Raw genomic sequence first — 57,430 nt, 5'->3', positions numbered from 1 at the left:
GACACCACGGCAAGGGCGGAACGCACCGCAGCCGGGCTGGTGACGCGAGCGGCGTGTCTGTCCGCCGACAGTTCGACGATCGCGCCGACGGCAGCGGGTGCCGCCGCGAACAACGGCACTCGCGGAAGAACAGCGGCCAAGACTTCGCACGCACCGACAATTCGGTGATGACCGCCGCTCAGGTGTGCACGCTCGTGCGCGAGGACAGCATCACGCTCGCCTCCACTGAGAGCGGATGACAAGCCTTGCGTCGCAACAACAAATCCAGGCTTTCCGGCGACGCTGTACGCCATAGGCAGCGGATGATCCAACCACAACACGTCGGACTCCGAGTTGTCGCGGCGCGCGACGATCGAGAGAACATCACGATGGAAATCTCGGACCCTCGCGTGCTCACGTGCCTGCTTGCGGCCGGCCAGCACGATCCGAACGGCGATCACACCCACCACAGCAACGGCTGTGCCGGTGATCAGTTCACCCACCCATGAACTCGTGCCGTGCGCGAAGGCGCTGAAACACCGAGCGATACCGTCGACCAGCCCCTCGACCGGCGCGTGGCTCGGCCACACCAGAACCAAGACCGCGGAGAGAGCGAGATACAAAGCCGACGCCATGCTGCCGAGCCACGCCGCGAGCAGCACCGCCGGTGACAACGCCGAGGAAACGGCTCGCAACACTCTCGGAACCAGGAATCCCACGAGCATCGCACCGAGAAACATCGGCAACGCCAATGTCATTGCACACCTTCCCCGGAAAGACCCCGGCGCAGGGCCTCGTTCTCGGCATCTGTCATGGTCTTGGCGAAGTGCAACAGCACGGCAGCGGAATCGGAACTGCTGTCCAACAATTCGCGCAGTGCTCTGGATGTGGCCTCTTCACGGCTGCGACTCGGCCGATAGAAGTAGGCGCGACTCTTCTTCTCACGACTCACCCAGCCCTTGTCGTAGAGATGCGTCACGACGGTCAGGATGGTGGTGTACGCAAGTTGTCGACGCTCACCCAGGGTCTCGACCAGATCCTTGACCGAGAGCGCGTCGTCGGACTGCCAGAGCACATCCATGACCTCGGCTTCGAGTCCGCCAAGCCCCTGCATTGCTCCTCCATCGCGTCGTGACAGAACTTCAGTCGCCCGTGGTCTTCTCCCCGAACGACACGCCCCGGGAATTCAGGTACGCGAGCGGATCGGTCTTCTGTCCGTCAGATTGCCACACCTCGTAGTGCAGGTGTGGTCCTGTCGATTGTCCACGATTGCCCACGGTCGCGATCAACTCACCCGCCCGCACCTTCTGACCCGCAACCACGAGCGCCTCGTTGATGTGTCCGTAGACGCCGACGGTCCCGTCGTCCTGCTGGATGCGGACCCAGAGCCCGAATCCCGCGGCGGGACCGGATTCGAGCACAACACCGTCGGTCGCCGACACGATGGGCGTTCCGATCGCGTTCGCGATGTCGAGACCGTAGTGGGTGGTTCCCCACCGTGGACCGAAGTTGGACGTCATCGTCCCGCTGACGGGGGCCATCACCTGTGGCTTTTCGGCCTCGTACGCCAGCGCCGCTCGCTCGGATTCGAGTTGTCGCGTCTTGCCGAGTTGTTCGGCTATTCCGGCAAGATCCGTCGACCGGACAAGGTCGAGGATCTCCGGCGCCGACACCGCAGATGCATCCTCGACTACAACCGACGGCGGCGACGCGTGCCCGATGGAAGTGCCGGACGCGAGGATTGCACCCGTCGCCACGGAAACCGCGGCCATGCGCCCGCCGGGTCTGATCGGCTCGGATTTTCGATGTCTTCCCACTTCTCGGTCCTCGCGTCGATGACAAATGAAGGTCTACGCCGCCACCTTACAACTATGTTGCATAGTTTTTAATACATGCACTATTGCGCATATATGCATATGTGTCTAGGCTGGCGTCGACGAAAGGACCTTCGATGTCACACGGACACGGGCACGGAATCTCCCCCGCCGAGGCTGCGACCAGCAACAGCGGCAAGCATGTCAACAAACTGTGGATCGCCGCCGGCCTCGGGTTGGTGACCTTCGTGCTGCAGGTGACGGTCGGCCTCTTCACCTCGTCACTGGCCCTGCTCTCGGACTCGGCGCACGTGTTCACAGACATCTTCGGCATCTTCATGGCGCTCGCCGCGATCCTCGTCGCACAGCGTGCCGCCCGGCGCCCCGACCGTACTTTCGGCATGTACCGCACGGAAGTGTTTGCGGCACTGGCCAATGCGATCCTGCTCTTCGCAGTCGCCGGGTGGGTGCTTTACGAGGCCGCCAGCCGCTTCACGGATCCGCCCGAGGTTCCCGGCCTTCCCGTCGCGACAGTCGCCGTCGTCGGTCTGGCGATGAACGTCATCGCCTTCCTCATGCTGCGCAGCGGCGCGAAGGAAAGCATCAACATCCGCGGCGCCTACCTCGAAGTCATGGCGGACATGGTCGGGTCCATCGGCGTCCTGGTCAGCGGCTTGGTCACGCTCGCGTTCGGTTGGCGCTACGCCGACCCCGTCATCGGCGTCGCGATCGGCCTCTTCGTCTTGCCACGTGCCTTCAACCTGGGCCGCCACGCCGTTCGCATCCTCCTCCAGCAGGCTCCCGACCGCATCGACGTCACCTCGATCATCGAGAAGATCAACGCTCTGCCGGGAGTCGTCGACGCGCACGATCTGCACGTCTGGACACTCACCTCGGGGATGGAAGTTGCTTCCGTTCACGTCACCGCGGTCAGTGACGCCGATCCCACAACGGTGCTCGCAGCAACCCGAACCTTGCTTGCCGAGGTATTCGAACTGGGGCACGCCACCGTACAGGTGGAACTACAGGGAAGCGACGGTAAATGCGCGGAACTCGCCTGGTGAAATGGACATTCCTAAATGAAACATTCGAATTCACCGGGCTCGATAACCTCACCGAATTCGAAGAAAAATTAGGTCTTCTTTAGTTTGGGAACGCTTACCACAATAAGGTCATACTGGGATGACAGGGCCTCTGACCTGCACTATCTTGGAATTCATGACTTCTGGGGAGACTCACATGACCAAATTCCACGCACTACTCCGAGACCAGATTCGCAACGAGTTCAACGCTTCGCATCAGTACATCGCGACAGCGGTTTACTTCGACAATGCGGATCTGCCACAGCTGGCAAAGCACTTCTACAAGCAGGCTGTGGAAGAGCGTAACCACGCCATGATGATCGTTCAGTATTTCCTCGATCGCGACATCAATGTCGAACTCACCGGCGTCGACGCCGCGAAGGCCGACTTCAAGGATGCCCGCGAGCCCATCGCTCTCGCGCTGACGCAGGAGAAGACGGTCACCGAGCAAATCGTCCAGCTCGCGAGCACTGCCCGCGAAGAAGGCGACTACCTCGGCGAGCAGTTCATGCAGTGGTTCCTCAAGGAGCAGGTCGAGGAAGTTGCAAGCATGACAACACTTCTCACCATCGCGGACCGCGCAGGCGCCAACCTGTTCGACCTCGAAGACTTCGTGTCCCGCGAGATGAGCACCGTCGGTGACACCACCGGTGCACCGAGCGCAGCCGGCGGAACCATCTAGCCTGCAGCACTCACGGATTTTGCCCTCGAGCCGAACGGTTCGCTTCCTGCCAGCAGGATCGAACTGATCAGCTCGGGGGCATCTGTCATCGGTACGTGCCCCAGGCCGGGCAGAACCATCAACTTTGCCTGCGGGAACGGCTTTTTCACGCGCTGCGCCTGATACACGGGCAGGATGAGATCGCGTCGACCCCACGCAACCGTCACCGGCACAGTGGGATCCACGATGGGCGGCAGCACGAAGTCCATCTCGAGACCGAGATCGACGAGTTCGTTCGACACGAGCGAACGGCAGTCGGCCAACGCCGCTGCATAACCGACATGACTCGGATGAGCGAAGAACGCGGCGAGCGCCGGATAGCGAATCAGCTTGTACCGCAATGCGCGTGGCAATCCGTCACCCATGAGCTTGGCCGTGCCGCGCAGTGCACGGAACGTGTTGATCGCTCGCACCTGATCGAGGTGATTGACAAAGAACCCGGCCGGCGAAAGAGCTGTCGCCGACGCGACATCTCCGCGCGCTGCCAGCGAGAGGGCAATCCAGCCGCCGAGGGAGTTTCCCGCGACGTGGGCACGCTCCCCCGCCGGCGTCACTTCCTTGACGAACTCACTGACATCGTCGATCAGCTGTCCCATGACGTCCGGACCGAGTTCGGGCAGCAGCGACTCTCCGTGACCCGGCAGGTCGACGGTGACGACGCGGCGGTACGGCGTCAGCTGGTCCAAAAGCGAATCCCACGCCTGCCGTCGATGGACGATGCCATGGACGAGCACAAGCGTGGGACCACTACCGGAGATGTCATGCGACAAGGTCATGTCACCAACATTAACCGTAACTTCGCGTAACGCCTATAGTTCGGGCGAAAAAATCAGCGCAGCGTGACCTGACGACCACGAAGTCCGTCGCGCGAGCGAAGCTCGGCCGAGGTCAGCGGAGCATCGACGGCCAGAGCCTCGGCAAGACGCTCACCGAGCTCGACGGTTGCCGCTACCCACTCGTTTGCATGCTTTTCGCGGTCGAGGTCGAAGACGGGAACCAACAGGCCGTGGGTGCGGAACGAGCCTGCGTAGCGCGAGCCCTCACCCAGATGCAGTCCACCGGTCGCGTGCACGCGCGCCAGCGCGAGCATCAGGTCGTCTTCGCTCTCGGGACGAACCCAACGCAGGTGCGCCTTCTCGCCGGCGTCGACCCACCACGCGGCAACGAGGCCGTCGCCTTCGAGGCGTGCAGAGGGCATGATCGCCGAGTTGGCGTGCTGCACGGTGGCGGCAACCTCGGGATCGGTTTCGACGCCCTCGGGGATCCACCAGTTGAAGTTCTGGTGCACGGTGATGTCGAGCAGTGCCGAGGGATCGACGACAGCGGTGACAGCGGGGGTCTCGGAATCGGGGTTCGCGGCAGAAAGCGCGTCGCCGGGGGCCGCGTCCTTGATCCAGTTCACCGAAGCGGCGAGGTCTGCGCCGAGGTCGGCCGAGTGCGCCTGAACCTGGACACCGACAAATCCGGTGGCCGTCTCGCCCTCGTCACGGACGAGTGCGGCAACAGCGCCGGGGAGGACCGTTGCCAACGTGACGGGACGGTCGGAGCCGATGACCGGCAACGGAGCCGTGGCGGACGGAACGAATTCACGCAGCGCGACCAGATCGCACTCGGCGGCAAGGCCCTCGAACGGGCGGCTGACTACGCCGGCAGCGGCTTCACGCTCTGCTTGGCGTGCCGCCAGCTTCTCTGCGCGTGCGCTGCCCTGCTTCGGTCCACTGTTTCTTTTGCTCTTCTTGGCCACGAGGGCAAAATCTACACGCTGCCCAGCCATTGCTTCGTGCGCCCGGGATGGTTGGTGGCAACCCAACTGACCCCGAGCTCACGACACAGGTCCACATCCGCCTTGTCGTCGACGGTCCAGCAGTACGTCGCGCGACCCGCAGCGGCGGCCCGATCGACCAGATCGGGATGTTCGCGCAGCGCCTTGATCGACGGCCCGATCGCCGTAGCGCCCACAGCCGTCGACGCACCGCCGCCGAGGTACCGCGACGCGTCACCGAGCAGGACCGTCGGCAGCAGCGGTGCCGAACGACGCACTCGCCAGACCGCACTCGCCGAGAAAGACATGACCACTGCCCGCGAGTGATCGGCCGACGGCGGCGACGCGATCCCGAAGCGGTGCAGTTCCGCCAGGAGTTTGGCTTCGACCAATCCGCCGAACCTCACGGGGTGCTTGGTCTCGATGAACAGCTTCACCGGGCGCGCAAAATCCAGAGCGAGGGTGATGAGGTCGGAGAGAGTCAGCAGTTCGGCCGGTTCGCTCGTCGACCCGTAGTCCAGAGCGTTCAGCGAATCGAGCGTCATCTCGCTGACGATCCCCGTCCCGCTGGAGGTGCGGTCGACCTTGCGGTCGTGAACACAGACCAGGTGCCCGTCACGGGTGAGCCGGACGTCGCATTCGAGCCCGTCCGCACCCTCCGCGAGGGCCAGTTCGTAGGCGGCGAGGGTGTGCTCCGGCCGCGCAGCCGACGCACCTCGGTGCGCAACGACGAGTGGACCTCGACGATCTGGGCTCACAGGGCAGCGGTCTCTTTCTGTTCCAGCACCGTCTTCTCTTCCAGCACCGTCTTCTCTTCCAGCACCGAGCGCGGCACTGGCACCCACCGGGTTTCCGATTCCGGTTCACCGCGCCAGCTCTTGCGCTCGATCCGGCGGATCACGACGAGTGTCAACGCCGCGGTGACGGCAGCGATCAGTGCGATGAAAGCGTTCAGCAGAACCCCGTCGGCCATTGCCTGAATCCCCGGGCGTGATCGCCAGTACGCGTTGACCACCAGCAGCAGAGCGCTGAATGCCCAGAAGCCCCACCAGATCTTGACCAGCAGGGTTCCGCGCGGATCGCGGCGGACCAACTCGAAGAGATAAACGGCCGGCATCACCAGGTTGAGGATCGGCACAGCGCAGCCAACGACAACTTCCGACGCTGTGCGTGGATCGGATTCCCGGGCACCTGCGAAGTGTTCACGACGCCGACGAAGCAGCCAGCACACAGCGGCGATTGCCGCGAAGACCGAGATCAGCAGTCCACCCAACTGAGTGAAGTACACGGCGGCGTCGGAGACCGTGAGCAGCGGCTGCGGGATCAGCCTGGTGCGGTTGCGGACCAGGATCGCGTATCTGCCCAGTTCGGCGAAAACCGCCAGTCCGTAGAGGATCGTTGCGAGCGTCAGCAACGGCCCGACTCGGTCGGCCATCCGGTCCGCTCGCGAGGGCGGCACCGGTGAGGTGTCGACGACGTCCTGTAGTCCCCACTGCGGGACAGCGTCGTAGCGCGGAGTGGAGAAGCTACGACGCACTGGTGCGTCCCCCACGCCGCGGGGGTCGGACGGGGAGCGCGCGATCCAGCGGAAGCCACGGCGGTTGGGCGGTTGGTAGATCTCGGTGCGGGTGGGGATCAGCAGGACGCCGCTGCAGCGCGGGCACCACTGCGTCGGGCCGCCGACGACAGGCCAGCGTGCGGCGCACCGGGCGCAGACCTGAACGACACTCACAACTTCGATTCTGTCACGCCGTATCGGTAACGGCAGCAAATGGATTCACTCCCGATTTGTGATCGAACCTCCACCGCGTTCACCTGCATTGTTCGAATAATGTGACCTCCGCCACTTAAAAACTCGAGTTATCCACAGTTTCCACAGGTTCATCCACAGTTCTGGATGAATGAATCGGGCTTTATCCACAGGTCACGGGCAAGACCCTGAGAATTTGCTGACAGGTGTTAGCGAACGATGCACAGGCTCGAGGATGAATTTGACACCGCAGGTCAGTGAACTTTCGGGCGTCGACGTCATTTATCCCGGCAAAGTTCACAATCCATTCAGAAATTGCTCCCGAAAAGACAGAAAAGACCGGTATCCCCTTTTTATGAGAAGTCGGTTTTTGACACACCTGGAAGCATGACCGTCGATGACTTCTCCACAGCCCGAGCCAACTCTGACGTTCACCCCGAGACGGGTCACGCAGCTCGCGTTCGTGTTGATCGGATGTCAGCTCGTCATTCGCATCTGGGTTGCCGCGAGCAATTACTTCTACTGGGACGACCTCATCCTGATGGGCCGCGGAGGACGCTTCCCACTCTTCTCGAGCGAACTCCTGCTCTACGACCACGACGGTCACTTCATGCCCGCGGCCTTCTTCTTCACCGGGTTGATCGCCCGTATCGCGCCGTACAACTGGGCGCTGTCGGCAACGCTGCTCGTCATCGGTCAGGCCGCCGCGTCGTTGGCGCTTCTGCGCGCTCTTCGGTTGGTCCTCGGCCGGCGACCGGCACTGTTGATTCCGCTGATCCTGTATCTGTTCGTCCCGCTGACACTTCCGGCGTTCTCGTGGTGGGCAGCCGCGCTCAATGCGTTGCCGCTCCAGATCGCACTGGCCTGGGCATGCGGCGACGCGATCAAGCTGTACCGCACCGGGCAGGTGCGCTACGTGTTCTCGGGCACCGCGGTTTTTGTCGTCTCCTTGCTGTTCTTCGAGAAAGCAGTGCTCGTTCCGTTCGTCGCACTCGCTTTTCTGGTGCTGTACTTGCGCACACAAGGTGAAGGAACCCCGATACGAAGTGCGATCACGAAGTGCCGACTCCTGTGGACGGCCTGTGCCGCCGTGCTCGCGATCTGGATTCCGGTGTATCTGACAACTGTCGAATCTCCGATCACCGGATACGGCCGTTCGATGTCCACCGAACTGCTGCATCACGGAACGTCTTTGGGGATGCTTCCCACTCTTCTCGGCGGCCCCTGGCGCTGGGAGCGGTGGATCCCCAGCCCCGCCTGGGCCGATCCGCCGACGCTCTTGGTGGCCGCAGCCTGGGCCGCGCTGCTGACGACGGTCGTGATGACAGTGCGTGCCCGACGCGGCGCTGCCTGGATCTGGGTCGCCGCGGCGCTGTACTTCCTGGCCTCTGTCGTGGCGATGACCGCTACCCGATCCGACGCCGACACCACGTACGAGTTGGCGCAGACCTTGCGTTACTTCACGGATTCGGCGACGGTGTTCGCCCTCGCCGCCGCTTTGATTCTCGCTGCGCCTCGGCGACGTCCGGCCCGTTTGCCCGTCGCAGTCGCCGCCGGCCTGTCAGTGCTCTTCGTGATCAGTTCGCTCGTCTCGACCGTCACATTCGTCGACATCTGGCGCGAGAACCCGACCCGCGACTACCTCGCGAACGCGCGAATGTCGTTGTCACAGAATCAGGACGCTCCACTGCTCGAGCAACCCGTCGCGATCCAAGTGCTCCTTCCCGTCGCCTTTCCGAACAATTTGGCAAGCAACGTTCTCGCGCCGCTGCCTGATCGCCCCGAATTCTCTTCCAGCACTCCGATTCTGCGCACCATCGACGACAGCGGTCAGATCGTCGATGCCGAAGTGACCTGGACGAGAAGGACTCCCGAAGGAACGGCACCGAACTGCGGCATCCGTGCCGAAGGCCCGACCGAACTCCCCCTCGACGGCCCCCTGGCCGGCTGGGAATGGACGGTTCAGCTCAATTACCTCGCCAGCGCCGACGGAACGATCGATGTTGCGTTGGAGTCCGGCGACGCAGTATCCGTACCCGTCACCCAAGGTTTGCACTCGGTGTTCGTGCGCCTGGTCGGCCACGGAAACAGTGTGAAGATCACGCCGACAACGCCGGGACCGACCCTGTGTTTCGGCGCCGGACAAGTCGGTGCCGTCGTCCCGACCAAGTGAAATAGTGGCAGAGTAGAACTCATGGAGCTGCGTATATTCACCGAACCCCAGCAGGGCGCTACCTACGAACAACTACTGACTGTTGCCCAGACCGCCGAAAAACTTGGCTACGGCGCATTTTTCCGCTCGGACCACTATCTCGCCATGAATTCCGACGGCCTTCCCGGGCCCACCGACGCGTGGATCACGCTCGCCGGAATCGCCCGCGAAACATCCACCATCCGCCTCGGCACTCTGGTGACGTCGGCTACGTTCCGTCACGCCGGACCGCTGGCCATTTCGGTCGCACAGGTCGATCAGATGAGTGGTGGCCGCGTAGACCTCGGCATCGGCGCCGGCTGGTACGAGGAAGAGCACCAGGCGTACGGCATCCCGTTTCCGGCGCTCAAGGATCGCTTCGAATTGCTCGAGGAAACTCTCGACGTCGTGACCGGTCTGTGGCGTACGACGGTCGGCGACACGTTCGACTACGACGGTAAGCACGTGCAGATCAAGAACTCTCCCGCGCTTCCCAAACCGCACCAGGTCGACGGTCCGCCGATCCTGATCGGTGGCACGGGCAAGAAGAAGACTCCAGCGCTCGCCGCTCGGTTCGCAAACGAGTTCAACATCCCGTTCAAGTCCCTCGAGGAAACGAAGGACATCTTTGCGCGGGTTCGTCAGGCTTGCGTCGAGCACGAGCGCGATCCGAACGAATTGGTGTACTCCAACGCTCTCGTCCTGTGCTGCGGCCGCGACGAGGCGGAGATCAAGAAGCGCGCCGAGGCTATCGGACGCGACGTCGACGAGCTACGTGAGAACGGTCTGGCCGGAACACCTTCGGAGCTGGTCGACAAGATCGGCACTTTCGCCGACGCCGGTTCACAGCGCGTGTATCTGCAGACTCTCGATCTCGCCGATCTGGATCATCTCGAACTCGTCGCAAGCGAGGTCATGCCCCAACTGCAGTAAGGAATGGGCCGGGATCTACAGCGCGTTCGCGTCGAGGAACGCGCGTAGGTCTCGGTCCCACTGGGCCGAGCGGGAACGGTCGAGAAAGACGCGCACCAGCATGAAAGCGATGACCAGCAGCGACATCACGCTGAACCAGGTGAAAACCCCGGTCACCACGGCTGCGACGTCGGCAGCGCTCTGAGTGATCGGAGCTACGGTCTTGTCGCCCTGATCATTGACGTAGATGGGGACCTCGGTGCCGGCGGGCGTCGCCGAGTCGACAGTGACATCACCCGTGTGAACCTGGCCGTTCCAGTTCCACTGCGCGCTGGCCATTTCGGTGGTAGGCGCAATGTAATCGGCTGTCGAGGCGGTGGTCTGCGTCGAATCTGCAGTCGTCGTCGCCGAAATACTGTGTAATTCGGCGGATTGTTTGGCGATCAGTGCGTTCTGGCTCGAAGCAGTCGCAGCCCCTGCCCATACCGCGAGAGGCAGCAGAAGAATCGCGAAAATGATCAGACCGAAGGACATGAACCCTTCGATCCGATCACTGCGGCGAACCATCGGATCGTGGCCTACATGAATGGTGCGTCGGAGCAGCGACGCAGTTCCTCGCGTACTACCTGACATTGTGAGCTCAGTTCTCTCGACGACACACTCTTACATCGAGATTCCCTTTGTTTCGATCTAGTTGCAAGTGTTAACGAGCTGAATCACATGTGTCCTCCAACACCTGTCCAGTTATTCGCTCGGCGGAAGGATGTCCGTCTGCGCCGGAACCTGATCCTGACGGAGCAATCCGACCGGGCAACTGACGCCCGTGGCATGCACCGGGCAGTAACCGCCGGGATTCTTCGCCAGATACTGCTGGTGGTAATCCTCCGCGTAGAAGAAGTCGCGCAGCGGGCCGATTTCGGTGGTGATCGCTCCATATCCGGCTTCGGCAAGCCGTTCACCGAAAGCGACGGCCGACGCATGAGCGATTTCTTCCTGCTCCGCGGACGTCGTGAAGATCGCCGAACGGTACTGCGAGCCCTGGTCGTTACCCTGACGCATCCCCTGCGTCGGATCGTGGTTCTCCCAGAAGTGCGCCAGGATCTGCTCGTAGGAGATCACTGCGGGATCGAAGACCACCAGCACGACTTCGGTGTGACCCGTACGTCCGGAGCACGTCTCTTCGTACGTCGGGTTGGGCGTGAAGCCGCCCGCATAACCCGCAGCGGTCGTGTACACGCCGGGAAGCTGCCAGAACTCCTTCTCGGCGCCCCAGAAACAACCCATCCCTACGACGACCGTCTGCAGTTCGGCCGGAAACGGCGGCGTCAGCGGATGCCCGTTGACGTAGTGCGCGGTCGGAACCGGCATTTTCTGCTCTCGGCCCGGGAGTGCGTCCTCAGGCGCGATCAGCGTGGATTTTGCGGACGCTCGTCCCAGAATGTCGTCGTACCAGCTCATGCTTCGATGCTACGCGCGAGCGACTGTTTCGCCACGCCGTGATCGCCCGGGCGCCGGGCAGCTCCACCCACCGGTAGCCGATTTCTGCTACCGCGGCCGTGGCCAGAAGGAAGAGCGCAAACGCCAGGGTCGGTCCGACGTACAAAACAGTGTTCTCGACGACGCGGTACAGGATCAGGGTGTGCACGAGATAGATGACGTAACTACGCGTCGAGAGCCACTTCACGACCGGCCAGCGCGTCGGGACGCCGTCGTAGCGGCCGATGAGAACTACCGCTGCGGCGACTACCGAAATGGTCCACAGATAGTGCTCACCGGCCCAGTAGACGCGGAACTGGGTCGCCACGATGATGACGTGCATCTGGACGAGGACGGCCGCGATCAGCCAGCGGCCGGGAGCGAGCTTCGCCCACGCGAGGTACATGATCTGGCCGAGGAAGACGGCCGGCAGCGTCGCGGCGATCTTGGACAGCATCGGCACGGTGTACGGCAGCGGCGCGTAGACGTTGTAGAGCAGCACCAGCGAGCACAGCGCACCACCGGCGAGCGGCATGACGATCGGTCGCAGCCGCAGTATCGGGCGAGCCGCGACACATGCGAGATAAAAGAGGAATTGAACGGTGAGTGTCCAGGTCACTCCCAGAACTGCTACCTCGGGCTTGAGAAAGAATCCGCCGAGAAAAAAGCTCATCAACGCTTCGGTATCGGAAATACCTTCCTGACCGCTGAACATTCCGTTGATTCCGAGGCGGACCAGAAGAATGGCAATCGCGGTCGCCACCCAGAATGCGGGCAGCAGTCGACTGAATCGGTTGGTCAAGAACTTTCCGGGTCCGTCGCGAATCGCGGATCGCGTCACCAGAGCGCCGGTAAGCATCATGAATACTGCGACGCCGACAAAAGAGAGGTGCTGGTTGAGTTCGGCAGGCTCGATCAAAACGCCGTAGACGACGTCGATCACCCACCAACCCGAGCCGAGATCGTCGATGACGTAGAAAGAGATGTGGGAGTAGATCACGGCGGCAACCGCCAGGGCTCGCAGCAGGTCAGCGCCCGGAAGATTCACCCGAGGCGCGGCCGCCTCTGGTGATTCCGGGAGGAAAACTGGTGCGGGCATCGCGCAAGTTTAAGGTTCCGTTCACCTTTACGACGAATTTGCGCATATTAGCTTACCCTTAGATCGGGGCAAGTTCGGTTTCCCAAACTTTATTCTTTGGTGATTACTACCTGAGCCGGACTGTTGCGGACGGTGTACGAATGTTATTGGGTGGAAACCCGAAGAATGATTTGCACATACGCGAGTGACGTCACGCCGTGACCGGTGATCGACGCACTCTAAAGCACCAGGGCTCACCAGCCCGCAAAGAAGGGACCCTCGTGTCTGTTTACACGCTGCCGGAACTCCCCTACGACTACGCAGCCCTCGAGCCGCACATCTCGGGCAAGATCATGGAGCTGCATCACGACAAGCACCACGCGGCTTACGTTGCCGGTGCCAACGCTGCACTCGAGAAGCTGGCCGAGGCTCGTGAGAACGACACCATCGCAGCGCAGGCCAACCTGCTCGAGAAGAACCTGGCGTTCCACCTCGGTGGCCACACCAACCACACCGTTTTCTGGAACAACCTCAGCGCTGACGGTGGCGACAAGCCCGAAGGTGAACTCGCCGCAGCGATCGACGACAACTTCGGTTCGTTCGATCTCTTCCGCGCTCACTTCTCCGCGAACGCCAACGCCATCCAGGGCTCCGGCTGGTCCATCCTCGCGTGGGACTCGATCGGACAGCGTCTGATCATCGTCCAGCTCTACGATCAGCAGGGCAACATCTCCATCGGCCTCACGCCGCTGCTGCTCCTCGACATGTGGGAGCACGCTTTCTACCTCGACTACCAGAACGTCAAGGGCGACTACGTCAAGGCATTCTGGAACATCGTCAACTGGAACGACGTTTCGGCTCGCTTCGACCGTGCACGTACCCAGACCGCAGGTCTGATCGTCTAGTCACGCTCTTCTTGCGAACGGCGGCGCCTCACCAGGGGCGCCGCCGTTCGTGTCAGCAGAGCACCACCGAGCAGGACCGTCGTGGCTCCGAAGACCAATGCCAGTGTGCGAGTTCCGGAGTCACCGCTGCTCGCGGTGGTCTGATTCACGGCCACCGGATCCGACAGCACCGAGGTCAGCTGAACCTGCTGCGGGGTGGTCATCGCGGGAATACCGGATTTTGCGCCGTCGAGGCCCGTGACCAGTGACTTGGCGATTCCTTGCAGCGTCGTGAATCCCTGGGTGATCTGATCGGTCACGTCACCGAGCATCTGCGGCGCCTGATCAGCGATGGGAATGAGGCCGTCGTTCAATTGTCCGGCAGCACTGCTCAGTTGATCGCTCGCGCCTTGCAGCTGCCCGACAGCGGTGCGGACTAGATCACCGAGCTCCGTATCGGGCCCGACCGAGCCACCCAACAGCGCCGGAACGGTGCCCAATTGCGCATTCAGCGCACCGAGATCCGAACTCACACCGGCCAGTTGCGCTGTCACGTCAGGCGGGATCGGAAGGCCGTTCAGCGCAGTCTGCAGCGTGTCGATTCGTGTCTTCAGTTCCGTGGTCGAGGAAGACGCCTCCCCCAGCGTCAGGCCCAGTGAGTCCGCGCGCGTGGCCAGCTCTTCCGCCGGCCCCGACGCCTGATCGACAACACCGGACACCTGATCCGCGACGCTCATCAGCTCCAACGCCCCGGACCGTGCGGTCTCGAGGTACGGCAACAGAGTGCCTGCGCCTGCTTTCACCTGATCGATGGACTTTCCGGCCTCGTTGGTTCCGGCGACCAGAATCTGTGCGGTGGTGAGGTTTTGATCGATCGAGCGTCTGGCGGCCGACGTCTGAGCCAGCAGGCCCTTGATGCCGTCCGCGCCGACCTGCGCCGACACGGCCCGAGTCAACTCGGCCGACTTCTCCGAATCCGAGCCCTTCACCTCGAGGTCGACGCTCGCCTGCCGTGGATCCATGCCGAACATCGACGCGACGGTTTCGCTGAAGTCCTCCGGCACGGTCAACGTCGCGAAGTAGTTCCCGCCGGGGTTGTCGACCACCTGGAAGTCGAAGTCTTCGTTCTTGCCCAACGTGTCCACCAGCGTGTCGCCGGCCCGAAGTTCCTTGCCGTCGAGCGTGGTTCCCGCGTCGGCGTTCACGATCGCGACGGTGTTCGAGGTGTCGGCACCGCCCGCGAAGATCACGAACCCGATCCCCGCCACCGCAGCCGCGACGATCGCGGCCACACCACCGACTGCCAGCCGTCGACCGAGTCGTGACGGCCGGCGATGGGAGTTTTCTGTGGTGTTCTCGGCGCTCATGGGCGAGACGATAAAGCAACAACTTGTAGAAACACTGAGAGCCCTAGCCTGCGGACGTGGCCGGCTTCTCAGACTCCTCGGGTTCCTCCTTCGGCATGTCCCGAGGGCCACTGATCAGGATGTCGGCCCAGCGCGTGGCTGGGTCGATGTCGAGCAGGACGGCCTTCACCAACAACGAGAGCGGGATCGCCAGCAGCGCTCCGAGCGCCCCGAGAACCCACGACCAGAAGACAAGTGAGAGGAACGTCATCGTCACCGACAGTCCGACGGCGTCGCCGACGAACTTGGGTTGGATGATGGACTGGATCACGAAGTTGATGACGGAGTAGACGACGATCACCCACAGCATCAGCCACGGCCCGCCCTGCAACAGTCCCAGGAGCGCCGGTGGAATCACGCCGATGACGAACCCGATGTTGGGGATGTAGTTGGTGATGAAGGACAGCAACGCCCACAGGACGGGCAGCTGAATGCCCATGAGCCACAGCGCGCCACCGTCGAGTACCGCCACGATGAGGCCGAAGACCGTCGAGACCACCAGGTATTTGCGAGTTCCGGCGGCAAAGGTGGAGAGCGCGTAGGAGATTTCTGGACGTTGCTCGGACAACACATGCAACCGCGAGCGGATGCTCATGCCGTCGAAGGCCATGAACAACAACAACGCGAGAATGAACACCAGATCCGACAGGATGCCGAGCAGGCCCTCCAGTCCGCTTTCGAGGACGCCCACAACCTTCGTGAGATCGACACTGCTGAGCGTGCTTTGGATCTGTTCGGTGCTCACGCCGAAGTCGGCCAACTTGTCGCGGCCCTCGTTGAGGAGGTTGGTCATCTCCTCGGAGTACTGCGGCAGGATCGTCGCCAACTGAGCCGTCGACACGATCAACGACGCCGCCAACCCGAGCAGGATCAAGTACACGGTGACCAGTGAGCCCAACATCCCGACCCACTTGGGCCACCCTCGGCGCTGTGACCAATCCTGAATGGGCTGAACGGCAATCGTCAGCACCAGGGCCAGGAATACCGGTCCGAGGATGCCGCCGAACACCTTCATTCCGCCGACGGCGACCACGGTGGCGGCAATACCGAGCAGGACGATCAAACCGCGCGGGATCGACCAGTTCTCACTACCGGACAGCGTGGGGATCGGAGTGGGAGCCTCGACGGCCGGCTTTCCCTTCTTAGAGAACACCGGCTTAGAGAACACCGGCTTCCTTTGCCCGGCTCCTGATCTGGAATGCTCCCACGATCATGAAGAGGCCGAACAGGATTGCGTACCAACCCAACAACCAGATGAGGCTGATGATGCCTTCGCCGGGCGCGATGAGAAGAATGATGCCGAAGATGACAGCAAGCACCGATGCGGCGAGCAACCATCCCCAACTGGATCCGGGCAGCGCCTTCATCTTGAAGGCGCCGACAATTCCGAAGATTCCGAACATGATGGCGTAGAAGGCAATTATGTACAGCAGCACCAGCGCAGTGATGCCCGGCCAGACCAGCGCGACGATGCCGGCTCCGACCGAGACGACGCCCGTGAACACCCACCAACCCCACGAGCTCAGATGCTCGCGGTCCCGGATGGCGCGAACTATCGTGATCAAACCGTCGGCGATGGAGTAGATACCGAACAGGAAAACCAAGGCCACCACGGTAATTCCCGGCCACACGAGCGCGATTATTCCGAAGATCACGCCGAAGATTCCGCGGATCAGGATCATCCACCAGATCTCTTTGCCGTACTGCACGAACGGATTCTGCGTGACCATCAGTAGCCTCCGAAACAAGCGGGTGTCTCTGACCGATTCAACAGCTCTTCAAACAGGGCAGTACCGACAGATCGTATGACTCTTGTGACCTTTCCGCCCATCGAAACGCGCGGCTGATACCGAGTTGTGCTCTTCGGGTACGAAGCGAGGGGACTTTCAGCCTGCTTCTCGAATACTTGCTTCTCGAATACCGGGCGCAGTCCACGATCCCGACAGCACTGCAGCCTTCGGCCAGTACAGGCGCAGAAAGACGTTGAAGTCGCCGGACGGAGCCGGCAGCCAGTTCCGCTCCTTCTCACCACCAGGGGATTCGTGCTGAAGATAGATGTCGAGGGAACCGTCGTCGGCAAACACCAGATCGCTTCGATCGCCAATCGCGTATCGGTCGATCGGGTTGTCCACGAAGAACTGCCGCTCGTTCATCATCGTGAGCGACCAGAAGCCCTCGACCGGTGGCAGCTCGTCCTTCTCGAAGTGCAGGACGTACTTCTTCGCCCCGGTCAGCGGCTTCCCGTCGACGTCCGTCGTGGCATGCGGGTACACGGCATCAGCGTCGAGATTGGCCCCGAAACCGAGCCAGACGATCAGAGCCCGCTGAGCGTAATGGGTTCCGTAGTGCCCCAAGCCGCGGTGCATCGTCCAGCCGTTCTTCGGACTGCCCTCGGCCTCTTCGGCGATCTCGCTCAGCACGTCCATACCGGTTCGCGCAGCTCTATCGAGGGCATCACGTACCTCCTGCGGACGCGACCTCCAGGGCAAGGAGGAGCCGATTCCTATGTCGGACAGTTGTTTCATCATCTCGGTGTCCTCCGGACGCGGAGGATTGTCGTCGAGAAGTGCGTCGAGTCTGGTGAAGAATGCCTCGCCGTCCATGGCGGCCACCTGGTCCACCGGCGGCGTCCGCGTGTCGACGGCAGGGTTCACCGGCATTTCACCAGGCGTGTAGTCCTGCGGGTCACCCGTCCACTCCGACAGAGGAGTGAGTCGCGTCCGGTCCTGCAGGCTGTGCACTTCTGCCAGGTCTGTTCCCCCCGACGTCGCGTAGCGGGCGACTATCCAGTTCATCGCCGTCGGAGACCGCAGCAGCGTCAAACCCTTGGGCACGTTGCCTTTCCAATTCGGCCCGGCCACCAGGTACGGTCCCCCGGTCCGCCCGACTGTCCGAGATCCCGGAACCGTGAACACGTCGCTCCACGCGTCGAGGATGGGGACCAGCCAGTACCGCGTGCCGAAGTCCGGCAGTGAGAGCACCTGCGGTTCCGTCGAGACGTCCAGCCACCCCGACGAGTAGAGAGTGTCCGCGTTGGGTGAGACGACATCGGTGAAGGTCGCATCCGGCGTCGTACGCGCGTATGCGAACTGGTTGAGCGGGGCTTTCATCGCCACCGGCGAAGGCACCGCCGTCATGACATCCCGCGATACCGCAGCAATCAACAGGGGATATCCGAAGATCCACGCCTGCGTTGCCAGGTCTTCCAGCCGAGAACGGTTCTTCGACAGAGTCATGTCTGCGCATACCACCGCCCTCACCAGCGCAAACCTGGCTGGCACTCTCCCTGTCTTGTGTGCCAGTACCGAATGGGTGCATATTTCGATTACCCAACGAGGTGTGCCGGACCGACGCATGCGCGTCTGCCCGAGATTTGCCCCAGCACCGAGGGAGGAACAGAAATGAACAGAAACGAAGCAATAGGCATTTCTCCGTTCCAAGCCGCTGGGTCTTTGCAGGGGTTCGTCATTTCCGGTCGTTGGCCGGACACCACCCAGGAGTGGGCGCAGCTTCTCGCATTGGCTGTCCGCGTGGCCTCGATGCCAGGTTTGTTGCCGACCACGACGGTCTTCGGGGTCCGTGAAGACGTTCCCGAAGATCCGCAGCCGGGCACCGTCGGTCTGGTGGTCGCCGAAGGTCCGGTACTCGGCGATTTCGCCTTGACACCCGGCCGTTTCTCCGACCATCAGCCACCGGCGCTGATCATGCTGCACCCACCGTCGGAAACCACGCCCAGCCTGCCGGAATGCGAGGGCAGCGCGTCGGGGTGCGTACTGCTGCCAGGCCTTCCCTATCTGGGTTTGGAGCATCGTGCGGCGTGGGTCGAGGCTGAGCCGGACGGCACAGTCGTCTCCATGATCAGTCGTGTCGGCATCGATCCGATCAGCGATCCCGACACCGCTGTTTTGGCCATGCTCCTCGCCTCGTGACGGCCCCGGTAAGCGATAAGTTCGGACTCCCAAACTTGCTGTGCGCTTTGCCAATTCGTTTCAGGCGCGCTAACGTGGGCAGCAACGAAGGGGAGTAGCCCCCAATCGCCCGTGTCGACATACTGGTTCGACGCGCTCCGCCTGGTGCGGATCGCGAAGCACCCGGCCTGGCGAACCGAAGGTCCTGTGGCCTCGGTGGGCGAGACCTTCGGCCGGACAAGCGCACCCACTGCGCCTGCCCAGGCCGGAGGCTCGCATTTTTCCTCCGACCTACACCGACCGGAGGAGTAAATCTTGCTTGCCGCAATACTTTTGAGTTTCGGCGTCATTTTCGTCGCAGAACTCGGTGACAAGTCGCAACTGATGGCAATGACGTTTGCCTTGCGCTATCGCTGGTGGGTCGTCCTCGGCGGAATCACCGTCGCCACCACCCTTGTTCACCTCGTCTCGGTCGCCGTCGGCCACTACCTGGGCGTCGCCCTCCCCACCGCGGCGATTTCCATCGTCGGCGGTATCGCTTTCCTGATCTTCGGCCTCTGGACCTTGCGCGGTGACGATCTCACCGACGACGAGCAGAACAAGGCCGGTCGCGTCACGCGATCCGCCTTCATCGCCGTCGCCTCGGCCTTCTTCCTGGCAGAACTCGGCGACAAGACCATGCTCGCCACCATCACCCTTGCCACCGACAACGACTGGATCGGCGTCTGGATCGGGTCGACGGTAGGCATGGTGGCGGCCGACGCTCTCGCCATCATCGTCGGCTCGGTGCTGGGCAAGCACCTTCCGGACGGATTCATCAAGATCGGCGCCGCGGTGCTGTTCTTCGTCTTCGGTATCTGGCTGCTGCTCGAGGGCATCTTCCCGGACTCGTCGGCCGGCATCATCGGCGGTGGCGTTGTCCTGGCCGTGTCCGTGCTGGGCGCACTGGCTCGGATGATCTGGAAGCGCTCCCGTGCGACCGACTCCGCTACGCATCTCGTCGACGACAATCGGACGCCGATCGACTGACGCTCAGCGAAGAAGGTCGCCGGCACCCCAAATCGCGACCGGCACATGACCTTCTGCCACTCCGCTTGGTCCGAGCAGCTGTCCGAATCGCTTCATCGGGTACAACGAGACACGTCGATCGAGGATCCGCACACTACCGATTCGGCGGAGGCGATCCTCCACGACAAGACTCTGCGCGAGGCTGCTCAGCCACACGCTGATCAACATGTTCGCTGTTCCGGTAGTCGCCACCAACAATCTGATCTCCGGCCAACTCGACACAAGATTGCCGAGTTCGTCGGTGGAACCGTCCACAGCGACATCGAAGATCACTTCGAACGGTGAACCGACAGCCTGTTGCGAGACATCGCAGCGGAAAATCAACTGTCGCGATGCAGTCAGCTGGGCCAAGCGCCGTCGAATCGCAGTCTCGTTCGTTCCACAAATCGCGGCGAGACGCGCATAGCTGGCACGTCCGTCACGGCCGAGCGCCTCCAACAGGGCACCGTCGGACTCGCGGAACTCTGTCGGATCTGCCGGCACCGCAGCGCCCTTTGTCGATGCCGTTGCCAGCTGAGCCCGACCCGCTTGCCCCAGAGCGCCCGGCTCCCAGCTGAACCCGTCCCGGTACACCTTCACCCCGACCCGGCTTCTGATCGACAGAATTCCAGGATCGGCGGCAAGGTGCTCACACACCAAGGCGTCCAGACTCTTGTGGTCGGCGGCCACGACTCCGACGAAATATTCGTACTCGCCTTCCGTCCTGGCCAACAGATAGGCACAGGAGAGTTGACGTAACAGCTCCCCCACGTCGGCAACGGAATCCTGTGTGGTCCTGATCAGGAGATAGCCGAATATGTGGGTTCGACCGATTGCGACCGCGTTGACCCACGAATGACCGTTCGAGACGAGGCGACGCCACCGGCGGGCGATCGTCGTCGAATCCATGTCGAGCACTGACGACAACTGCGTCCACGACGCGCGGGGGTTGAGCTGAAGTGCATTGATGATCTCCAGATCAGATTCCGCGATCACGAATGTGTCGGATTCCGGCTTCATCAGGCCAGTATTGCCGGATTACTGCATTCTGGTCGGTGATCCCTGCCTGTTTGCCAAAGATGTGTGAATCACTTCACAGGTTCACCACTTGGAGGCCCAGTGCTTCGCTCCACCAAAGTCACGGTCGCGTTGCTGTTCGTCGCGTACGCGATCGACTACATAGATCGGCTGGCGATCAACCTCGCTCTCCCCTTGCTCGGTGAGGAGTTCGATCTCGACTACTCCCAGCGTGGATTGATCATCTCCACGTTCTTCATTGCATACACGCTGGCCCAACTGCCTGGTGGACTGCTCGCCGATCGATACGGCGCAGTCCGGATGGCTCTGATCGGGTTGGTGGCGTGGAGTGTCTTCACCGGCCTCACTGCCCTTGCCTGGTCGTTCGGGACGCTTCTGGTTGTTCGCTTTCTCTTCGGTCTCGCGCAGGGCGTGTTTCCGGCAGCTGCAGTAAAGCTCGTTGCCGAGCGGAGCATCCCGGAGCAACGTGCCACTGCCACAGGATGGATGAACAGTTCCAACGCCGTCGGTACGCTTCTCGCCATCGTTGTTGCGGCAGCTCTTCTCCCGTTGATCGGCTGGCGTGGGATGTTTCTGGCCGTCGCGGCGCTCGGCGTACTCTCGCTCGTCAGCATCAAGTTGTGGCTCCCGCCGGCACTTCCGGCGGAGATCGACCACGGTCCGGATTCTTCCTGGGACAACATGCGCACCGTACTTCGCTCCCGCGCGATGTGGCTCTTCGCCTTGATGTTCTTCGGATACGACTTCGTGATCTGGGGGATGTCGTCGTGGGTTCCGTCCTACCTCCATGACGAACGTGGAATCGCCCTCTCGAGTGCAAGCCTCCTTCTGATTCCGGCTACCGTGGTGGCCGCCGTGACCACCGTCATCGGCGGGCGAATCTCCGATCGACTGGCAGGCAACAGTCGTGTCGTCGTGGTGCCGTCCATGCTCGCGTGCATCGTGATGCTCGTTTCGATTCCTTTCGTCTCCAACACGGCCTTGTTCGTCGTTCTCGTCACCCTCGGATCTGCCGCTGCCTCTTTCGCTTTCATGCCGTGTTTTGCACTTCCGCTTCGTAGCCTGCCTTCGTCGGTGGTCGGAGCAGCCTCGTCGATGATCATTTTCGGCGGCATGGTCGCCGGAATAGTCGCACCGCTTGTATTCGGCTTCATCGTGGACCATCTCTCCTGGTCAGCGGCGTTCGTATCGCTCGCACTCGGGCCCGTCGTGGCGATCGTCGCGGTCATGGCAGCACCACAAACCCGAGAAAAGATGCTGAACCTGGTGCAACTGAAAACCGCCAACTGAAAGAAGATCAACCATGAATCAACTGCTTTCGAATCTCGAGTTCGGAGACCCGTCGCGGTTGCGAACCGTCGAGCCGCACTGGTTCGAGCTCTACCGGGACCTACACGCACACCCCGAGTTGTCCGGCGACGAAACTCGCACCGCCGCAATTGTTGCCGAGGAACTTCGGCGAATCGGCGGCTGGGACGTCACGGTCGGGGTCGGCGGTACGGGTGTCGTCGGTGTTCTCGAAGGGAGCAGCGGTCCGGTGATCCTGCTACGCGCCGACATGGACGCGTTGCCGGTGGCAGAAGACACCGGTCTGTCCTACGCCTCCAGAACTGATGGAGTCATGCATGCGTGTGGCCACGATGTCCACGTAACCGCGCTGCTTGCCACGTGCGCAGCACTTTCCGCGGATCCGACATCGATCACCGGGACTGTTGTCGCGGTCTTCCAGCCTGCCGAGGAGACCGGCTCCGGCGCTCGTGCGATGGTCGACGACGGAATCTTCGACCGCTTCCCACGACCGGACCTCTGCCTGGGACAGCACGTGGGCCCGACTCCGGCGGGGATGTTGGTCAGCAAACCCGACATCTTGATGGCAGCATCCGACACGATACGAGTGGTCTTTCACGGCCGTGGTGGACACGCGTCCTCACCGTACGCATGCATCGACCCTTTGTTGATGGCAGCGTCTTTCGCGCTGCGCATTCAAAGTCTGGTCGCTCATGAAGCGGCAACCCCGACAGCACCTGTGCTCACGGTGGGAGCCTTGCACGCCGGCACAGCTGCGAACATCATTGCCGACGACGCCGAACTGCTACTCAGCCTGCGAACTTTCAGTGCATCGTCGCGAGATCACATGCTCGAATCGGTGGGCAGGATCGCTCGCGCAGAAGCTGACGGGGCAGGCGCCGTCGAACAGCCGGACGTTCATGCGTACAACGGCTTTCCGGCCACGGTCAACACTCCGGACGCCACGTCCACGGTGATGTCCGACCTGCGACAGGCCGGCTTGGGAATGCATACTCTGTCACAACCACTTTCGGGTAGCGAGGACTTCGGCATCTTCGGCACCGCCGCCCAATGCCCCTCCGTATTCTGGCATTTCGGCGGAACGGCACTTCAAAGTTTCGACGGAACCGCCCTTGCCGCGCTCGCCGAGGGACGGATACCACCCGGCACGCCGTCGAATCATTCACCGCGCTTCGCCCCAGATCCCGCCGCGGCCCTACCCGAAGGTGTTACAGCCATGACCGCGGCCGCGCTGGGAGCCCTTGCGCGGAGCGCGTGATTCCCACGCATACTGTCCCAGGGAGATAACGTCATGTCAGACGAACTGCACTACCTCAGCGCCACCGAAGCCATTGCTCACTTTCGCGCGCGGGAATTGTCTCCGGTCGAACTGCTACAGGCAATCATCGACCGAACTCAGAAGTTCGAACCTCACATCAATGCCTTCACCGAAGAGATGTTCGACGAGGCACTCGCAGGCGCCCGGGATGCCGAGAGCCGGTATCGCGGCCAAGGACCCGACCCGCGGCCACTGGAGGGAATTCCGGTAGCTGCCAAGGAAAAACATGCCATTGCCGGAAAGTCGCTGACCGAAGGCTCTCTGGCGGGGCGCGGCAACATCGCCCGCGAGAACGCACCGGTGATCGACCGAGTTCTGGCAGCAGGCGGTCTGATTCACGCACGCACGACGACACCGGAATTCTGCGTCGCGGCATTCACACACTCTCCTTTGTGGGGCGTGACCCGCAATCCCTGGAACCTCGATTACAGCCCCGGAGGTTCATCCGGAGGAGCCGGCGCCGCACTGGCCGCCGGAACTACTACTCTGGCAACAGCATCCGACATCGGCGGGTCGACGCGAGGCCCGGCAGGCTTTACCGGCACCGTCGGTCTCAAGGCCTCGTACGGGCGTATCGCCGGGGTCGCCCCGCTGTCCATGGATTCCTACCGTGGCGACGGTCCGATGGCCCGAACTGTCGACGACGCAATTCTTTTGGCCAACGTTCTGATCGGGCCGGATCCGCGTGACCATTCTTCCCTGAGGCCGGCGATCACGCTGCCACACGAGTACCCGTCGGTCGAGGGAATGCGAATTGCCCTGTGCCTGCGGCTCGGTGACTTCCCCATCGAGCCTGACATCGAGGCGAACACCCGGGCTCTCGCACAGTCGTTGGTCGATGCCGGCGCGATCGTCGAGGAGATCGAGTTGCCGTGGACTCGTGATTCGATGGCAGCAGCGGTGAAAGTCCATTTCGGAACGATCATGGGTGCATCCGTCGCGGAAGTTGCTCGCGTCCACGGTGATCTTCTTGCCGACTACACGCTCGACAACGTCGCGATCACGTCGAAGGGCGCTGCGGAAATGTCATTTCTGGACGGCCTTCGCAAGGAAACCCAAATGCAACGAGAGCTCGCCGAGGCGATGGCTCCCTTCGATGCGCTGATCTGCCCGACTTCGGGCACCATCGCCTTCCCGGCAGGCGAGTCTTTGCTCGACGGCCTCACTGTGGCGGGTCAGCACGTGAATAACACCGCCGAAGCACTTCTCACATTGCCGTTCAACGTCGCCAATCGGTGCCCCGTATTGGCGGTGCCGAGTGGACACGCACACAACGGCGTTCCCACGGGCGTCCAGATCGTCGGCCATACGTACGACGAACCGACCGTGTTCCGGATCGGCAAAGCACTGGAGAAGATCCGCCCGTGGGCATACACCGACCAGCATCAACCGAAGCTGAATGTGGTGACGCCGGCGTCCTCTTGATTGCTGAGGAGATCAGAGCTTGGCTCTGATCTCCTCAGCGATCGGCTGGAACTGCTCGAGGAATGTCAGGGCCCAACCGAAGGACGCGACGCCCTCGTAGTCGAACGAGTACACCTGATCATTCTTGACGGCGCGCAGACGCTGGAAGATGGTGTCGTTCGCCAACTTCTCGTTGATGGGGCCCTTGCCACTGTTCGTGATGATGACGTCGGCCTCGTCGAGTAGCTCCAACTGCTCCCTCGGGAACCACTCGTTGCTGCCGGCGGGAATTGCGAGTGAACGGTCGTTGAACTGGAACCCGGCCTCGCTGATGACCGTCGTCTGATACTTGGTCGGCGAGTACAGCGAGAAACCACTCTCCTCGAAGTACGTGGTGTAGACGACCTTCACCTTGCTCAGCACATCAGCGTTGTCGCTGCGGAACTTGGCGATCCGCGCCTCGTACCGATCTGCCAACTCTTGAACCTTCGCGCTCTGGTTCAGCGCGTCCGCGACTCCGAAGGCGCGCTCCTTCCATGCGTACTGCCCGTCCTCGGCAAAAACCGCGGTCGGTGCGATCGACCGGATCTGCTCGTAAAGATCCGGGTTGTTCTCCGACAGCAGGTTGGTCATCACGATCAGGTCGGGAGACAAAGCCGCTATCGCCTCGGCGTTGGGCTCGTACCAGCGTCCCACCTTCGGGAGAGACCGCAGAGCGGACGCATAGGGTTCCGGGACGCCGTCGGCGTTCTCGTAGTCGACCGGCAATCCGACCGGTGTGAACCCGGCGTCGAACATCGCGGGGCCCGTGTAGTAATCGGCGCTGACCACCCGTTGCGGGTTGGTGGGCACTTCCACCTGCCCCAGAGCCGTGTTGATGGTGCGCATCGAACCCTCGGCCGATTCACCGGAGCTGGTTCCGCAGGCCGTGAGCAATCCGATCCCCGCCAAGGCACCGGCTCCGAGGAAACCGCGTCGGGTAAGTGCTGCGGTGATGCGAGCGAATTCGGCATCGGTGTCAGCGGTGGGCAATAGAAGTGATGTCATGAAAGTGCCTCCAAAGCGCCGGTTTCGAGTTCGTTGAGCCAGTTGATTGCAGTGCCGTAGTCGGTGACCTGAGTGCTGATTCCGAATACCCGGCCCGAAGCTGCTGCCGGAATGCGGCTCCACAGCGGGCTGGTGAAGACGGATTTCATTCCTGCAGAATCAGTTCCGTTCGGCTGCTTCGGGTAGATGACGACGGTGACGTCCCGCAGCATTTCGAGTTGTTCGAGCGGGAAGGCTTCGAAGCCGGTGGCTGGGCGCAGGTCCGGGATGAATTCGCCGCGGGTCACGTTCAGGTCGGCGAGCATCGCGCCGGTCACTCCGGTTGGATACAAGATGGAGAAGTGCCCTTCCGAACCACCGATAGCAACCTGGGCCCACCGATTCTCGCCAAGCTGCGCGGCGTATTCGGTGCGGATTCGCTCTTGCATCGCCTGATACTTCTCGCGATTCGACGTCAATGCCGAACCCTTGTTGACCGCGTCTGCGACACCCTCGGCGACAGCGCGCCAATCCGATCGGTTCGTGCCCGAATACACCGCTGTCGGAGCAATTTTCGAGAGCTCGCGGAACATGTCCTCGTCGATCTCGTACGCATCGCCGACAATGAGATCAGGCGCGGCAGCCACGACGGCTTCGCGGTTGACCTCGAGGAAAACCCCCACCGTGGACAAGCCGTCGATGAACTTCTGCTGTGTCGGGGTGAACTGGTCGATGTACGCGCTGTAGTCGAGCGTCGCGACGGGTCGGGCGCCGACGGCTTGCAACTGCCACGGGGTGTTGTAGGAGACGGCGACGATGCGCTGCGGATCAACGGGAACATCCACGGGTCCGTAATGCGTCTGCACCGTCCGAGTTTCGCCTTCCGCACCGCCACCGCCGTCCTCACTGCTGCATCCGGCAAGGGCGAGCATGGACAGTGCGGCGGCACTTCCACCCAGAAAGCCGCGTCGGGTCAAGGCCGCGGCGACGCGAGCGAACTCTGCATCGGTATCTGGAGTCGGTAACAGGAGTGATGTCATGGGTTTCCTGACGGTTATCCGAATTAGGGCTACCTAAAATTACTCTCACCTGCACCGTTACGGTGAAGCCTCTTGGCCAAGACGTATCTCTTTCGCGCCAAGACGCCAATCGTTGAACTGGTATTACCACTTGACCTCTTACCGATAAGCGGGTTACGGTCGGTACATGTTTCAACCCGTTGCACGTACCTCGGCCTCCGGCGCAGTCTTCGACCAGATTTCGGTGAAAGTGCTGGCCGGAGAGCTGGCTGCGGGCGAGGCGCTACCCAGCGAGCGCAAGCTCGCCGAGGCATTCGGCGTCTCGCGACCCGCAGTCCGCGAGGCAATTCAGAAGCTCGCCCAGGCCGGGCTCGTCGAGGTCCGCCAGGGCGAGTCCACGTCGGTGCGCGATTTTCGACGCCAGGCCGGACCCGAACTTCTCCCCCAGCTGCTGGTGCGCGACGGCGTCCCCGACCTGAGCGTGGTGCGCAGCGTCCTGGAAACTCGCGAGTTGATGGGACCGCAGATCGCTGTGCTGGCCGCCCGTCGCATCTCCGCGGAATCCGCCCGAGAACTCGACGCGGCCGTTGATCAACTAGGCGCCACCGAAGATCCAGTGGAGTTGCAAGACCGCGCTCTGGCGTTCTGGGACGTCGTCGTCGACAGCGCAGATTCCATTGCCTTCCGTTTGATCTTCAACAGCCTTCGGGCTGCATACGAGCCGGCTATGACTGCACTTGCATCCGTCATGGTCGCCGAAGTCGGCCAGACCGACCTGTATCGAAAACTGGCCTCCGCCATCACTTCACACGACGAGCCAACTGCCGAGACGTCAGCCGCACAGCTCCTTCACACCGGCACGACGGCAATCGGCGACGCTCTCACCTTCCTGGAAGGACTGAAACCATGAGCAAGCCTCTCACTCTCGCCGATGCCGCACGGACGTTCCGCAAGTCACCGACGCCGTGGATGATCGGCACCATGCTGCTGGCCGCCGCGGCGGCGCGCATCGCAGTGGGCAACTGGCAGATCACCGACGCCCTCGTTCCGCTCGTGATGCTTGCCGCATTCCCCTTCGTGGAGTGGATCATTCACGTCTTCGTTCTCCATTGGAAGCCGCGAACCATTGCCGGCGTCACACTCGATTCACGGCTGGCGCGCAGCCATCGGGAACACCACTTTGCGCCGCGAACCGTCTCACTCATCTTCATCCCGTGGCAGACGCTCCTGATCGTGATTCCCGTTCTGACAGCCGTCGCCCTCCTGACATTTCCCCGCGTCGAACTCGGTCTGACGTTCCTGACCTTCATTTCCGTGCTCGGCCTCGGTTACGAGTGGACACATTTCCTCATCCACAGTGACTACAAGCCGAAAACTGCTCTCTACCGGTCGGTTTGGCGCAATCACCGCAGCCACCACTTCAAGAACGAGCACTACTGGTTCACCGTCACCACCGCGGGAACTGCCGATCGCGTACTGGGCACGTACCCCGATCCCAAATCCGTCGAGACCTCCCCGACAGCCAAGAACCTGCACGGCGCAGCGTCCAAGCTGTGAAGGAAGACCGATTCCTGGCCCCCAGCTGGCAATGAACTTGAACTTGCCTGTGTATCAGCAATTTTCGTTGAAACTCGTCAGAACCGTGCTTAGTGTCGATGGAGTCAGAAGTTCGAAAACGCTGTAACCGAAGGACACAACACATGTTCAACGATGTATTCAACAACGTCATCCACCCGATGGTCACGAACTTCCAGCAGTTAGGCCCCCAGCAGTTCATTCCGCAGCAGTTCATCCCACAGGGAGTGTTCCAGCAGGCGCCGCAGGCAGCAGAGCAGGCAGTGACGATCTTCGGTAGCTGATACCGCAATCCACAGATAGCGCCACTCAGGGGTCGTCCGTCCAATATGCTGGACGGACGACCTGAGTGCCTCCGCCTGACAAGGATCCCCATGACCGCGAACACCCCCATCCACGCTTTCACCGACGACGCCCTGGGCGACCTCGACGCCACCGGCGTCGCCGCCCGGATCGAATCAGGCGAGGTGACCGCACGGGAAGTCATGGAGGCATCGATCGCCCGCGCCGAGGCAGTGCAGGGGCAATTGAACGGTCTGGCCTGCACTGATTTCGATCGTGCCCTCGCCAGGAGCAACCGGCCCGCCAAGGGCGTCTTTGCCGGTGTCCCCACCGCGATCAAGGACAACACCGACAGCGCCGGCCTTCCCACCCAGCAGGGCAGTACCGCCTTCACCGCGATCCCCGCCAAAGCCGACAGCGATTTCGCGAAGCAGTTCCTCTCCACCGGGGCCATTTCGATCGGCAAGACCCGACTGCCCGAGTTCGGATTCAGTGCGTCCACCGAATACATGACGGAAGAACCCGTGCACAACCCGTGGAATCCGGCGTACTCGTCGGGCGCTTCCTCGGGAGGCGCAGCCGCGCTTGTTGCTGCCGGCGTACTCCCGATCGCGCACGCCAACGACGGCGGTGGATCGATTCGCATTCCCGCCGCTGCCTGCGGACTCGTCGGACTCAAACCCACTCGCGGACGCACCATCGCCGATCCGGCCGACAAGTCGATGCCGATCCGGTTGATCGCCCAGGGCGCCGTTACTCGCACTGTTCGCGACACTGCACGATGGATGTCTGCGGCTGAGAACTACTACCGCAATCCGCGACTCGCACCGGTTCGCTTGATCGAAGGACCCAGCTCAACCCGCCTGCGCGTCGGCGTGATCGCCGATTCCGTCACCGTCACCAAGACGGACGACGAGACGCGCAAGTCCGTCGAAGCTACGGCCGAACTCCTTGCAAGCCTTGGCCATCATGTCGAGGACGCAGCACTGCCCGTCGGCCCCGAATTCATCGACGACTTCAGCATTTACTGGGGCTTTCTGTCGTTTGCCATCTCCACCGGTGGCAAACAAATGCTCGGACCCGACTTCGACAAGTCCGGCACCGACAATCTCACCAAGGGCCTCTACACGCTGTACCGGAAGAACCTGGTGAAGACGCCGCGCGTGCTCTACCGTCTGCGACGGCTCCAGCAGCAGTACAGCGCCATGTTCTTGAAGTACGACGTCGTGCTCTCGCCGGCTCTGGGGCACACCACCCCCGAGCTCGGATACCTCTCTCCCGCTCAGCCTTTCGAGGAGCTTTTCGACAAGTTGATCGCGTACACGTCGTTCACACCGCTCAACAACATTTCCGGTGGTCCCGCGATTTCGCTACCGATGCATCAGACCAGCAACGGTTTGCCGTTGGCTTCGCATTTCTCCGCCGATCTCGGCGACGAGCGCACACTCCTCGAATTGGCCTTCGAACTGGAAGAGGCTCAGCCCTGGAGAAGAATCCAGGACTGAGCCTCGCCGGTAAATACCCTCAGTCTCGCGGCAATCCGAGCATGCGCTCACCGATCACGTTGAGCTGCACCTCGGTTGTGCCGCCGTAAATGGTGGTGGCGCGGCCCGAAATGAGTTGCTCCATCGCCTTGTCGCTTGGCTGCCCTGGGATGCTGACCGCTCCGGCAGCACCCAGTTCGGCGACGACGAACTCGGCAATCGACTGGCTGATCTTCATCGCCAACAGCTTGCCGACGCTCGACGTCGTACTCACGTCGATTCCCGAAAGTTGCTTGAGCACAACGCGGGAACCGATGAGATCGATCGCCTGACTCTCCGCAACCAGCTCGCCGACACGGTAGCGTCCGATCGGGCTCAGGTCTGCCGACTTCGCGAACTTCAGCAGATCGGAGTCCGAGGCGTACGCCTCCATCTTCTGGCTGAGCGCGACGCGCTCGCCGGCCAGCGTCGTCCGGGCGACGTTCCACCCGTCGTTGACCTCACCGACCACGTTCTCGTCGGGGATGAACACGTCGTCGAGGAACACCTCGTTGAACAACGCCGAGCCCGTCATCTCACGCAGCGGGCGGACGGTGATGCCCGGTGTCGACATATCGAGCACGAAGTAGGTGATGCCCTGATGCTTCGGCTTGGTGGCGTCCGTGCGGGCGATCAGCATTGCCCAGTCGGAGAACTGCGCAACCGTGGTCCAGATCTTCTGACCGGTGATCTTCCAACCGCCGTCGACCTTTTCGGCCTTCGTGGACAATGACGCAAGGTCGGAACCAGCACCGGGCTCGCTGAAGAGCTGGCACCACACCAGCTCACCCTGCAGGGTAGGCACGGCCAGCTCTTGCTTCTGCTTGTCCGAACCATGTGCCACGACGGCCTGCACTGCCCACGTTCCCATCAGAAGCTGCGGCATCGAGATACCGGCAGCCTTGATTTCCTGGGAGATGACGATCTGCTCGAGCGGAGCGGCGCCGCGCCCGTACGGCTTCGGCAGGTGAGGCTGAACCCAGCCGCCGTCGCCGAGCGCGATCAGCTGGTCGTCCTCGTCGAACTCGACCAACTTGGCAAGCTCGGCCGCGATGCCGCCGCGGATCTCCTCTGCCTCCGGCGGCAGTTCGAGAACCGAAGCCCGGCTGACACCGTCAAGTGCCTGCTGCGCAACACGGTTGGCACGATCCTCGCGGGTACCGAGAATGCCGCGGATCGAGAGCGCGCGCCGGTAGTACAGGTGGGCGTCGTGCTCCCACGTGAAGCCGATGCCGCCGTGGACCTGCACACAATCCTGCGCTACCTGCACTGCGGCGTCCGGCACGATGACTGCTGCGATATCGGCGGCAAAATCTGCCGTGTCGTCGCCCTTGTCCAATGCGCTTGCCGCATCCCACACAACGGCGCGTGCCTGCTCGAGCGCAATGCCCATCTGCGCACACTTGTGCTTGACGCCCTGGAACTGGCCGATGGGTCGCCCGAACTGCACGCGTGTCTTGGCGTACTCCGACGCAGTGGAAACGCACCAGGACATGACGCCGACGTCTTCGGCGCCGAGAACGACTGCGGCAATGGACCGTACCCGCGCCTCGGTGAGACCGTCGAGTATCCGTTCGGCGCTGATCTGAGCATTGTCAGCTTCGATCCGCGCACTACCGCGCAGCACGTCGATGCTGTCCTGAACGGTGATCGCGACTGCGCTGCTCTCGAGCACCGCGTAGCGAACGCCCTCGGGCAACTGGATCGGAACCAGCAGTACGTCGGCGTGCTCACCACCGAGCACACCGTCGAGTGCGCCCGTGATCTTGTACCCACCGTCCGACGACTCGGCCGCAAACGGTGCACCCAAGGCGACTGCTGCCGTACGACTTCCGTCGATCAGACCGGGCAGGAACTCGGGTCCCGCCTTGGAATCGGCGACACCGAGAACGGCACTTGCCAATACCGTCGGAACGAACGGGCCGGGAGAGACTGTGCGGCCCAATGCTTCCAGTGCCACCGCCAAGGTCAGCAGGCCGGCGCCGTGACCACCTTGCTCTTCCGGAACCGCGAGCCCGAGAAGGTCCTGCCCGACGAGTGCCGTCCAGAACTGGGGGAACTTGTCCTCGGTCCGCGACTCCACGGCCGCGCGTACCTGCTCGGTGGTGATGGTGCGCTCGGCGAAGGAGCGCACCGAATCTGCAAGCGCGGTGTGCTCCTCACTCAGCCCGAGGCCGAGTTCGTATGCGTTGCGTGCCATGCGCTTACAGTCGTTCTGCGAGGTCAGCGGTGGTCCAGGGACCCTCGCTCTCGATGGTGTTCACACCGTGCCAGCCGGCGAGTTCCGTGATGGCCCCACCCTGAACGGCATACACCTTGCCGGTGAGCTTGCAGTCCGCCGCCGCGAGATAGGCCACGAGCGGCGAGATGTTGGACGGCGCAAACGCGTCGAACTCACCCTCGGGGACCTCGGCCGCGAAGAGCGCACCCATACCGGGTGTCGCCAGCGTCAGTCGAGTACGCGCGATCGGCGCAATTGCGTTGACGCGCACGCCGTATCGATCGAGCTCGTCAGCGGCCACCAACGTCAGGGCTGCGATGCCCGCCTTGGCTGCACCGTAGTTGCCCTGGCCCGCATTGGGCATGAAGGTACCCGAAGCCGAAGCAGTGTTGATGACCGAAGCGTTGACGGTCTCGCCTGCCTTGCTCTGGTCCTTCCAGTATGCGGCAGCGTGGTGCAGTGTCGCTGCGTGCCCTTTGAGGTGCACGGCAATGACTGCGTCCCACTGGCTCTCGTCCATACCCGCGATGAAGGCGTCACGAAGAATGCCAGCGTTGTTGACCAGGACGTCGAGTCGGCCGAACTCACTGACGGCCTGCTTGACGAGGCCCTCGGCACCGTCCCAGGTGGCGATGTTGTCGGTGTTGGCAACGGCCTTGCCGCCTGCGGCAACGATCTCGTCGACTACCTGCTGCGCGGGGCCGGCATCTGCACCGGAACCGTCGTTTGCGCCGCCGAGGTCGTTGACCACGACGCTCGCACCCTCACGAGCGAAGAGCAGCGCATGCTCACGGCCGATGCCGCGTCCTGCTCCGGTGATGATCGCTACGCGACCGTCGAGACTTCCCATCAGTTCAAATTCCCATCAGTTCAGTTGTCGGACATGAAGACTCATTTGTCGGCGATGACCGCGAGGCCGTCCTTGATCACGAGGTCGCCGACCGCACTGGTTTCGTACGAGTACGACGTGGCTCCGTCTGCCGAACTCGACTTGTAGAACACCGTCTCGATGTCCTGTGTCGGGAGTACGGGTTTCGCGAATCGCACTGCGAGACGGCGCAACCGCTCGGTCTCGCCGCCTGCCAGTTCGGTCAGGGCTCCCCACGACGTGAACGCCATCGTGCACAGTCCGTGGTTGATGATTCCGGGGAGCCCGGACATCCGAGCGATCTCCTCGTCAAGGTGGATCGGCATCGGATCGCCGGAAGCCGGTGAGTACCGGAACGTCTGGTCCTCGTCGATATGCTGGTTCACCACCGCTGCGGGTCTACCAGCGCGAAGAGCGTCGTCGAATCGGTGTTCGGGAGCCTTCTCGCCCAGTCCGGGGCCCGCGTCGACCTTGCGGAAGAACGCTGTCATCCATTGCTCGTTGACCAATTCACCCTTGTCGGTTTTGGTTTCGACGTAGATGACGACGGTGGACCCGTTGTCCCGGCCCTCGAATCCGATGGGCTTGGCGCGAGCGACCAGATGGTCGCCAGGGTAGATCGGACGGTGGAACAGGAAGTCCTGCTCACCGTGAACGAGCTTCATCAGCAGTTCGACCGGCGCCACCGACAGCGCAGCGGGTGCCATCGACATGAAGACGGGTACCACCGCGAAGACCGGCGGAGCGATCTCGCCTTTCAGGTGTCGCTCGATGGGGTCGTTGGTGGCAGCGGCATATTCGGCGATGCGCTCGGCTGTCACCTCGAAGTGCTCCGGATCGGTCCATACGTCCAGCCCGGACGTATCGAATTCGACCGCGTTGGTCTTCGGTGTCGTCATCGAGCCGTTACCCGACCAGCTCGGCGAACTTGGCCAGCGAGGCCTCGAGATCAGCCTTGGCGTTCTTGGCAACTGCCTTGCCGATCGGCCCGACGATCATGGTGCCCTTGAAGCTGGCGTCGACGGTTGCCTTCGAACCCGCACCGTCGGCCTCGACCGAGAGAACGAATTCGACGGTGACGCCGGCCATTCCGGTACCGGCAATCTTGACCATCTTCGGAACCTCGACCTCTTCGACGGTCCACTCGATCTTGTTGGCCATACCCATCACGGAGACGACCTCGGTGAACTTGGCGCCCAAAGCCACCTCGGTGGGGAGTTCACTCTTCCAGCCCTGGTGAATGGTGAGCCACTCCTCCCAGCGCGACAGGTCGGAGAGCGCATCCCAGGTCTTCTCGGGGGATGCGGGCAGTACAGCGGAGACGGAAACGGAAGCCATGATGAAACTCCTAGTGGGTAGCTAGCGGGTTGAGGGTGTGATTCAGCGTGCGTAGGGCTTGTATGCGGTCACGACAACTGCACCGCCGAGTCCGATGTTGTGCTGGAGGGCGACCTTCGCGCCGTCGACCTGACGCTTGTCCGCGGTTCCGCGGAGCTGCCAGGTGAGTTCGGCGCACTGCGCGAGGCCTGTTGCTCCGAGAGGGTGGCCCTTCGAGATAAGGCCGCCGGACGGGTTGACCACCCAGCGTCCGCCGTAGGTGGTGTCGTCGGCGTCGACGAGCTTGCCGCCGTCACCTTCGGCGCACAGTCCAAGTGCCTCGTAGGTCAGCAACTCGTTGGTGGAGAAGCAGTCGTGGAGTTCGATGACGTCGACGTCGTCGGCGGTGATCCCGGCCTGGGCGTATACCTTCTCGGCGGCCTTGCGGGTCATGTCCGCGCCGACGAGGCTGATGGCGCTCTTGTCCTCGAAAGTGCTGTTCATGTCGGTGACCATGGCCTGTCCGACGATCTCGATCGCCTGAGCAGCGAGCCCGTGCTTTTCGACGAATGCTTCGCTGGCGATGATCGCCGCGCCGGATCCGTCCGAGGTGGGCGAGCACTGGAGCTTGGTGAGCGGCCCGTGAATCTGGCGTGCTTCGAGGATCTGCTCGAGGGTGTACTCGTCCTGGAACTGCGCGTACGGGTTGTTCAGTGAGTGCTTGTGGTTCTTGACGGCGATCTTCGCGAACTGCTCGGCAGTGGTTCCGAAGCGTTCCATGTGCTCGACGCCCGCGGCGCCGAACATGTACGGAGCCGGCGGCATCGCGAACTCCTGCAGCTCGGCGAGAGCGAGGAGGTGCCGCATGAGGGGCTGTTCACGGTCGTCGTAGGTGGATCCGAGGGACCCGGACTGCATCTTCTCGAAGCCCAGCGCGAGTGCGCAGTCGGCCTGACCACTCTTGACCGCCTGCGTGGCGAGGTAGAGCGCGGTCGATCCCGTCGAACAGTTGTTGTTCACGTTGACGATGGGGATACCCGTCAGACCGAGCTCGTAGACAGCGCGCTGACCTGCGGTGGACTCGCCGTAGACGTAGCCGACGTATGCCTGCTCGACCTCGGTGTAGTCGATACCCGCGTCTTCGAGCGCCTTGGTACCCGACTCGCGTGCCATGTCGGGGTAGTCCCACTCGCGGGCTCCCGGCTTCTCGAACTTCGTCATGCCGACGCCGACGACAAAAACCCTGTTACTCATTGCCACTCCTGAAGAGAACGGTATCTGTGTGTGACACGCTGTCCCACCAAAGTATGTGAGACATCTTGTCCAGTCAATGGCGGGGTGAGTATCGTTCGATTTATGACAAAAACAGCCGAGTCGGCGCAGCCCGACGGGCGCAGCACTCGCTGGAACGATCACAAGGAGCAGCGCAAAGCGCGGATCCTCGACGCAGCACTCGATGCAGTCAACGAAGGTGGCGCCGACGTCGGCGTCCAGCAGATCGCCGAGCGCGCCGACGTCCCCCGCTCCGTTGTCTACCGGATCTTCAAGGATCGAGCCGACCTCGACGAGCAGCTGCGAGTCCGCATCCTCGAGATGATGATGACCGACCTGACCCCCACCCTCACGCCACAAGGCACCGTCGGCGAGGCCATCTCACGGGCCGTCGAGACCTACCTCCAGTGGATTGTGAAATATCCACGACTGCACCACTTTTTAGGCAAGGGTTCGCCGAGTACGCGGGCCACCGGTTCGAAAGTGGTGACCGGAACCAAGACGGCCATCGCCGTCCAATTGGGAAATTTGTTGGGCACGATCCTCACCAGCCGTGGCAAACCGTCGAAGATGGCGGAGCCCTTGGCTTTCGGCGTCATCGGATTGGTCGACGTCAGCGTCAACCGTTGGCTCAGCCAGCCGGGTTCCGATGTGACCAGTGCGGAATTGGCCGAATTCCTCGAACGCTCCATCTGGCAAGTCCTCGACGGCAATCTCCGGAGCATCGGTGTCGACATAACGCTGTCGACCCCCATCGCCGACCTGTGACAGTCACCGAACTACCCTGGACACTCGGCGGACGTGGACTTCAACTGGTCCAGGTTCCATCACTCGCCCTGCACGCACTGGGTGAAGACAACGCCACTCTTGCAATGGAACTCGCACCCGACCTCCTGACCCCGTATCTCCTCGGCGAAGAATGCCAGGGCTTGTGGCGCTACCGTAGCAAGCAGATAGCAGAGAATCCCCTCGACAGCTCGTGGATCACCCGCATCGCAGTCGATGCCCGCACCTCGACGCCGGTGGGGTTGGCCGGATTCCACGGTCGCCCCGATGCGCGCGGGATGGTGGAGGTCGGATATCGCATCGACCCGGCGTTCCGGCGCCAGGGCTACGCACGGGCCGCCCTCGAGATACTTCTCGACGTCGCGAGTCGCGAATCCGAAGTACACACCGTTCGAGCGACCATCAGTCCGGACAACATCGCATCACGAAATCTGATCAGCCAGTACAATTTTTGCGAAGTCGGTGAGCAGTGGGACGAAGAAGACGGTCTGGAAACCATCTTCGAAGTCAGTGCCTCTCGATCGGCTTCGGCCGCCAACGGTTGATCACACCGAATACCGACAAGGCAAGGATGTCGGGAGTCAACCGCACAACGACGTCACGCACCGCCGCTAACGATCGATTGTCCGGCATCACGACGGTCGACATCTGTCGCGAAATCCATTGAACAGTTCGAACTCTATGACGTCGAGCCTTTGTGTAGCCGGCGAGATCGTCCGCATAGGCAGCAAGAGTAACGGCGTCCTCGATCGCCAAAGCCGCACCTAGCCCGAGGTGAGGGCGCATGGCATGAGCGGCGTCGCCAATCAACGCAACTTTGCCGCGTGTCAACAACTTCGGGGTCCGAATCTCGAGCAGTTCGTTCTCGATGATGCGGGCCGGGTCAGCGTTCGCGACGAGCTGCGACACAGGTTCGGGCCAGTCCGCAAAATGCGCAAGACTCTCGCCGCGTTGCGCACCCGCGAAAGCGTAGGTGCGGTTGCCCGCCAACGGGAGAATCCCGAACTCCCCTCGAATCCCCCATACCTGTCCGACAAAATCCGGCGGTGGACCATCGACGATCCAGCGCCAAGCGGACACGCCAGTCCGTTCCACGGTTCCCTCGCCGGCCCAGATCTGCTGTCGCACAGCACTGTGCACACCGTCCGCGGCAACGACAAGGTCGTATCGAGCGGTATCACCATCGGTGACGATCTCGCCGCGGCCATGATCTCCGCAGCCCACACCGGTCACCCTGGTTCCGGTGCGTAGGCACTCGGCGGGGATTGCGCGAACCAACACGTCGATCAGATCGGCGCGGTGGATTGTCACCAGATCGCGACCGCCGGCGAGGTCACCAATTTTGCGCGTCACCAGATTTTGCCCGCGCAGATTCCTGATCGCGCCGGAGCTGTACGGAAAGGAATTCGCCCTGACCTGTTCGCCTACACCGATTTCGTCCAACGCTGCCAGAGCGTTGGGAAACAACACGACGGCGGCGCCTACCTCCGTGAACTCGGACGCACGCTCGTACACGGTGACATCCCAGCCTGCTTTGCGGAGCGCGATGGCAGCCGTCAGCCCGCCAATTCCCCCGCCGACGATTCCCGCGCACTGTCCTTCCGGCACAGGTCAGATCCTCTCCGGAACCGTGACAGCCGTCAACCCGCTGGTTTTATCGGTCCAGTGAATGGCACGGTCCTCCAGCATCACCGGCGTCCACAACCTGTATGTCTTCACCTGATGGTGATGACGACACAGGCATTGGAGGTTGCTCGCAATGGTCCACCCACCACGTCTCGGATCGGAAGGATCGAACTCGGTGATGTGGTCGAGTTGGCACCTGTTCGCGGGCACCGAACAACCAGGGAACCGGCAGTGACCGTCGACGGCCCGCACCAATGCGGCCAGAGCCGCTCCCGGAGCATAGGTCAGCGCGCCGGGAGGTGGATCGTGCTGGGCGCCGTGCCCATCCGATCTTCGAACGATGTCCGGGGATCGCGCGACCAACCGTTGCATTGCCCGAATCCGATCCCCGCAGCCGTTCGGTTCGCGACTTGGGCGATCACGTCGGGTGACAAGCGGCAGGACAGTGGGAGCATGCTGCCGACGCGGTCGATTCCCCGCGACCTGGGCGCGGAAATCGACGAACAAGGCCTGCCAGGTGGAATCAGCGGAGAGCTCGCGAGCAAAATCAGGATCGATCGGCCCGTATCCGTCGATGCTCGCGGGATCTGACGTCAATCCGAGGAGCGTCGCCAGATCACACACGATGTGCAACAACGGCTTCCGACGTGAGGATGCAGTCGATCGAGCTGCTGGGGATACTGCCTCGCACGTTTCGCTGCCACACTGGCAAGTCAGCCCCTGTTCGCCGTGCAGGAGAGCTACCAGTGCGTCGGCCCTACGGGTCGAGACATTTCGTGGATCGTGGTTGCAGACGCTTCCGGCGGCCTCGTTGATCAGGCCAAGCGCTTCGACGGCCTCGGTCGCACTGAGTGTTGCCTGCAACTGGGCGAGTCCGTGACGGTCTGCACGCGTGCGAACATCGCGGTGTTCCAGCATCTTCCGGCGACGTTCGGCGGCAGCGTCCGGATCGTAGGCAAAGAGCTGGCGCTCGATGTCGCGCTCCAGTTGCCCGGGCGGAAGACGGTGCGCCGAGGCAAGTACCCGGCGCTCGAGTGCTGCGATCGCCTCCGGATCGGCCCCGGTGAGTCCGTCGACAATCTTGCGCACACGCGCATAGTCCAACTCGCCGGCAGCGAAGGCGGCCTTGGTGAGCGGAAGGAACTCCCGTAGGGCATCACCGATCTCGATGTGGACTTCGGCAGTACGACGCGAGCACGTGAGCATGACCGCGATCTCGTTGCATGCGATCCGCCACGCCTTGTCGACATCACCGGACACGTCGAGTTCGGCGTTGAATCGCGACTCCGACAACATGGATGCACCGAGCACCTTTTGCGCGGCTAGCATGTTCTCGCTCTGCGCCGTCGCAAAGAGCATGTCCGGCAACACGAGTGGGTCGACGACAGGACGGCCGTCATCGACGGATGTCCCCACACCGCTCGTCAATCCCTTATCGAACATACATTCGACAATAAACCCACCCACCGACAAGAAAGCTAGAGTGCCGGTTTGTATCCCTTACCCTGCATCCACGCCAGCACGTCCAACACCCTGATGACCGGAACGGATTCGTCGAGACCTGCTCGTGCACGTAGATCGAGGAGTCGACTCTGCAACTCGTCTTCCCGCATGGCTACGCGAACAGGTTCCAGGTGGGCCGACTTCGTTCCCAACTCCCGCCCGATGACGTCGTCGTAGATCGGGAAGAGTCGCGGACGCTTGCGCGCGATCAGTTTGGACGCCATGGTTCGCCCGACGCCGTGAATCTCTCGAAGCGCCGTCTCCAACCGCCACACCGGAGATTCCGGAGTGAAGGGATCGGGTTCGTTCGATAGATCGCGATCCGGGCCCACGTCCGCCAGGAGTCGGTTCAGTTCGGCATTGTTCTCCCCGAGCAGGAAGAAGGCTCCTTGCGCCGGAACCTGAACCGACAGAAGCGTCACCGCAACAAGATCTTCCGCGGTGAAGATGTTCGCATCACGATCGCGATTGCCACTGGGATCCCAGGAATCCCACAACGCACCGGTTCGGAGATAACCGGTCTTTCGGAGCGGCCTCGTGAAATATTCCTGCAGCACGTCGACCGCGCCGTCATCGTCCCCGTCTCGCAGCACACGCGGGAGTCGGATGGGCAACTGATCAAGCATGGTCGAGCGACCTTTCCAGTACATATTTGGCGAACCCGGCGTTGTGATACTGCCGAAATGGGCCCTTGCCCTTGGCAACAAGATGCTCCGCGAGCGGACGAACCGTCGTCATGTCGACGGGCAGTTGAGCAAACTGTTCCAACGCATCCGAGTCCTCGAGACTGCAGTCGATCACGGTCCCGTCGCCGTCGGCGGACGCCAACTCGGTGCGTCTGATGGCGACCAGATCGTGCTTGGCGTCGAGTTCTTCGATGCTGCATCCGGTTCGCGATTCCAGTGCCGAACTGGATACGTACACGGACATGACGTGCTCGATCGCCTTACCGCCGACCAGATGGCACTCGACGCTCAGAATCTCCATCGGACCGATATTGAGCGTGAACAAGCGATGGCGCTCCGCCGATCGGTTGGTCGACGGCAGGCAACTGATCGTCCACTGTTCGATCTCGACGGCGGCCGGAGCGTCGAACGCGTAGGAGAGAACCTCGGCAATCAGCTCGGCAAGATCTTCGAAGAGCGGGTCGCGCTGCAACCGCTCGAAATTCTCGACAGAAGCGGCGGGACGCACAGGCGCCTTGCTCACGCAGGTCCCCTCTCGTCCGGTGCTTTGCTCTCAGACCTCGCGTCCAAGGTACCCAGCCCTACGCGGGTCTCGCGCGTTCGCCCTCACATACACCCTCGCGTTATGGTTCTCGACACGTACCACCGCCTTACCGATCGCTAACTCGAGGAGCACACGAAGTGGAAATCAAGGGAACCGCAGCACTGGTCACCGGAGCGGCATCAGGCCTCGGCGCCGCAACAGCCAAGCGCCTCGCCGACGCCGGCGCTACCGTCTTCGGCCTGGATCTGCCCGCGTCGATCGAGCGCGCAGGCGACAACGTCCCCGCCGGCGTCACCCTCATCCCCACCGACGTGACCAGCGGCGAAGAGGTCGAAGCAGCGATCAACCAGATCGTCGAGTCGGGCTCCCCGCTGCGCATCGTCGTCAACTGTGCCGGTGTCGGCTGGGCCGGACGCATCCTGTCCAAGAAGGGTCCGCACGACCTCGAGCTGTTCCGCACGGTCATCACCGTCAACCTGCTCGGCACCTTCAACGTCATGCGCCTGGCCGCCGACGCCATCGCCAAGACCGAGGCCGTCGACGAGTCGGGCCAGCGCGGCGTCGTCATCAACACCGCTTCCGTTGCTGCCTTCGAAGGCCAGATCGGCCAGATCGCGTACTCCGCCTCCAAGGGCGGCGTGCACGGCATGACGGTTCCGGCTGCCCGTGACCTTGCGCAGTTCGGCATCCGCGTCAACACGATCGCTCCCGGCATCATCGACACCCCGATGCTCGCAGGCGTCACCGACGAGTACCGCAAGGGCCTCGAGGCCGGCGTTCCGTTCCCGTCGCGCCTGGGCCAGCCGTCCGAGTACGCGCAGCTCGCGCAGATGATCGTCGAGCACGACTACCTCAACGGCGAGACCATCCGCATGGACGGCGCACTGCGCATGGCGCCGCGCTAACCTCCCTGCTGTGCGCCTTTATTAACCGCCCGCGGTTAATAAAGGCGCACAGTTGTCAGAACGAATGAAAATACCCACCGTTGGAGTGGGCAGTTGCGCTGAGGTACTCGGCTACTTCCTTCGCCGGCATCGGTCGGCTGATGTAGTAACCCTGAACCAATTCGCAACCGGCGGTAAGCAAGAGCCTCAGCTGGTCGGCCGTCTCCACGCCTTCCGCCAATGACTGCATACCGAGCGCCTTCGCCACCTCGACCACCGAAGTGACAACTGCCGAATCACCCTCGCTCAGTTCGGTGATGAACGACCGGTCGATCTTGAGGATGTCCAACGGCAGTTTCTTCAAACTCTCGAAAGACGAATAGCCGGTTCCGAAGTCGTCCAGGGCAATCGCAATTCCGGTGGCACGCAGGCGATCCAACTCGGCGACGGCAAGCTCCTCCACTGCTCCCGTCTCTGTGATTTCCAGCTGAAGCCGTTTGCCGGACAGACCGCTTGCCTCCAGCGCATCGTTCACGGCCGATCCGAACCCGGACGACATCAGTTGCACCGGAGAGACGTTCACCGTCACGTAAGTGTCGTCGGGCCACGTCGCGGCTTCGGCGCACGCCATGTTCAGTACCTGAAGCCCCAGAGGGACTATCAAGCCGGTCTCCTCCGCGACATCGATGAAAATGTGCGGTGCAAGCACGCCCCGTACCGGGTGATTCCAGCGAAGCAGTGCCTCGAAACCCTCGACGCGGCCGGTGTCCGCACGAACCTGCGGTTGGTAGTACAGCTCGAACTGCCGAGACTCGATCGCAAGCCCAAGTTCTTGCAGGGCCGATGCTCGCTCCCTGGCCCGCGCCCGCAGCACCGGTGAGTATCTTCCTACCCGGTTCTTGCCGGCGGATTTTGCCGCATACAGCGCCAGGTCGGCGGACATGACAAGCGTGTCCGCGTCTTCGGAATCTGCGGGTGCTCCGGCATAGCCGATCGATGCACGAACCTCGATGCGATTCCCCCGCACGTAAAACGGCTCACGCAATGCATCCAGATAGCGAGCGAACACCTCTCCGCCGTCCCCTGTTCCCCGCAAGACGACGCCGAATTCGTCACCACCGATTCGCGCACACATGGCGCCGTCGACCACCCGATTGAGCCGTGCAGCAACGGAAATCAACAATTTGTCACCGACAGGGTGCCCTAACGTGTCGTTCACCGACTTGAAATTGTCCAGGTCGAGGATTCCGACAAGAACTTCCTCGCCGGTTCGGACGGTGCCGAGCGCGTCGGACAGCTCCGAGCCGAACGTCCGGCGATTCGGGAGCCCGGTCAGTCCGTCGGTTGCAGCAAGCCACAGAATTCGCCGCTCGTAGTTGTACTTCTCGGTGATGTCCGAGCCCACGCCTCGCCAACCCACGAACTCCGTGGCCTCGGATAGCCTGGGATGACCCGACAGAGACCACCATCGGTCGACGCCGTCGACACGAACGGGAATGACGACCTCTCGAAACGGCATGAGGCGGTCGAGGTGATCTCCGATGACCTGGACCGCGGCTCGGCCACTCTTCGTCGAACCCACGTCGAGCCGATCCAACAATCCGCGCAGCGACAGGGTTCGCAAGTCGGAGACGGGAACTCCCGAGATCTGCGACAGCCGAGCGGAGGTGTGCGACAACGTCCCGGTGGTGTCGACTTCCCACAGCCAGTCGCGTGACCCACCCTCGAAATCGTCGAGAAGCAAACTGACCGTCTGGCGCTCGGCAGCAGCCTCGAACTCGGCAAGACAACGACTTCGGAACGACGCCCAGAGGTACACGACGCCGATAATCAGTGTCACCGAGTACACGACCAACTGGAACGAGAGGACAGCGTATTCCGTGGTTCTCTTGGGCAGGATAACGACGAGCAATCCGATGCTGTGCACCAGAATCCACGCTACCGCTATCGACCGAACCGTCGACAATGCTACGGCGCCGGCGCCCATGACTCCGGCGAATGTCGCTAGAAGCACAAGCTTTCGCGAGTTGTCCGTCACGGGAAGCATCGCGGCGGCGAGAACGACAAGCAGAAGCCCGAGCAGGATCACCTCGAGCATGAGCGCCCAGTAGTCGTACTTCGTCGTATGTTTGGGCGTGTACCGGCCCTTCAGGACGACTCGCGGTATCCAGACGCGCACCGAATTGAGGACGACCAAGAAGGCCGCAGAACCCCAGATCACCCGAAACTCGTTGTGACCGGGGGGTACGACATACACAAGCAAAGCGCACACGCTGAGTACATTGACCATGTTGGCCAGTGGCGCGACCGTCGTCACCTGCAGTATCTGGCGTGCGAAGAGGTCGCGCCGCTCGACGTCAGACAGTTCGGCGTCGCTCGCACTCGAAGTCAGCCTGCTCAGCATGCAACACCCTCCATCGTGGAGCCGACCAGATGAAGGTAGCGCGGATGCGGGTTCCGGACACACGATGACGAGAAACTACGAGTTGAAACATATTGTTAAATAGGATGTTTCAGACAATCGCGACAGAACGGATCAGCGCTACAACTCGGAAGCCAGCGGAATTTCCTTCTCCGCGCGGTCCGTCATCCACTCACGGAGGACCTTGGTGGCAATGACGTCGTCCTCGTTGTACTGCAGGATGCGTGTCCGCTGCGTCTCGTCCGGCTCACCGTCGTAGCCGACCGCCTCGCGGTACCACGCCATCGACGCTTCACCCCCGGCCTCGGCGTCACGCCAGTTGAAGCCGGCGACGGGCGCAATCTTCTTGAGCCCCTTTCCGTTCGGGCAGATGAACTGATCACTCACTGCTTGATAGATGTCGACCCACTGCGGACTGTCGATGAACTCGCGGATCTCGTCCTTACTCGGAATCCCGGGTTCACCGGCAAACCTGCGCGCCGAGTCCAACAACCACTTGTCCTCGGCCGAACGCGAATAGCAGTACGCGGCAAAGGTTTTACCCGAAGCGGCGGCCGCGTCACGTTCCGCCATCAGCCAGCCCCAGAACTCTGCGAACGACCGCGCCTCGTCACGTGTCGGCAACGGATCCCACGTCGCAAATCCTCGATACATCGAGAAGCCGCCGACATTGAGCAACGTCCCCCACAGGTAGGCGCCGTGCTCCTGATAGCTCTCCATGTCGACGTCGATCTCGATGTCCGCCCGAGTCACCGAGATCTTCTCGAACCGCCGCACCAACGGAGCATCTGCCAACCACGCCTTGGCGATCACGACTGCGTCGTCGAAATTTCCGTGCGGCCAATCCTCGAGCGGCTCACCGTCCCAGGCGGCCAGCTGATCGATCGTGTTGCAGCCCACGTCGCGCAGAAGCTCGGCCCGCGATCCGACAGCGACGAGGCTGACGTCGCGGTTGCGAACCAACTCCTGCTTGCATTCGGTCCACCACGGGCACGACTTGCACTCGCTCACCTGTGACGGAGACGTCAGCACCTCACCGCGGGCCACAGCGATACGGTCGGCGAAACGCTCGTCGTAATCGTCGAGAATCGCGCTGAGGTCGTGGACGAGGATGCAGTCTCCGTTGTATCCGATCGCGCCTGCCGTCAGCGACGGGCTCGCCAGCCCACGACGCTCGAGCATCCGATAGACCTGCGCGACGCGCATCTGATCGCGGACCTGACTGCGGACCTTGCGTTTGGGATCGGCCGCGGGCTCCCATTCGAAGAGCCCCGAGGTGATCGCGCCCTGGCCGGGATCGGTCACCTTGTGATTGACGACAATGACGGGGATGTACCCGCCACCCTCGTCGTCACGGATGAGCATTTCGCAGCGACCCTTGCGTCCGGTGTCGCGCTCGACCGGCAAGACCGCGCCCCAGATCCGGTCCGCGCCGGCCTCACAGGCAGCCAAGGTGTCGCGAGCCTGAGCCGACGCCGATTGATCAGGGTTGATCTTCACCCAACGCTCGGGAGCAGCGCCGATCACGAGTTCGGCGATCTCCGCGCGCTTCGCGATCGCGGCGTCCTGGCGCTGCTTGACGCCGGTGTCGACGGGTTCCGAAGCCGATTTCCCGGGAAACAACCCGTCCAGACGCACCCGATGACGGCATCGGGTCAACGCCCCCGAATCGATGATCGGGAGCTGGGGCGCGGGGTTGTTAACGGAACACACGATGACGAAGATTATGTGCTCCCCTAGGCTGAAGCCGAAGCGCAGGTACCTGGCAACACACAAACACCTGGAAACGGGGTCCTTTTCGATGGGGTTGTTCAAGAAGCGAAAGTCTCGTGCCACCCGCAAGGCGGAGGCAAAGGCTCTCAAGCACAAGGCTGAGGTCGAGGCGAAGCTCAACGCCAAGAGCCAGCGTAAGCGCGACAAGGTCGAGACCAAGTCGCTCAAGAAGCTGGAGAAAGCCGAGATCGAGTCACAGCACAAGATCGAAAAGGCGCAGATCGCGACCCTGAAGGCGCAGGAGAAGGCCGCTGCGAATCAGGGCCTGACCGTCGCCAAGGTGCGTAAGTACCTGGGAGTGGCACGTCTGCTTGCCCCCGTTCTCCTGCCGATCGCCTACCGCGCAGCCACGGAGGTGCGCGCCCAGCTCGACACCACGCGTGCACAGAAGATGGGCATCGCCGTCGACCAGCTCGGTGACTACACCGGTCACGGCGCGAAGTTGAGCGCTCGTATCGCCGGCGCCGAGAGCTCGGTCACCGAGATCCTCAGCCGCAAGCCCGACGACGCGGAGACGCAGCGTTTCGCCGCCGCCATCCGTGAGTCGACGGCGTCGAAGCAGATCTGCTCGCACGTCTCGGCGTGCGCTAGACCTGAGAACGCCAGTGAGAGCAGCCGAGCAGACCTCGACCCTCCGGGGGACAGCTGTCGGTTCCGCTTCGGCTGCTCTCGCTGTCGCCGCGCACGGGATCGGCGGAGGCGAGCTGCCACAGTCGTCGTCGCTGACCCTGTTGCTCGCCGTCTGCGCAACCGTCGGCGCCGTGACGGCCACCCTTCCCGCCCTCTCACGGGGGCCCGCTGCCTTGATCGTTGCTCTGGGTCTGGGTCAGTTGGCCGCGCACACCACCATGACGCTCTCCGAGCACGCTCATTCGCCCGCTCCGGGATTGGTGATGCTCGGTGCTCACGCCAGTGCCACCGTCGCTTGTGCGGTGGCGGTCCTGGCCGCCGAGCGCCTCTACCGAGTTGTCACCCACGCTCTCCACATCGTCCTGGCGTCTCTGGCTCCCGCCGCTGTCACTTCCCGCGGCCACACCGTCTCGACCGGAATCCATCACGGACCTGTCGACGCTCTACTTCGCGCCAGCATCTCGCGGCGCGGTCCTCCTGCCCTGGTCTGAAGATTCGTAGAACGCCCCACCCCTTCACCAGACCAAGAGGACACTTCCCGACATGAAGAACACCCTGATTTCGCGCGCGGTTGTCACGACCGTCGCTACCGGCAGCGCCGTGCTGCTGGCCGCCGGAATTGCTTCAGCACACGTCAGCGTCGTCGCACCAGGAGCTGCGCAGGGCGGATACTCCGTTCTCACGTTCCGCGTGCCCACCGAATCCGACACCGCTTCGACCACCAAGCTGACGGTCGCACTCCCCGACCTCAAGTCGGCACGCACCGAACCGATGCCCGGCTGGACCGCAGTCGTGGAGAAGGACCCCACCTCGTTGGTCGCCAAGTCCGTGACGTGGACCGCCGACCCCGGCGTCGGAATCGCCCCCGGCCAGTTCCAGCAGTTCGTCCTTTCTGCCGGCCCGCTGCCGGAGCAGGACGAGGTCGAGTTCAAGGCCGTCCAGACGTACAGCGACGGCAACGTCGTCAACTGGGATCAGGAAGAGCTTGCCGACGGCAGCGAGCCGGACAAGCCCGCCCCGACGCTGACTCTCGCCGCGTCCACCGGCGATGCCCACGGAGCGCCTGCTGCCGAGACGTCCGCCGCATCCGAAGCCGCTGACTCTTCGTCGGACAACACCGCCCGCTGGCTCGGCGGCGTCGGCCTGGTGCTCGGCGCGTTGGGCGCTGCACTCGGCCTCGGCGCACTGGTCAGGAGCAAGCGCTGATGAGTACCCGGATCAAGGTCATCGCCGTCGGCATGCTCGCGATGCTGGCCACGATGCTCGGAATGGGCACGGCCAGTGCACACTCCGCGGTCGTCGGCTCCAACCCGGAAAACGGTGCGTCCATTCAGGTTGCGCCTGACACGGTTTCGGTCACGTTCAACGAGGCTCTGCAGGCACAGTTCGCGGCGCTGACGGTCACCGGCCCGGACGGCAACCTCTGGACCAAGAGCGATCCGTCCGTCGAAGGACCCACTGTCAGTGCAGACCTCGGCGATCTCGGGCCGACCGGCGTCTACACCATCGCGTACCGCGTCACCTCCGCTGACGGTCACCCCGTCAACGGAACCCTGACGTTCACCCTCACCGAGGCGGGGTCGGGCACTCCCGGCGCTGCCGCCGCGTCGAGTACGGGTGAGTCGGAGTCCGGCAGCATGCCGGTGTGGATCTTCATCGTCGCCGGCGTCGTCGTGTTCGGCGGTGCGCTGTTCTTCGTGCTCCGTAAGCCGAAGTCGAGCTGATCGCGTGACGGGTACGGCAAACAGGTGGTGGTTGCTGTTTGCCGTACCCACAGCTCTGCTGGGAGTCCTGATCGCCTGGGGCCTCGCCAGCCCGTCGGGACCCGAATCGTCGAGCACGGTCCGCGTTCTCGCGATCGGATGTGGTTCGTTGACCCTCGGCATCGCGACGCTCGCCTGGATGGGCCGCAGTGAACGCCGCCCGGCGACAACCCCCGCCGTCATGTGGACTCAGCTCACCGCGGTGGCAGCAGTGTGGCTCGTCGCCGAGATCACGCTCCTCGTGCTCAATGCCGCAGCGGCCGACGGCGCCCCGGTCACCTCGCTGACCATCGGGCACTTCGGCGCATTCGTCTCCGAGGTCAACGTCGGCCGCGTCGGCGTCGCGATCATCGCGTGCGCGCTTGCCGTCGTCTGTTACGGCATCTACGGATTCACCAATCCCGAGACGGTGCCCGTCGCACCGGCATTGGTCGTCTCCGCGTTGGCGCTCGCTGCCCGCCCGATCACCGGGCACATGGCGCAGCAGAGCTTCGGATCGATCCTCGACGCCGTTCACGTCCTCGCTGCGGCCTTGTGGTTCGGCGTGCTCGCCGCACTCGCGCTTGCCGTACCGTCGCGCGGTGCCTGGGCGATCTGGTTGCCCAAGTACTCCGCTCTCGCCTGGCGATGCGTCCTCGCGCTGGTCGTCACCGGTATCGTCAACGCCGTCGTGCGACTCGACTCACTCTCCGCCTTCTACGACACCGCATACGGTCGGGTGATCCTCGCCAAGATCGTGGCGATCGGACTGCTCGTCGCCCTGGGATGGTGGTGGCGCCGGACATGGGTGGTCGCGAGCGCTGCACACCGCATGAGTTCGGACGGATCTCTGCGTCGCGCCATCGGTGAAGTTGTCTTCATGGCCATCGCATTCGGGCTTGCCGCGGCCCTTGCGACAACTGCGTAAGACGTGCCTCAGCGCGACATTTCGTGACCCGCACATTTAACGTTTCACGTCGAGATTTAACCTCTACGTGAGTTTATTTTCCCAGCTTGCGGCGGTTTCCGGCCCCCCTTAGCGTTGCTCGCATGACGGAGGCCCAACGCTCGTTTCTCGTCTGCGCTTCGCAGCGCAGCGGCAGTACTTTGCTGGTCGAATCCCTGCGAGCAACCGGGGTCGCGGGTGAGCCGGAAGAGTTCTTCCAGTACCTCCCCGAGACCTCGCGATCGCCGCAACCGAGGCAGTGGTTCGAAGACGTCACGGACGAGTCCGTCCTGGGTCTGCTCGCCCCGTTCCACCCGGGCACGCCGGACACTCGCACCTCCGAACAGTGGCGCACACAACTTCTCGAACTCGGCCGAACCCCCAACGGAGTCTGGGGTGGCAAGCTGATGTGGAACCAGACGCCGCTCCTACTCGATCGCGCGGCCGGATTGCCCTGGCGCAGTGGGACGGACCTACGTTCCGCACTCCACGACACCCTCGATCACGACCTGCAGTTCATCCACGTCTATCGAGAAGATGTCGTCGCTCAAGCTGTGTCGATGTGGCGCGCCGTGCAGACACAGGTTTGGCGCGACGACGCGACTCCACCGAATCTCTCGGACGGTGCGCAGTACAACGCAGTCGGAATCGCGCACCTGGTGACGATTCTCGGTGAGCAGGAACGCCAATGGAAGCGCTGGTTCGAGGAAGAGGACATCTCTCCCATCGAAGTCGGGTTCCGCGATCTCACCGAAGACCCGCAGTCCGTGGTCGCAAAAACCCTCATCTCCCTCGGCCTCGACGGACAACTGGCCCCGCCACCGCCGCTGCGTCGTCAGAGCGACGGACGATCCCGCGAATGGGTGCAGCGTTATCGCATCGACGCCGAACAGAACGGATATCCCGTCACATGAGCACCGTCACCGATGTCGTCGACGAACTCCGAGTTCTCGAATCCGAAGCGGTTCACATCATTCGAGAGGTGGTGGCAGAACTCGAGAGACCGGTACTGCTCTTCTCGGCCGGCAAGGACTCGATAGTCCTGCTTCGTCTGGCCGAGAAGGCGTTCCGGCCCTCCCCACTCCCTTTCCCGGTCCTGCACGTCGACACCGGTCACAATTTCGAGGAGGTCATCGAATTTCGCGACCGTCGAATCAAGGAGGGCGGGCACACACTTCTGGTTGCTTCCGTTCAGGATTCGATCGACCAGGGCAGAGTGCAGGAGTCGACCGAGACCAGCGGATCGCGAAACCGCCTGCAGACCAGAACCCTGCTCGACGCTCTCGAAGCTGGAAGGTTCGACGCCGCGTTCGGCGGCGCCCGCCGGGACGAGGAACGTGCGCGCGCCAAGGAAAGAGTCCTCAGCTTCCGTGACGAGTTCGGCCAGTGGGACCCGCGAGCGCAACGGGCCGAACCGTGGTCGCTCTACAACGGTCGGATCAGACGCGGCGAGTCCGTTCGTGTCTTTCCGCTGAGCAACTGGACCGAGCTCGACATCTGGCGCTACATAGCCCAGGAGGAACTGGAACTGCCGTCCATCTATTTCGCGCACCAGCGGAGGGTATTCGAGCGCGACGGAATGCTCCTCGCTGCTTCCGAATTCAGCACCGACGCCGAGAACGCCGCGGCAACGACCGAGTGGGTGCGATATCGAACCGTCGGCGATCTGACCATCACCGGCGCCGTTCGATCGCACGCCACCACTATCGACGACGTCGTCACCGAAATCTCGGCCGCGACGGTTTCCGAACGAGGCGAGACTCGCGCAGACGACCGAACGTCGGTCGCCGCGATGGAAGACCGAAAGCGTGAGGGCTACTTCTGATGACGACCACCATCACTCGCCAACTCCTGCGACTGGCCACGGCGGGTAGCGTCGACGACGGCAAGAGCACGCTGATCGGCCGACTGTTGCATGACACCGACAGTCTGCCAACCGATCACCTCGATTCCGTGACCGACGAGCACGGTGTCGCCGACCTGGCTGCACTCTCCGACGGACTACGTGCCGAGCGTGAACAGGGCATCACGATCGACGTCGCGTACCGATTCTTCTCCACCCCGACAAGAAGTTACGTACTCGCCGACACCCCGGGGCACGAACGCTACACGCGCAACATGTTCACCGGAGCATCCAACGCTCACGTAGCGGTCCTGCTGGTCGACGCGAGGACCGGCGTGCTGCGTCAGACCCGTCGGCACGCCAGAATCGCCGCACTGCTCGGTGTTCCGAACCTTGTAGCCGTGGTGAACAAGATCGATCTGGTGGACTTCGACGAAGCGAGATTCGCTCAGGTGCAGGAAGAATTGCGGGCCTTGGCACGGCAAGTCGGACGCGAGGACGTACTCGCCATACCGGTCTCCGCGAAAGCCGGCGACAATGTCGTGACGCGGTCCGAGAACACCGCGTGGTACGAGGGGCCGACGCTCCTCGAGTACCTCGAAGGCGTCGAACTCCATGCGCCCGCGACGCACATCGAGGAGCTTCGGCTTCCCGTGCAATGGGTTTCGCGCCCCGATCCGCAGAATCGTCGCCGGTACACCGGCCGGATCTCGGCAGGCACACTGAGCGTCGGAGACGAGGTAGTGGTCCTGCCGTCCGGATCGAAGAGCACCGTGATCAGTCTGGACACTCTCGACGACAACCGCAGTACTGCCGTTGCACCACTGTCGGTTTCGGTGGAACTGGCCGACGACATCGACGTCGGACGTGGCGACGTTCTGGTCAGTGGCGGTGCGCAGGCTCATTTGCCGGTTCTGGCCCGAGAACTCGAAGCCACCATCTGCTGGTTGTCCAACACACCGTTGCGCGCGGGCGATCGGATAGCGCTCAAACACACGTCCCGGACCGTGCGAGCGACCGTCCAAGAACTGCACACCCGTCTCGATCCTGAAACGCTCGACGAGCAGGACAGCCCAGTCGAATTGGGACTCAACGACATCGGAACGGTCACGCTCCGAACCAGTTCCGTGGTGGTCGCCGACACCTACGACCACAATCGGGACTCTGGCGCCTTCATCCTGATCGACGAGCAGAGCAACGACACCGTCGGCGCCGGCACCATTCTCGAACCACGCGTCGTCGTTCCCGGCGAGCAGACCCGCAACGACATCAAGTGGCATCCGTCCTCACTCGAACGTCAACGGCGATGGGCGTCTACCACCCAGAGGGGCGCGACGATCTGGTTGACCGGCCTACCTGCATCCGGAAAATCTACCGTCGCAGTCGCTGTCGAACGTGCGCTCGTCGACGCGGGACGCACCGCGTATCTGCTGGACGGTGACAACGTCCGCCACGGTATCTCCGACGATCTCGGGTTCTCGCCGGGAGACCGAGCCGAGAACATCCGACGCGTCGGGCATCTCACTCGACTGTTCGCCGACGCCGGCGTGGTGGCGATCGCGTCGATGGTCTCGCCACTACGTTCGGATCGAGCAATTGCGCGCGCGCTCAACGAAGCTGCCGGGCTCACCTTCCTCGAAATTGCCGTCACCACCCCCGTCGAAGAATGCGAACGCCGTGATCCCAAGGGCCTGTACGCACGTGCGCGGGCGGGTGAACTGAAGGGGCTCACCGGAATCGACGCGCCTTACGAGACGCCGGAGGACCCGGACCTGGCATTCGACACAACCGGCGCTGACATCAACGAGCTGGTCGAGCGGGTCATCGCATTGTTGGAAGAGCGCGAAGCCGCAAGGCCCTAGGGATTTTCGGTGTCCGACTCGAGGTAACCGCGGTCCGCACTGTAGGCGGACCGCACGTTGGGTCGGACACCGATCTTCTCGAGGTACGCCGCCATGCGGTGCACCGCCATCGCGCTTCCCAATGCCTCGTCCGGGAGACGATCGTCGGTTTCGGCGCGCCACGTGTGAAGCTGCGAGGACAATTCCGCCTGTATTGCCGAGACTTCCGGTCGATCGATCAGATTGATCTTCTCGTCCGGGTCGGCACGGAGGTCGTACAGCTCCCGGGGTGCGCGTACCGCAAGATGCTCGGTGCCGAGCGCTTTTCCGGAAAGACTGTCCTCGATGTCGAGCGGTAGATCCAGAGCCGGGCGGACGGCGTAGTTCTCGATGTAGCTGTAGTCCTTGGTGCGCACCGCACGAATGGGATCGAAGCTGTCGTGAAAGGTCTTCTCCGTGAACAGGGAAGTACGAACGGGTTCGGACGGCTCGGTTCCGCGGTCGACGAGGGCATCGGCGTGCGAGCGCCCTTCCACCTCGGTGGGGACGTCGATTCCGAGCAGATCGAGAATGGTCGGAACAAGATCCACACCACTGAACAGTGTCTCGTATTCCTTTCCGCCACTGCGATACCGCGCGGGAGGCCGAGCGATCAAGGCAATACCGGTACCCGGGGCGTAGAGCGTCGACTTGGCACGCGGGAACGCCGCGCCGTGATCAGTGAGGAAGAAGACCCAGGTGTTCTCGTCGAGCCCCTCTTCCTCGAGGGTCGCGAGCAGTTCCCCCACCGCGGCGTCGGCCACCTCTACGCTGCCGTGGAATTCGGCCAGATCCTCGCGCACCTGTGGCACGTCCGGAAGGTATCCGGGGACCTCCAGGGCTGCGGTGTCCGCCGGGGTATAGCGATCGGCGGGGTACGGGCGATGCGTTTCGAAGAATCCCGTGGTGAGCAGGAACGGCTCGGGCGGGAAGCGTCGTAGCCAGTTCTGGGCACGCGGAACCACGTAGTCGCAGAACGAGTTGGTGACGTCGTACTCGTGGTAGCCCAGTCGCTTCGGATACGCAGTCTCGTGCTGCATGCCGAAGAGCGAGGTGTACCAACCGTTGTCGGAGAGGATCTGCGGGAGCGTCTGCACCTCAGCGTGGTACTCCCAGCCGTGGTGCGCCAACCCGATCAGACCGTTGTTGTGCGGATACCTGCCCGAGAAGAGCGATCCGCGCGAAGGCGAGCACAGCGGCGCCGTCGCGTGTGCGTCGGTGAACCGGATGCCTTCTGCCGCCAGCCGGTCGAGATGGGGGCTGTTGACCCCGGCGACACCGTAACTCGCGAGGTGCCGCCCCAGGTCGTGCCAATGAATGATCAGGACGTTATCTCGCGCAGCCGACACGTGGGCAAGGCTAGTTGCCCCGCCCACGTGCGGCAACAGCTCGAATCAGCAGGATCTCAACTGTTTCTGCAGAGTTGTCTGATCCATCCGCGGGTATCGGCCGGATCGATGACGTCGTCCAGTTCGAACGTGGTCGCCGCCATCAGCGCCTTGCCCTGTGCGTAGGCCAGTTCCACGAACTGACCGAACAGCGTTTCCCGAGCCACCGGATCTTCGACGGACTCGAGTTCCTTGCGGAAACCGAGACGCACAGCACCTTCCAGACCCATCGGCCCGATCTCGCCCGTCGGCCACGCGACCGTGAACTCGGGGGCGTGGAAGGAACCACCGGCCATTGCCATGGCGCCCAACCCGTAACCCTTGCGCAGGATGATCGTTCCGAACGGCACGGTGAGGCGAGCACCGGCAACGAAGAACCTGCCGAACCTTCGAACCGTCGCCTCCTCCTCCGAATCCGGGCCCACCATGAATCCCGGTGTGTCGCACAGCGTCACCAGAGGGATGCGGTGCGCTTCGAGCAGTTCCAGGAAATCCGAGGCCTTGTCCGAGGCTTCCGCGTCGATCGCGCCGCCGAGATGCTCGCTGCTGTTCGCCAGCACACCGTACGGAACTCCTTCGACACGAACGAGTGCGGTTACTACACCGCGTCCGTAGTCTCGACGCAGTTCCAGGACGCTGTCGACGTCCGCGATTGCGTCGATCGCTCCACGAACGTCGTACGAGCGCAGGCGATTCTCCGGCACCACATGCCGCGAGAGCCGCGGATCCGGAGCGGTCCACTCTCCGCTCGCACCCTGGAAGTAGCCGAGGTACTGCTTGGCCAGCGCCACCGCATGAGCGTCGTCGTCAGCGACCAGGTGTACGACGCCGTTGCGGCGCTGCACGTCGATGGGGCCGATGTCCTCGGGGCGAAAGTTTCCGAGCCCGCCGCCCTCGACCATGGCAGGACCACCCATCCCGATGTTGGCGTCCGGTGTCGCGATCAGGACGTCGCACGCGCCGGCCAGGGCCGCGTTGCCTGCGAAACAGCGCCCGGACACGACGGCGACCATGGGCACCCGCCCGCTCAGCGCCGCCATGGCGCGGAAGGTTCCCAGCTCGAGGCCCGCCCCGGCGCCGGCGTCGGTGTCACCGGGGCGACCGCCGCCACCTTCCGCGAACAGCACCACCGGAACTCGCTTGCGATCGGCGATCTCGAGCAGGCGGTCGGTCTTGGCGTGATTGCGCATGCCCTGGGTACCGGCGAGCACCGAGTAGTCGTACGAGATCACGACGCTCTCGCCGCCGCTGATGGTCGCCACTCCGCCGATCAACCCGTCGGCAGGAGTGTTGGCGATCAGGTCTTCCTCGCTTCGCCGACTCCGCTGCGCCGCCAGCGCGAGAGCGCCGTACTCGACCAGGCTGTCGTCGTCGACCAGGTCGTAGACGTTCTCGCGAGCAGTCCGGCGTCCCAGCTTGTGACGCTTCGCCACGGCTGCGGGCCGGGCCGGGTCCAGGGTCACCTCGTGGCGAGCGATGATCTCCGCGAGATCGGGACGCACGTCGTCGAGGTCCACCTCGTCGACCTCGGCGAGCTTCGATCCCGCGCTTGCACTACGGACGACGAGCAACGGTTCGCCCGCACCCACCGACCTCCCCGGTGACGACAGGACCCGGACCACTTCGAGATCACCGGGCGCCGAGAGAACATGCTGCATCTTCATCGCCTCGAGGACGGCAACCTGGCCACCCGCATGGACGCCGTCACCGACTGCCGCGAGTTCGACGACGATGCCCGCCATCTGTGCACGGACCACATCCTCGTCCGGTGCCACGTCCACAGACGAGGAGGGCGTTTGTGGGCCAACGTCGGGGACGAGGTCCGCCAATCGAGAACCCAACCAGTCGACGTCGACCAGGCCGTCGCGGAAGTCCTTGTCCGACAGTATTGCCTGCAGGAACTCGATGTTGGTCGCTACGCCGCCGATGGCGAACTCACTCAAAGCAGCAATCGACTTGCGCACCGCGGCAGGAAAATCCGATCGACGCGTGTGGGTGACGACCTTCGCCAGCAGCGAATCGTAACGCGCACTCGGCGAGAGTCCGACCGTACCGAAGGTGTCCACTCGCACGCCGGGTCCGCCCGGAGGAGTGAAGTTGTCGAGCGTGCCCGACGAGGGCAACGCATTGCCGTCCGGCGTCATGGTTTCCATGTTGACGCGGGTCTGGATCGCGATTCCCGAAGCGTTTGCCACGGATCCGACTGTCTCCGAGCCCTTCTCGACAGCGATGATCCCTGTTGGCAGGTCCAGGTTCTCGAACGGAACTCCGTCCGCGATCGCGAGCTGCACGGCGACGAGGTCGACTCCGGTGACCTCCTCGGTCACCGTGTGCTCCACCTGAATTCGGGGATTGACCTCGAGGAAGACGAAGCCGCGTTCCTCGACGAGGAACTCGACCGTCGCGATGCCGCGGTAGCCGACCTCGGCGCACAGCCTCGCCGCCGCAGCGTGAAGACGCTCGCGCAGGGCGCCCGACAGCCCCTGCGCGGGCGCAACCTCGATCAACTTCTGATGGCGACGTTGGACGCTGCAATCGCGGTCACCCAGAGCGAGCGCGTGGGTTCCACCTTGCCCCGGTGCCGCCACGATCTGCA

At 62.8% G+C, this 57,430-nt stretch carries 54 protein-coding genes and 1 pseudogene; 25 read left to right on the top strand and 30 right to left on the bottom strand.

Translation table 11 applies throughout. The annotated features are described in order from the left end of the window. The 3 genes from YH3_RS02745 to YH3_RS02735 form a co-directional block, all read right to left on the bottom strand. On the bottom strand, positions 1–737 hold a 737-nt coding region (locus YH3_RS02745), incomplete at its 3' end, for a M56 family metallopeptidase (protein ID WP_238592580.1). Then, on the bottom strand, positions 734–1,093 hold the full coding sequence (locus YH3_RS02740) for a BlaI/MecI/CopY family transcriptional regulator (protein WP_003944179.1): 360 nt from the start codon (positions 1,091–1,093) through the stop codon (positions 734–736). The genes YH3_RS02745 and YH3_RS02740, both read right to left, overlap by 4 nt. A gap of 28 nt (positions 1,094–1,121) precedes the next feature. Next, the gene (locus YH3_RS02735; protein WP_064442953.1) at positions 1,122–1,751 is read right to left on the bottom strand and encodes a M23 family metallopeptidase; all 630 of its coding nucleotides are present in this window, start codon (positions 1,749–1,751) and stop codon (positions 1,122–1,124) included. 179 nt (positions 1,752–1,930) lie between these two features. Here YH3_RS02735 and YH3_RS02730 point away from each other — a divergent pair, with 179 nt between their 5' ends. Together YH3_RS02730 and YH3_RS02725 are read left to right on the top strand one after the other, a co-directional pair. Beyond that, positions 1,931–2,857, top strand: coding sequence for a cation diffusion facilitator family transporter (locus tag YH3_RS02730; RefSeq protein ID WP_007735998.1), 927 nt, complete (start codon positions 1,931–1,933; stop codon positions 2,855–2,857). A gap of 154 nt (positions 2,858–3,011) precedes the next feature. After that, entirely contained in the window at positions 3,012–3,557 is a 546-nt protein-coding gene (locus tag YH3_RS02725; protein ID WP_030535839.1) for a ferritin, read from the top strand. Here YH3_RS02725 and YH3_RS02720 read toward each other — a convergent pair. Genes YH3_RS02720 through YH3_RS02705 form a run of 4 tightly spaced genes read right to left on the bottom strand, consistent with a single transcriptional unit; the run spans position 3,554 to position 7,090 of the window. Then, positions 3,554–4,372, bottom strand: coding sequence for an alpha/beta fold hydrolase (locus YH3_RS02720; RefSeq protein ID WP_003944129.1), 819 nt, complete (start codon positions 4,370–4,372; stop codon positions 3,554–3,556). The genes YH3_RS02725 and YH3_RS02720 overlap by 4 nt on opposite strands. A gap of 53 nt (positions 4,373–4,425) precedes the next feature. Next, positions 4,426–5,340, bottom strand: coding sequence for a DUF5926 family protein (locus tag YH3_RS02715; RefSeq protein ID WP_003944127.1), 915 nt, complete (start codon positions 5,338–5,340; stop codon positions 4,426–4,428). A gap of 11 nt (positions 5,341–5,351) precedes the next feature. Continuing rightward, a complete protein-coding gene (locus YH3_RS02710) occupies positions 5,352–6,116 on the bottom strand; it encodes a glycerophosphodiester phosphodiesterase (RefSeq protein WP_064442952.1) in 765 nt (254 codons plus the stop codon). Further along, positions 6,113–7,090, bottom strand: coding sequence for a DUF4328 domain-containing protein (locus tag YH3_RS02705; RefSeq protein WP_042453204.1), 978 nt, complete (start codon positions 7,088–7,090; stop codon positions 6,113–6,115). Before YH3_RS02705 ends, YH3_RS02710 begins: the two co-directional genes overlap by 4 nt. A gap of 415 nt (positions 7,091–7,505) precedes the next feature. Here YH3_RS02705 and YH3_RS02700 point away from each other — a divergent pair, with 415 nt between their 5' ends. Both YH3_RS02700 and YH3_RS02695 read left to right on the top strand, forming a co-directional pair. Beyond that, positions 7,506–9,281: a hypothetical protein gene (locus tag YH3_RS02700; RefSeq protein ID WP_064442951.1), complete on the top strand. Its 1,776-nt coding sequence runs from the start codon at positions 7,506–7,508 to the stop codon at positions 9,279–9,281. Between the two features lie 21 nt (positions 9,282–9,302). Beyond that, positions 9,303–10,232: an LLM class F420-dependent oxidoreductase gene (locus YH3_RS02695; protein WP_003944174.1), complete on the top strand. Its 930-nt coding sequence runs from the start codon at positions 9,303–9,305 to the stop codon at positions 10,230–10,232. A gap of 15 nt (positions 10,233–10,247) precedes the next feature. Here YH3_RS02695 and YH3_RS02690 read toward each other — a convergent pair whose 3' ends face one another. From YH3_RS02690 to YH3_RS02680, 3 genes are all read right to left on the bottom strand, one after another. Continuing rightward, positions 10,248–10,844 (bottom strand): hypothetical protein, encoded by a 597-nt coding sequence (locus YH3_RS02690; protein WP_223304488.1) that lies wholly within the window; start codon positions 10,842–10,844, stop codon positions 10,248–10,250. 111 nt (positions 10,845–10,955) lie between these two features. After that, positions 10,956–11,669, bottom strand: a complete 714-nt coding sequence (msrA, locus tag YH3_RS02685) for a peptide-methionine (S)-S-oxide reductase MsrA (RefSeq protein ID WP_020905733.1) — start codon at positions 11,667–11,669, stop codon at positions 10,956–10,958. Continuing rightward, a complete protein-coding gene (locus tag YH3_RS02680) occupies positions 11,608–12,786 on the bottom strand; it encodes an acyltransferase (protein ID WP_047272742.1) in 1,179 nt (392 codons plus the stop codon). Before YH3_RS02680 ends, msrA begins: the two co-directional genes overlap by 62 nt. Before the next feature lie 260 nt (positions 12,787–13,046). Here YH3_RS02680 and YH3_RS02675 point away from each other — a divergent pair, with 260 nt between their 5' ends. Further along, positions 13,047–13,670 carry a superoxide dismutase gene (locus YH3_RS02675; protein ID WP_003944189.1) on the top strand — a complete coding sequence of 208 codons (624 nt, stop codon included), beginning with the start codon at positions 13,047–13,049 and terminating at the stop codon, positions 13,668–13,670. Here the strand turns inward: YH3_RS02675 and YH3_RS02670 are convergent. From YH3_RS02670 to YH3_RS02655, 4 genes are all read right to left on the bottom strand, one after another. Beyond that, complete coding sequence (locus YH3_RS02670; protein ID WP_064442950.1) at positions 13,667–15,016, bottom strand: hypothetical protein; 1,350 nt, start codon at positions 15,014–15,016, stop codon at positions 13,667–13,669. The genes YH3_RS02675 and YH3_RS02670 overlap by 4 nt on opposite strands. A gap of 43 nt (positions 15,017–15,059) precedes the next feature. Beyond that, complete coding sequence (locus tag YH3_RS02665; RefSeq protein ID WP_064442949.1) at positions 15,060–16,208, bottom strand: AI-2E family transporter; 1,149 nt, start codon at positions 16,206–16,208, stop codon at positions 15,060–15,062. A 4-nt stretch (positions 16,209–16,212) separates the two neighbouring features. Then, a complete protein-coding gene (locus YH3_RS02660) occupies positions 16,213–16,785 on the bottom strand; it encodes an HdeD family acid-resistance protein (protein WP_003944155.1) in 573 nt (190 codons plus the stop codon). A gap of 156 nt (positions 16,786–16,941) precedes the next feature. After that, positions 16,942–18,291, bottom strand: a complete 1,350-nt coding sequence (locus tag YH3_RS02655; protein ID WP_003944160.1) for a DUF1254 domain-containing protein — start codon at positions 18,289–18,291, stop codon at positions 16,942–16,944. Positions 18,292–18,456: 165 nt separating this feature from the next. On the opposite strand from YH3_RS02655, the gene YH3_RS02650 reads away from it, so the two are divergent. Then, on the top strand, positions 18,457–18,984 hold the full coding sequence (locus tag YH3_RS02650; RefSeq protein ID WP_003944138.1) for a hypothetical protein: 528 nt from the start codon (positions 18,457–18,459) through the stop codon (positions 18,982–18,984). Positions 18,985–19,278: 294 nt separating this feature from the next. Next, positions 19,279–19,992 carry a TMEM165/GDT1 family protein gene (locus YH3_RS02645; protein WP_007735982.1) on the top strand — a complete coding sequence of 238 codons (714 nt, stop codon included), beginning with the start codon at positions 19,279–19,281 and terminating at the stop codon, positions 19,990–19,992. Positions 19,993–19,995: 3 nt separating this feature from the next. Here YH3_RS02645 and YH3_RS02640 read toward each other — a convergent pair whose 3' ends face one another. Further along, positions 19,996–21,030 (bottom strand): Lrp/AsnC family transcriptional regulator, encoded by a 1,035-nt coding sequence (locus YH3_RS02640; protein WP_064442948.1) that lies wholly within the window; start codon positions 21,028–21,030, stop codon positions 19,996–19,998. 99 nt (positions 21,031–21,129) lie between these two features. Between YH3_RS02640 and YH3_RS02635 the strand changes: the two genes are divergently transcribed. The 3 genes from YH3_RS02635 to YH3_RS02625 are packed head-to-tail and all read left to right on the top strand — an operon-like array spanning position 21,130 to position 25,099. After that, positions 21,130–22,338: an MFS transporter gene (locus YH3_RS02635; protein ID WP_042920610.1), complete on the top strand. Its 1,209-nt coding sequence runs from the start codon at positions 21,130–21,132 to the stop codon at positions 22,336–22,338. A gap of 13 nt (positions 22,339–22,351) precedes the next feature. Next, positions 22,352–23,614 (top strand): amidohydrolase, encoded by a 1,263-nt coding sequence (locus tag YH3_RS02630; protein ID WP_030535849.1) that lies wholly within the window; start codon positions 22,352–22,354, stop codon positions 23,612–23,614. A 33-nt stretch (positions 23,615–23,647) separates the two neighbouring features. After that, the gene (locus tag YH3_RS02625; RefSeq protein ID WP_064442947.1) at positions 23,648–25,099 is read left to right on the top strand and encodes an amidase; all 1,452 of its coding nucleotides are present in this window, start codon (positions 23,648–23,650) and stop codon (positions 25,097–25,099) included. Positions 25,100–25,111: 12 nt separating this feature from the next. Here the strand turns inward: YH3_RS02625 and YH3_RS02620 are convergent, their stop codons facing one another. Continuing rightward, positions 25,112–26,125, bottom strand: coding sequence for an ABC transporter substrate-binding protein (locus YH3_RS02620; RefSeq protein WP_003944194.1), 1,014 nt, complete (start codon positions 26,123–26,125; stop codon positions 25,112–25,114). Continuing rightward, positions 26,122–27,144, bottom strand: a complete 1,023-nt coding sequence (locus YH3_RS02615; RefSeq protein ID WP_030535851.1) for an ABC transporter substrate-binding protein — start codon at positions 27,142–27,144, stop codon at positions 26,122–26,124. Before YH3_RS02615 ends, YH3_RS02620 begins: the two co-directional genes overlap by 4 nt. 166 nt (positions 27,145–27,310) lie before the next feature. Between YH3_RS02615 and YH3_RS02610 the strand changes: the two genes are divergently transcribed. From YH3_RS02610 to YH3_RS02600, 4 genes are all read left to right on the top strand, one after another. Continuing rightward, positions 27,311–28,033, top strand: coding sequence for a FadR/GntR family transcriptional regulator (locus YH3_RS02610; protein WP_030535852.1), 723 nt, complete (start codon positions 27,311–27,313; stop codon positions 28,031–28,033). Next, on the top strand, positions 28,030–28,680 hold the full coding sequence (locus tag YH3_RS02605; RefSeq protein WP_064442946.1) for a sterol desaturase family protein: 651 nt from the start codon (positions 28,030–28,032) through the stop codon (positions 28,678–28,680). The genes YH3_RS02610 and YH3_RS02605 overlap by 4 nt, the downstream gene beginning before the upstream one ends. Before the next feature lie 143 nt (positions 28,681–28,823). Beyond that, complete coding sequence (locus tag YH3_RS35930; protein WP_003944172.1) at positions 28,824–28,982, top strand: hypothetical protein; 159 nt, start codon at positions 28,824–28,826, stop codon at positions 28,980–28,982. Between the two features lie 90 nt (positions 28,983–29,072). Beyond that, positions 29,073–30,485: an amidase gene (locus YH3_RS02600; protein ID WP_050655963.1), complete on the top strand. Its 1,413-nt coding sequence runs from the start codon at positions 29,073–29,075 to the stop codon at positions 30,483–30,485. A 19-nt stretch (positions 30,486–30,504) separates the two neighbouring features. Here the strand turns inward: YH3_RS02600 and YH3_RS02595 are convergent, their stop codons facing one another. Genes YH3_RS02595 through YH3_RS02575 form a run of 5 tightly spaced genes read right to left on the bottom strand, consistent with a single transcriptional unit; the run spans position 30,505 to position 36,163 of the window. Continuing rightward, on the bottom strand, positions 30,505–32,703 hold the full coding sequence (locus YH3_RS02595) for an acyl-CoA dehydrogenase (protein WP_064442945.1): 2,199 nt from the start codon (positions 32,701–32,703) through the stop codon (positions 30,505–30,507). A 4-nt stretch (positions 32,704–32,707) separates the two neighbouring features. Further along, complete coding sequence (locus YH3_RS02590) at positions 32,708–33,574, bottom strand: SDR family oxidoreductase (RefSeq protein ID WP_007735961.1); 867 nt, start codon at positions 33,572–33,574, stop codon at positions 32,708–32,710. A gap of 41 nt (positions 33,575–33,615) precedes the next feature. Beyond that, on the bottom strand, positions 33,616–34,491 hold the full coding sequence (locus YH3_RS02585) for a MaoC/PaaZ C-terminal domain-containing protein (RefSeq protein WP_058038075.1): 876 nt from the start codon (positions 34,489–34,491) through the stop codon (positions 33,616–33,618). Between the two features lie 7 nt (positions 34,492–34,498). Next, positions 34,499–34,930 carry an SRPBCC family protein gene (locus tag YH3_RS02580; protein WP_003944139.1) on the bottom strand — a complete coding sequence of 144 codons (432 nt, stop codon included), beginning with the start codon at positions 34,928–34,930 and terminating at the stop codon, positions 34,499–34,501. A gap of 42 nt (positions 34,931–34,972) precedes the next feature. Next, positions 34,973–36,163, bottom strand: a complete 1,191-nt coding sequence (locus YH3_RS02575) for a lipid-transfer protein (protein WP_007735955.1) — start codon at positions 36,161–36,163, stop codon at positions 34,973–34,975. Positions 36,164–36,265: 102 nt separating this feature from the next. Between YH3_RS02575 and YH3_RS02570 the strand changes: the two genes are divergently transcribed. Then, positions 36,266–36,949, top strand: a complete 684-nt coding sequence (locus YH3_RS02570) for a TetR/AcrR family transcriptional regulator (protein ID WP_007735953.1) — start codon at positions 36,266–36,268, stop codon at positions 36,947–36,949. After that, entirely contained in the window at positions 36,946–37,512 is a 567-nt protein-coding gene (locus YH3_RS02565; RefSeq protein WP_064442944.1) for a GNAT family N-acetyltransferase, read from the top strand. Before YH3_RS02570 ends, YH3_RS02565 begins: the two co-directional genes overlap by 4 nt. On the opposite strand, the gene YH3_RS02560 is transcribed toward YH3_RS02565, so the two are convergent. The 4 genes from YH3_RS02560 to YH3_RS02545 are packed head-to-tail and all read right to left on the bottom strand — an operon-like array spanning position 37,475 to position 41,305. Continuing rightward, positions 37,475–38,575 (bottom strand): FAD-dependent monooxygenase, encoded by a 1,101-nt coding sequence (locus tag YH3_RS02560; protein WP_064442943.1) that lies wholly within the window; start codon positions 38,573–38,575, stop codon positions 37,475–37,477. The two genes, YH3_RS02565 and YH3_RS02560, sit on opposite strands and share 38 nt — an antisense overlap. A gap of 3 nt (positions 38,576–38,578) precedes the next feature. Further along, positions 38,579–40,036 carry an HNH endonuclease signature motif containing protein gene (locus YH3_RS02555; RefSeq protein ID WP_064442942.1) on the bottom strand — a complete coding sequence of 486 codons (1,458 nt, stop codon included), beginning with the start codon at positions 40,034–40,036 and terminating at the stop codon, positions 38,579–38,581. Positions 40,037–40,071: 35 nt separating this feature from the next. After that, a complete protein-coding gene (locus YH3_RS02550) occupies positions 40,072–40,722 on the bottom strand; it encodes a DUF6308 family protein (RefSeq protein ID WP_003944144.1) in 651 nt (216 codons plus the stop codon). Further along, positions 40,715–41,305, bottom strand: a complete 591-nt coding sequence (locus tag YH3_RS02545) for a hypothetical protein (protein WP_050655957.1) — start codon at positions 41,303–41,305, stop codon at positions 40,715–40,717. The genes YH3_RS02550 and YH3_RS02545 overlap by 8 nt, the downstream gene beginning before the upstream one ends. 158 nt (positions 41,306–41,463) lie before the next feature. Between YH3_RS02545 and YH3_RS02540 the strand changes: the two genes are divergently transcribed. Continuing rightward, positions 41,464–42,231: an SDR family NAD(P)-dependent oxidoreductase gene (locus YH3_RS02540; protein WP_003944195.1), complete on the top strand. Its 768-nt coding sequence runs from the start codon at positions 41,464–41,466 to the stop codon at positions 42,229–42,231. A 55-nt stretch (positions 42,232–42,286) separates the two neighbouring features. Here the strand turns inward: YH3_RS02540 and YH3_RS02535 are convergent, their stop codons facing one another. Next, a complete protein-coding gene (locus YH3_RS02535; RefSeq protein WP_064442941.1) occupies positions 42,287–44,614 on the bottom strand; it encodes a bifunctional diguanylate cyclase/phosphodiesterase in 2,328 nt (775 codons plus the stop codon). A gap of 138 nt (positions 44,615–44,752) precedes the next feature. Further along, positions 44,753–46,309, bottom strand: coding sequence for a TM0106 family RecB-like putative nuclease (locus tag YH3_RS02530; RefSeq protein WP_042453625.1), 1,557 nt, complete (start codon positions 46,307–46,309; stop codon positions 44,753–44,755). A gap of 124 nt (positions 46,310–46,433) precedes the next feature. Here YH3_RS02530 and YH3_RS36530 point away from each other — a divergent pair. From YH3_RS36530 to cysC, 8 genes and pseudogenes are all read left to right on the top strand, one after another. Continuing rightward, positions 46,434–46,996, top strand: a pseudogene (locus YH3_RS36530) (DUF6474 family protein). 14 nt (positions 46,997–47,010) lie between these two features. Next, positions 47,011–47,526 (top strand): hypothetical protein, encoded by a 516-nt coding sequence (locus YH3_RS02520; protein ID WP_064442939.1) that lies wholly within the window; start codon positions 47,011–47,013, stop codon positions 47,524–47,526. A 52-nt stretch (positions 47,527–47,578) separates the two neighbouring features. Continuing rightward, positions 47,579–48,241, top strand: coding sequence for a YcnI family protein (locus tag YH3_RS02515; protein WP_054188685.1), 663 nt, complete (start codon positions 47,579–47,581; stop codon positions 48,239–48,241). After that, positions 48,241–48,759, top strand: a complete 519-nt coding sequence (locus tag YH3_RS02510; protein ID WP_003944137.1) for a copper resistance CopC family protein — start codon at positions 48,241–48,243, stop codon at positions 48,757–48,759. The genes YH3_RS02515 and YH3_RS02510 overlap by 1 nt, the downstream gene beginning before the upstream one ends. A gap of 4 nt (positions 48,760–48,763) precedes the next feature. Next, positions 48,764–49,705 (top strand): copper resistance D family protein, encoded by a 942-nt coding sequence (locus tag YH3_RS02505; protein WP_064442938.1) that lies wholly within the window; start codon positions 48,764–48,766, stop codon positions 49,703–49,705. Positions 49,706–49,827: 122 nt separating this feature from the next. Then, complete coding sequence (locus YH3_RS02500; protein WP_007735934.1) at positions 49,828–50,637, top strand: Stf0 family sulfotransferase; 810 nt, start codon at positions 49,828–49,830, stop codon at positions 50,635–50,637. Then, on the top strand, positions 50,634–51,548 hold the full coding sequence (cysD, locus tag YH3_RS02495) for a sulfate adenylyltransferase subunit CysD (protein ID WP_047272728.1): 915 nt from the start codon (positions 50,634–50,636) through the stop codon (positions 51,546–51,548). The genes YH3_RS02500 and cysD overlap by 4 nt, the downstream gene beginning before the upstream one ends. Beyond that, a complete protein-coding gene (cysC, locus tag YH3_RS02490) occupies positions 51,548–53,428 on the top strand; it encodes an adenylyl-sulfate kinase (RefSeq protein ID WP_058227363.1) in 1,881 nt (626 codons plus the stop codon). Before cysD ends, cysC begins: the two co-directional genes overlap by 1 nt. Here the strand turns inward: cysC and YH3_RS02485 are convergent. Both YH3_RS02485 and YH3_RS02480 read right to left on the bottom strand, forming a co-directional pair. Further along, the gene (locus YH3_RS02485; protein ID WP_003944134.1) at positions 53,425–54,795 is read right to left on the bottom strand and encodes a sulfatase; all 1,371 of its coding nucleotides are present in this window, start codon (positions 54,793–54,795) and stop codon (positions 53,425–53,427) included. The genes cysC and YH3_RS02485 overlap by 4 nt on opposite strands. A gap of 56 nt (positions 54,796–54,851) precedes the next feature. After that, the coding region (locus YH3_RS02480) for a carboxyl transferase domain-containing protein (RefSeq protein ID WP_238592510.1) at positions 54,852–57,430 on the bottom strand (2,579 nt) is incomplete at its 5' end.

The organism is Rhodococcus sp. YH3-3 (genome assembly GCF_001653035.1).
GTDB lineage: Bacteria > Actinomycetota > Actinomycetes > Mycobacteriales > Mycobacteriaceae > Rhodococcus_F > Rhodococcus_F qingshengii.
This window is presented reverse-complemented; position numbering and strand designations above follow the sequence as displayed.

Excerpts from the sequence above, each read along its gene's own strand:
- YH3_RS02590 (WP_007735961.1), bottom strand. The coding sequence starts at position 33,574 with ATGGGAAGTCTCGACGGTCGCGTAGCGATCATCACCGGAGCAGGACGC.
- YH3_RS02615 (WP_030535851.1), bottom strand. The coding sequence starts at position 27,144 with ATGACATCACTCCTGTTACCGACTCCAGATACCGATGCAGAGTTCGCT.
- YH3_RS02725 (WP_030535839.1), top strand. The coding sequence starts at position 3,012 with ATGACTTCTGGGGAGACTCACATGACCAAATTCCACGCACTACTCCGA.
- YH3_RS02625 (WP_064442947.1), top strand. The coding sequence starts at position 23,648 with ATGTCAGACGAACTGCACTACCTCAGCGCCACCGAAGCCATTGCTCAC.
- YH3_RS02650 (WP_003944138.1), top strand. The coding sequence starts at position 18,457 with ATGAACAGAAACGAAGCAATAGGCATTTCTCCGTTCCAAGCCGCTGGG.
- YH3_RS02720 (WP_003944129.1), bottom strand. The coding sequence starts at position 4,372 with ATGACCTTGTCGCATGACATCTCCGGTAGTGGTCCCACGCTTGTGCTC.
- YH3_RS02640 (WP_064442948.1), bottom strand. The coding sequence starts at position 21,030 with ATGAAGCCGGAATCCGACACATTCGTGATCGCGGAATCTGATCTGGAG.
- YH3_RS02630 (WP_030535849.1), top strand. The coding sequence starts at position 22,352 with ATGAATCAACTGCTTTCGAATCTCGAGTTCGGAGACCCGTCGCGGTTG.
- YH3_RS02670 (WP_064442950.1), bottom strand. The coding sequence starts at position 15,016 with ATGAGCGCCGAGAACACCACAGAAAACTCCCATCGCCGGCCGTCACGA.
- YH3_RS02680 (WP_047272742.1), bottom strand. The coding sequence starts at position 12,786 with ATGCCCGCACCAGTTTTCCTCCCGGAATCACCAGAGGCGGCCGCGCCT.
- YH3_RS02620 (WP_003944194.1), bottom strand. The coding sequence starts at position 26,125 with ATGACATCACTTCTATTGCCCACCGCTGACACCGATGCCGAATTCGCT.
- YH3_RS02570 (WP_007735953.1), top strand. The coding sequence starts at position 36,266 with ATGACAAAAACAGCCGAGTCGGCGCAGCCCGACGGGCGCAGCACTCGC.
- YH3_RS02610 (WP_030535852.1), top strand. The coding sequence starts at position 27,311 with ATGTTTCAACCCGTTGCACGTACCTCGGCCTCCGGCGCAGTCTTCGAC.
- msrA (WP_020905733.1), bottom strand. The coding sequence starts at position 11,669 with ATGAGCTGGTACGACGACATTCTGGGACGAGCGTCCGCAAAATCCACG.
- YH3_RS02700 (WP_064442951.1), top strand. The coding sequence starts at position 7,506 with ATGACTTCTCCACAGCCCGAGCCAACTCTGACGTTCACCCCGAGACGG.
- YH3_RS02515 (WP_054188685.1), top strand. The coding sequence starts at position 47,579 with ATGAAGAACACCCTGATTTCGCGCGCGGTTGTCACGACCGTCGCTACC.
- YH3_RS02730 (WP_007735998.1), top strand. The coding sequence starts at position 1,931 with ATGTCACACGGACACGGGCACGGAATCTCCCCCGCCGAGGCTGCGACC.
- YH3_RS02740 (WP_003944179.1), bottom strand. The coding sequence starts at position 1,093 with ATGCAGGGGCTTGGCGGACTCGAAGCCGAGGTCATGGATGTGCTCTGG.
- YH3_RS02735 (WP_064442953.1), bottom strand. The coding sequence starts at position 1,751 with ATGGCCGCGGTTTCCGTGGCGACGGGTGCAATCCTCGCGTCCGGCACT.
- YH3_RS02660 (WP_003944155.1), bottom strand. The coding sequence starts at position 16,785 with ATGGTCACGCAGAATCCGTTCGTGCAGTACGGCAAAGAGATCTGGTGG.
- cysC (WP_058227363.1), top strand. The coding sequence starts at position 51,548 with ATGACGACCACCATCACTCGCCAACTCCTGCGACTGGCCACGGCGGGT.
- YH3_RS02535 (WP_064442941.1), bottom strand. The coding sequence starts at position 44,614 with ATGCTGAGCAGGCTGACTTCGAGTGCGAGCGACGCCGAACTGTCTGAC.
- YH3_RS02550 (WP_003944144.1), bottom strand. The coding sequence starts at position 40,722 with ATGCTTGATCAGTTGCCCATCCGACTCCCGCGTGTGCTGCGAGACGGG.
- YH3_RS02595 (WP_064442945.1), bottom strand. The coding sequence starts at position 32,703 with ATGGCACGCAACGCATACGAACTCGGCCTCGGGCTGAGTGAGGAGCAC.
- YH3_RS02575 (WP_007735955.1), bottom strand. The coding sequence starts at position 36,163 with ATGAGTAACAGGGTTTTTGTCGTCGGCGTCGGCATGACGAAGTTCGAG.
- YH3_RS02600 (WP_050655963.1), top strand. The coding sequence starts at position 29,073 with ATGACCGCGAACACCCCCATCCACGCTTTCACCGACGACGCCCTGGGC.
- YH3_RS02510 (WP_003944137.1), top strand. The coding sequence starts at position 48,241 with ATGAGTACCCGGATCAAGGTCATCGCCGTCGGCATGCTCGCGATGCTG.
- YH3_RS02585 (WP_058038075.1), bottom strand. The coding sequence starts at position 34,491 with ATGACGACACCGAAGACCAACGCGGTCGAATTCGATACGTCCGGGCTG.
- YH3_RS35930 (WP_003944172.1), top strand. The coding sequence starts at position 28,824 with ATGTTCAACGATGTATTCAACAACGTCATCCACCCGATGGTCACGAAC.
- YH3_RS02695 (WP_003944174.1), top strand. The coding sequence starts at position 9,303 with ATGGAGCTGCGTATATTCACCGAACCCCAGCAGGGCGCTACCTACGAA.
- cysD (WP_047272728.1), top strand. The coding sequence starts at position 50,634 with ATGAGCACCGTCACCGATGTCGTCGACGAACTCCGAGTTCTCGAATCC.
- YH3_RS02555 (WP_064442942.1), bottom strand. The coding sequence starts at position 40,036 with ATGTTCGATAAGGGATTGACGAGCGGTGTGGGGACATCCGTCGATGAC.
- YH3_RS02605 (WP_064442946.1), top strand. The coding sequence starts at position 28,030 with ATGAGCAAGCCTCTCACTCTCGCCGATGCCGCACGGACGTTCCGCAAG.
- YH3_RS02580 (WP_003944139.1), bottom strand. The coding sequence starts at position 34,930 with ATGGCTTCCGTTTCCGTCTCCGCTGTACTGCCCGCATCCCCCGAGAAG.
- YH3_RS02690 (WP_223304488.1), bottom strand. The coding sequence starts at position 10,844 with ATGTCAGGTAGTACGCGAGGAACTGCGTCGCTGCTCCGACGCACCATT.
- YH3_RS02500 (WP_007735934.1), top strand. The coding sequence starts at position 49,828 with ATGACGGAGGCCCAACGCTCGTTTCTCGTCTGCGCTTCGCAGCGCAGC.
- YH3_RS02655 (WP_003944160.1), bottom strand. The coding sequence starts at position 18,291 with ATGACTCTGTCGAAGAACCGTTCTCGGCTGGAAGACCTGGCAACGCAG.